Annotated in this window: 59 protein-coding genes and 1 pseudogene (1 of these 60 running past the window's edge); 28 read left to right on the forward strand and 32 right to left on the reverse strand. The window is 40.7% G+C overall.

Translation table 11 applies throughout. The features are described 5' to 3' along the window. Positions 1–422, reverse strand: a 422-nt coding sequence (locus tag H6G75_RS09425) for a helix-turn-helix domain-containing protein (RefSeq protein ID WP_190979688.1), incomplete at its 3' end; no start/stop codon positions are given. A gap of 204 nt (positions 423–626) precedes the next feature. Between H6G75_RS09425 and H6G75_RS32935 the strand changes: the two genes are divergently transcribed. Beyond that, the gene (locus H6G75_RS32935) at positions 627–881 is read left to right on the forward strand and encodes a hypothetical protein (RefSeq protein WP_242051494.1); all 255 of its coding nucleotides are present in this window, start codon (positions 627–629) and stop codon (positions 879–881) included. Between the two features lie 146 nt (positions 882–1027). Here H6G75_RS32935 and H6G75_RS09435 read toward each other — a convergent pair whose 3' ends face one another. The 6 genes from H6G75_RS09435 to H6G75_RS09460 all read right to left on the reverse strand — a co-directional run bounded on the left by H6G75_RS09435 (position 1028) and on the right by H6G75_RS09460 (position 5828). After that, positions 1028–1315 carry a hypothetical protein gene (locus H6G75_RS09435; protein ID WP_190979689.1) on the reverse strand — a complete coding sequence of 96 codons (288 nt, stop codon included), beginning with the start codon at positions 1313–1315 and terminating at the stop codon, positions 1028–1030. A gap of 133 nt (positions 1316–1448) precedes the next feature. Further along, positions 1449–2237 (reverse strand): SDR family oxidoreductase, encoded by a 789-nt coding sequence (locus H6G75_RS09440; protein ID WP_190979690.1) that lies wholly within the window; start codon positions 2235–2237, stop codon positions 1449–1451. Positions 2238–2319: 82 nt separating this feature from the next. After that, positions 2320–3081 (reverse strand): enoyl-CoA hydratase/isomerase family protein, encoded by a 762-nt coding sequence (locus tag H6G75_RS09445; protein WP_190979691.1) that lies wholly within the window; start codon positions 3079–3081, stop codon positions 2320–2322. A gap of 156 nt (positions 3082–3237) precedes the next feature. After that, the gene (gene chlG / locus H6G75_RS09450; RefSeq protein WP_190979692.1) at positions 3238–4287 is read right to left on the reverse strand and encodes a chlorophyll synthase ChlG; all 1050 of its coding nucleotides are present in this window, start codon (positions 4285–4287) and stop codon (positions 3238–3240) included. Between the two features lie 161 nt (positions 4288–4448). Continuing rightward, positions 4449–5549 (reverse strand): ArsA family ATPase, encoded by a 1101-nt coding sequence (locus H6G75_RS09455; RefSeq protein ID WP_190979693.1) that lies wholly within the window; start codon positions 5547–5549, stop codon positions 4449–4451. 87 nt (positions 5550–5636) lie between these two features. Further along, a complete protein-coding gene (locus H6G75_RS09460; protein ID WP_062293192.1) occupies positions 5637–5828 on the reverse strand; it encodes a DUF2862 domain-containing protein in 192 nt (63 codons plus the stop codon). Between the two features lie 116 nt (positions 5829–5944). Between H6G75_RS09460 and H6G75_RS09465 the strand changes: the two genes are divergently transcribed. The 13 genes and pseudogenes from H6G75_RS09465 to H6G75_RS09525 all read left to right on the forward strand — a co-directional run bounded on the left by H6G75_RS09465 (position 5945) and on the right by H6G75_RS09525 (position 22285). Continuing rightward, a complete protein-coding gene (locus H6G75_RS09465) occupies positions 5945–6736 on the forward strand; it encodes a Uma2 family endonuclease (RefSeq protein ID WP_190979694.1) in 792 nt (263 codons plus the stop codon). A gap of 10 nt (positions 6737–6746) precedes the next feature. Beyond that, positions 6747–7481 (forward strand): annotated as a pseudogene (locus H6G75_RS09470) (Uma2 family endonuclease). Between the two features lie 289 nt (positions 7482–7770). Beyond that, a complete protein-coding gene (locus tag H6G75_RS09475) occupies positions 7771–8619 on the forward strand; it encodes an ABC transporter permease (protein WP_190979832.1) in 849 nt (282 codons plus the stop codon). An 88-nt stretch (positions 8620–8707) separates the two neighbouring features. Beyond that, positions 8708–9979 (forward strand): ABC transporter ATP-binding protein, encoded by a 1272-nt coding sequence (locus H6G75_RS09480; RefSeq protein ID WP_190979695.1) that lies wholly within the window; start codon positions 8708–8710, stop codon positions 9977–9979. Between the two features lie 81 nt (positions 9980–10060). Continuing rightward, a complete protein-coding gene (locus H6G75_RS09485; protein WP_190979696.1) occupies positions 10061–13852 on the forward strand; it encodes a glycosyltransferase in 3792 nt (1263 codons plus the stop codon). Positions 13853–13928: 76 nt separating this feature from the next. Then, positions 13929–15596, forward strand: coding sequence for a hypothetical protein (locus tag H6G75_RS09490; protein ID WP_190979697.1), 1668 nt, complete (start codon positions 13929–13931; stop codon positions 15594–15596). 46 nt (positions 15597–15642) lie between these two features. Then, entirely contained in the window at positions 15643–16329 is a 687-nt protein-coding gene (locus H6G75_RS09495; protein WP_190979698.1) for a class I SAM-dependent methyltransferase, read from the forward strand. A 147-nt stretch (positions 16330–16476) separates the two neighbouring features. Then, the gene (locus H6G75_RS09500; protein WP_190979699.1) at positions 16477–17655 is read left to right on the forward strand and encodes a glycosyltransferase family 2 protein; all 1179 of its coding nucleotides are present in this window, start codon (positions 16477–16479) and stop codon (positions 17653–17655) included. A gap of 134 nt (positions 17656–17789) precedes the next feature. Next, positions 17790–18344, forward strand: a complete 555-nt coding sequence (gene rfbC / locus H6G75_RS09505; protein ID WP_199337786.1) for a dTDP-4-dehydrorhamnose 3,5-epimerase — start codon at positions 17790–17792, stop codon at positions 18342–18344. Then, the gene (gene rfbD / locus H6G75_RS09510; protein WP_190979700.1) at positions 18337–19221 is read left to right on the forward strand and encodes a dTDP-4-dehydrorhamnose reductase; all 885 of its coding nucleotides are present in this window, start codon (positions 18337–18339) and stop codon (positions 19219–19221) included. The genes rfbC and rfbD overlap by 8 nt, the downstream gene beginning before the upstream one ends. Before the next feature lie 5 nt (positions 19222–19226). Further along, complete coding sequence (locus H6G75_RS09515; RefSeq protein WP_190979701.1) at positions 19227–20303, forward strand: glucose-1-phosphate thymidylyltransferase; 1077 nt, start codon at positions 19227–19229, stop codon at positions 20301–20303. After that, positions 20300–21151, forward strand: coding sequence for a glycosyltransferase family 2 protein (locus H6G75_RS09520; protein ID WP_190979702.1), 852 nt, complete (start codon positions 20300–20302; stop codon positions 21149–21151). The genes H6G75_RS09515 and H6G75_RS09520 overlap by 4 nt, the downstream gene beginning before the upstream one ends. 39 nt (positions 21152–21190) lie before the next feature. Beyond that, entirely contained in the window at positions 21191–22285 is a 1095-nt protein-coding gene (locus H6G75_RS09525) for a glycosyltransferase family 1 protein (protein ID WP_190979703.1), read from the forward strand. 19 nt (positions 22286–22304) lie between these two features. On the opposite strand, the gene cysC is transcribed toward H6G75_RS09525, so the two are convergent. Together cysC and H6G75_RS09535 are read right to left on the reverse strand one after the other, a co-directional pair. Next, a complete protein-coding gene (cysC, locus tag H6G75_RS09530) occupies positions 22305–22856 on the reverse strand; it encodes an adenylyl-sulfate kinase (protein ID WP_190979704.1) in 552 nt (183 codons plus the stop codon). A gap of 64 nt (positions 22857–22920) precedes the next feature. Continuing rightward, positions 22921–23133, reverse strand: a complete 213-nt coding sequence (locus tag H6G75_RS09535) for a helix-turn-helix domain-containing protein (protein WP_062293164.1) — start codon at positions 23131–23133, stop codon at positions 22921–22923. A gap of 158 nt (positions 23134–23291) precedes the next feature. Here H6G75_RS09535 and H6G75_RS09540 point away from each other — a divergent pair, with 158 nt between their 5' ends. After that, the gene (locus tag H6G75_RS09540; RefSeq protein WP_190979705.1) at positions 23292–23777 is read left to right on the forward strand and encodes a hypothetical protein; all 486 of its coding nucleotides are present in this window, start codon (positions 23292–23294) and stop codon (positions 23775–23777) included. A gap of 66 nt (positions 23778–23843) precedes the next feature. On the opposite strand, the gene H6G75_RS09545 is transcribed toward H6G75_RS09540, so the two are convergent. The 7 genes from H6G75_RS09545 to H6G75_RS09575 form a co-directional block, all read right to left on the reverse strand. Beyond that, positions 23844–24746 (reverse strand): S1 RNA-binding domain-containing protein, encoded by a 903-nt coding sequence (locus H6G75_RS09545; protein ID WP_190979706.1) that lies wholly within the window; start codon positions 24744–24746, stop codon positions 23844–23846. Between the two features lie 104 nt (positions 24747–24850). Continuing rightward, positions 24851–25594 (reverse strand): dienelactone hydrolase family protein, encoded by a 744-nt coding sequence (locus H6G75_RS09550; RefSeq protein ID WP_190979707.1) that lies wholly within the window; start codon positions 25592–25594, stop codon positions 24851–24853. A gap of 309 nt (positions 25595–25903) precedes the next feature. Next, positions 25904–26104, reverse strand: a complete 201-nt coding sequence (locus H6G75_RS09555) for a hypothetical protein (protein WP_190979708.1) — start codon at positions 26102–26104, stop codon at positions 25904–25906. A 365-nt stretch (positions 26105–26469) separates the two neighbouring features. Then, positions 26470–26673 carry a hypothetical protein gene (locus H6G75_RS09560; RefSeq protein WP_062293148.1) on the reverse strand — a complete coding sequence of 68 codons (204 nt, stop codon included), beginning with the start codon at positions 26671–26673 and terminating at the stop codon, positions 26470–26472. 10 nt (positions 26674–26683) lie between these two features. After that, positions 26684–27247, reverse strand: coding sequence for a peptide deformylase (gene def / locus H6G75_RS09565; protein WP_190979709.1), 564 nt, complete (start codon positions 27245–27247; stop codon positions 26684–26686). A gap of 140 nt (positions 27248–27387) precedes the next feature. Beyond that, complete coding sequence (locus H6G75_RS09570; RefSeq protein ID WP_190979710.1) at positions 27388–27738, reverse strand: type II toxin-antitoxin system RelE/ParE family toxin; 351 nt, start codon at positions 27736–27738, stop codon at positions 27388–27390. Beyond that, a complete protein-coding gene (locus H6G75_RS09575; protein ID WP_190979711.1) occupies positions 27722–28012 on the reverse strand; it encodes a type II toxin-antitoxin system Phd/YefM family antitoxin in 291 nt (96 codons plus the stop codon). The genes H6G75_RS09570 and H6G75_RS09575 overlap by 17 nt, the downstream gene beginning before the upstream one ends. Positions 28013–28143: 131 nt before the next feature. On the opposite strand from H6G75_RS09575, the gene H6G75_RS09580 reads away from it, so the two are divergent. The 6 genes from H6G75_RS09580 (at position 28144) to H6G75_RS09605 (ending at position 33299) form a co-directional block, all read left to right on the forward strand. Beyond that, positions 28144–28488 carry a hypothetical protein gene (locus H6G75_RS09580; RefSeq protein ID WP_190979712.1) on the forward strand — a complete coding sequence of 115 codons (345 nt, stop codon included), beginning with the start codon at positions 28144–28146 and terminating at the stop codon, positions 28486–28488. Beyond that, positions 28485–28913: an HNH endonuclease gene (locus H6G75_RS09585; protein WP_190979713.1), complete on the forward strand. Its 429-nt coding sequence runs from the start codon at positions 28485–28487 to the stop codon at positions 28911–28913. Before H6G75_RS09580 ends, H6G75_RS09585 begins: the two co-directional genes overlap by 4 nt. A 160-nt stretch (positions 28914–29073) precedes the next feature. Continuing rightward, complete coding sequence (locus tag H6G75_RS09590; protein ID WP_190979714.1) at positions 29074–30585, forward strand: AAA family ATPase; 1512 nt, start codon at positions 29074–29076, stop codon at positions 30583–30585. A 144-nt stretch (positions 30586–30729) separates the two neighbouring features. After that, the gene (locus H6G75_RS09595) at positions 30730–31200 is read left to right on the forward strand and encodes an SH3 domain-containing protein (RefSeq protein ID WP_190979834.1); all 471 of its coding nucleotides are present in this window, start codon (positions 30730–30732) and stop codon (positions 31198–31200) included. Between the two features lie 338 nt (positions 31201–31538). Then, complete coding sequence (locus H6G75_RS09600) at positions 31539–33050, forward strand: peptidoglycan-binding protein (protein ID WP_190979715.1); 1512 nt, start codon at positions 31539–31541, stop codon at positions 33048–33050. Between the two features lie 48 nt (positions 33051–33098). Further along, complete coding sequence (locus H6G75_RS09605) at positions 33099–33299, forward strand: hypothetical protein (protein ID WP_062293132.1); 201 nt, start codon at positions 33099–33101, stop codon at positions 33297–33299. 47 nt (positions 33300–33346) lie between these two features. Here the strand turns inward: H6G75_RS09605 and H6G75_RS09610 are convergent, their stop codons facing one another. The 3 genes from H6G75_RS09610 to H6G75_RS09620 all read right to left on the reverse strand — a co-directional run bounded on the left by H6G75_RS09610 (position 33347) and on the right by H6G75_RS09620 (position 37434). Continuing rightward, a complete protein-coding gene (locus H6G75_RS09610; protein ID WP_190979716.1) occupies positions 33347–35122 on the reverse strand; it encodes a ribonuclease J in 1776 nt (591 codons plus the stop codon). Positions 35123–35365: 243 nt separating this feature from the next. Then, the gene (gene dapA, locus H6G75_RS09615; protein ID WP_190979717.1) at positions 35366–36250 is read right to left on the reverse strand and encodes a 4-hydroxy-tetrahydrodipicolinate synthase; all 885 of its coding nucleotides are present in this window, start codon (positions 36248–36250) and stop codon (positions 35366–35368) included. Between the two features lie 140 nt (positions 36251–36390). Further along, positions 36391–37434, reverse strand: coding sequence for an aspartate-semialdehyde dehydrogenase (locus H6G75_RS09620; protein WP_190979718.1), 1044 nt, complete (start codon positions 37432–37434; stop codon positions 36391–36393). A 621-nt stretch (positions 37435–38055) separates the two neighbouring features. Between H6G75_RS09620 and tig the strand changes: the two genes are divergently transcribed. The 5 genes from tig to H6G75_RS09645 all read left to right on the forward strand — a co-directional run bounded on the left by tig (position 38056) and on the right by H6G75_RS09645 (position 43536). Further along, complete coding sequence (gene tig, locus H6G75_RS09625; RefSeq protein WP_190979719.1) at positions 38056–39480, forward strand: trigger factor; 1425 nt, start codon at positions 38056–38058, stop codon at positions 39478–39480. A gap of 367 nt (positions 39481–39847) precedes the next feature. Next, positions 39848–40546 (forward strand): ATP-dependent Clp endopeptidase proteolytic subunit ClpP, encoded by a 699-nt coding sequence (gene clpP, locus H6G75_RS09630; protein WP_190979720.1) that lies wholly within the window; start codon positions 39848–39850, stop codon positions 40544–40546. Between the two features lie 9 nt (positions 40547–40555). Beyond that, the gene (gene clpX, locus H6G75_RS09635; RefSeq protein WP_190979721.1) at positions 40556–41896 is read left to right on the forward strand and encodes an ATP-dependent protease ATP-binding subunit ClpX; all 1341 of its coding nucleotides are present in this window, start codon (positions 40556–40558) and stop codon (positions 41894–41896) included. A 90-nt stretch (positions 41897–41986) separates the two neighbouring features. Beyond that, positions 41987–42895 (forward strand): alpha/beta fold hydrolase, encoded by a 909-nt coding sequence (locus tag H6G75_RS09640; RefSeq protein ID WP_190979722.1) that lies wholly within the window; start codon positions 41987–41989, stop codon positions 42893–42895. Between the two features lie 17 nt (positions 42896–42912). Then, a complete protein-coding gene (locus H6G75_RS09645; RefSeq protein ID WP_190979723.1) occupies positions 42913–43536 on the forward strand; it encodes a Uma2 family endonuclease in 624 nt (207 codons plus the stop codon). Between the two features lie 29 nt (positions 43537–43565). On the opposite strand, the gene H6G75_RS09650 is transcribed toward H6G75_RS09645, so the two are convergent. From H6G75_RS09650 to H6G75_RS09710, 13 genes are all read right to left on the reverse strand, one after another. Next, positions 43566–43907, reverse strand: a complete 342-nt coding sequence (locus H6G75_RS09650; RefSeq protein WP_190979724.1) for a HepT-like ribonuclease domain-containing protein — start codon at positions 43905–43907, stop codon at positions 43566–43568. Beyond that, positions 43904–44215 (reverse strand): nucleotidyltransferase family protein, encoded by a 312-nt coding sequence (locus tag H6G75_RS09655; RefSeq protein ID WP_190979725.1) that lies wholly within the window; start codon positions 44213–44215, stop codon positions 43904–43906. The genes H6G75_RS09650 and H6G75_RS09655 overlap by 4 nt, the downstream gene beginning before the upstream one ends. 64 nt (positions 44216–44279) lie before the next feature. Continuing rightward, positions 44280–44954, reverse strand: a complete 675-nt coding sequence (locus H6G75_RS09660) for a nitroreductase family protein (RefSeq protein WP_190979726.1) — start codon at positions 44952–44954, stop codon at positions 44280–44282. 101 nt (positions 44955–45055) lie between these two features. Next, on the reverse strand, positions 45056–45844 hold the full coding sequence (locus H6G75_RS09665) for a DUF4058 family protein (RefSeq protein ID WP_190979727.1): 789 nt from the start codon (positions 45842–45844) through the stop codon (positions 45056–45058). A 76-nt stretch (positions 45845–45920) separates the two neighbouring features. Beyond that, on the reverse strand, positions 45921–46904 hold the full coding sequence (locus H6G75_RS09670; protein ID WP_190979728.1) for a GntR family transcriptional regulator: 984 nt from the start codon (positions 46902–46904) through the stop codon (positions 45921–45923). Positions 46905–47042: 138 nt separating this feature from the next. Then, entirely contained in the window at positions 47043–48665 is a 1623-nt protein-coding gene (locus tag H6G75_RS09675) for a mucoidy inhibitor MuiA family protein (RefSeq protein ID WP_190979729.1), read from the reverse strand. Positions 48666–49016: 351 nt separating this feature from the next. Continuing rightward, on the reverse strand, positions 49017–49946 hold the full coding sequence (locus tag H6G75_RS09680) for a LysR family transcriptional regulator (RefSeq protein ID WP_190979730.1): 930 nt from the start codon (positions 49944–49946) through the stop codon (positions 49017–49019). A gap of 273 nt (positions 49947–50219) precedes the next feature. Beyond that, a complete protein-coding gene (locus H6G75_RS09685) occupies positions 50220–51017 on the reverse strand; it encodes a BMC domain-containing protein (RefSeq protein ID WP_190979731.1) in 798 nt (265 codons plus the stop codon). Positions 51018–51155: 138 nt separating this feature from the next. Then, positions 51156–51902 carry a transferase gene (locus H6G75_RS09690; protein ID WP_190979732.1) on the reverse strand — a complete coding sequence of 249 codons (747 nt, stop codon included), beginning with the start codon at positions 51900–51902 and terminating at the stop codon, positions 51156–51158. Between the two features lie 238 nt (positions 51903–52140). Continuing rightward, a complete protein-coding gene (locus H6G75_RS09695; protein ID WP_190979733.1) occupies positions 52141–53814 on the reverse strand; it encodes a ribulose bisphosphate carboxylase small subunit in 1674 nt (557 codons plus the stop codon). Between the two features lie 107 nt (positions 53815–53921). Further along, positions 53922–54224 carry a EutN/CcmL family microcompartment protein gene (locus H6G75_RS09700; RefSeq protein ID WP_062293088.1) on the reverse strand — a complete coding sequence of 101 codons (303 nt, stop codon included), beginning with the start codon at positions 54222–54224 and terminating at the stop codon, positions 53922–53924. Between the two features lie 6 nt (positions 54225–54230). Then, positions 54231–54578, reverse strand: coding sequence for a carbon dioxide-concentrating mechanism protein CcmK (locus H6G75_RS09705; RefSeq protein WP_015111750.1), 348 nt, complete (start codon positions 54576–54578; stop codon positions 54231–54233). Positions 54579–54666: 88 nt separating this feature from the next. Further along, a complete protein-coding gene (locus H6G75_RS09710; RefSeq protein WP_010995042.1) occupies positions 54667–54975 on the reverse strand; it encodes a carbon dioxide-concentrating mechanism protein CcmK in 309 nt (102 codons plus the stop codon). Positions 54976–55629: 654 nt separating this feature from the next. On the opposite strand from H6G75_RS09710, the gene H6G75_RS09715 reads away from it, so the two are divergent. Together H6G75_RS09715 and H6G75_RS09720 are read left to right on the forward strand one after the other, a co-directional pair. Next, the gene (locus tag H6G75_RS09715) at positions 55630–57486 is read left to right on the forward strand and encodes an NAD(P)H-quinone oxidoreductase subunit F (protein ID WP_190979734.1); all 1857 of its coding nucleotides are present in this window, start codon (positions 55630–55632) and stop codon (positions 57484–57486) included. Between the two features lie 158 nt (positions 57487–57644). Next, positions 57645–57671 carry the 5' end (the start) of an NADH-quinone oxidoreductase subunit M gene (locus H6G75_RS09720; protein WP_190979735.1) on the forward strand. 1488 nt of this gene lie beyond the right edge of the window, so only the first 27 of its 1515 coding nucleotides appear in the window; it begins with the start codon at positions 57645–57647; its stop codon lies beyond the right edge, outside the window.

Consider the following 57671-nt stretch of genomic DNA (forward strand, 5'->3'; position numbering starts at 1 on the left):
GCGCTTCCATCTCCACCTTTTTTTTTAAGCAAACGTCGCAGACGATCTGGACTCAGTTGTACATTCCTGTTTTGAGCCAACTTTGCTGATAACTGCACACTGTTATAGGTACGGGGTTCTACCTCTAAACATTGCTCTAAGTATGCTAAGTCTTCCTCCTGCCATTTACACTTTGCGCCCCTTCCTTGAGCCTCCCATAATCCTCCCAATCCCAAGGTTTCCCAACGCCGCAGTGTTGCTCTTACAGTATGTTCATGACATTCAAAAATTTTGGCAATTGCTGGCACATTCCACCCTTGGGCATTTAATCGAATCATGTGAGCGCGATCTCGTGTTCTCTGTGGAACTGTTGTCGCTTCTCGTAACTGAGCCAGCGTCCTATCTTCTAACTCTGTTAATGCGACTCTTAATGCAGCAGGCATCTGGTACTACCTGTTTTTTGAACTGACTCTATCTTATATTTAATTGCAACCACCTACTTTAGCTCACGCCGCTACGGGCCATTTTATCCAGTTGATGGGCCCATCCCACTACATCGCTATCGCAAACACAAGAAAACTAAAACCGAAGAACGGGCAGACAGGATTGCGGATTTAGCAAAGAAACTGGGTTTGCCAAGGACAGCATTGGACAAAAATGCTGATCTTCAATTTTTGGTGGACAAGTATAAAGAACTTGAGCCGACTGTCACACCTTTTAACGACCCAGACCCATTCCAAGAATTTACATATCCCAGCATAATATTCGCTAAATTGGCGATTTCAGATTATCTAGCGCAGCCGTTGGCCAAATTATCTCCTGAACAAATGGCATTTATTAATGCACTGCTAACTGAAACCCTCAACAAAAAAGTGATTATTGACCTTTCATTGTTCGGGTAGACAAAACAAAACGTTTTTCAAGCTTACCGTTATCACGCTTCAAGTAATACCAAGAAACAGTAACAGGAAACTTTAAACCAAATAGATAAACCTGTTGTCCTTTTTTACGGGTATCTATGTTTGGTGCAAGATGTGAGTATGCACTCTTAATACAAATAAGGATTCGTCTTCGCTTGATAGTCCATACAGTTGATCGCTTCTTCTGTATTGGCGACAGAAGGATGTACAGTACATTTGAGGCGATAGTCATCGGTAAAAAACTGGCACCCAGGACAGGGTATTTGGTGCATTTGTTTGGCTGTAGCGACACTATCTCGTGCTGTACTCCACAAACTCCACGCCACAAGAATCATTAAACCCCATGCCACAACAAAACAAATAGGTACTAAAAATTTTTGCATCCCGTGAATGAGAAATATAATCGCTTCCAACACGGCTAGTCCTGAATAAAAATTAACGCTTAAAAGTTATGTTATCGCAGTGCTTAGGGTCTAGTGCTAAGTCATAAGTAATATTTAGCCTTATTTCAAGCACTGTGAGTTAGCACATTTTAGAATAAAATTTGACTCAAAAACCAAACGCCAGAAATCCGCCATCAACAGCAATACATTGTCCTGTAATGTAAGATGCGGCGGGCATACAGAGAAAAGCTGTAATACTTGCGACTTCTTCGGGTTGACCTACACGCTGCATTGGGGTACGAGAAAGAACTGCATTTAAAGTTTCAGGGTTTTCCAATAGAGGTTCGGTGAGAGGAGTTTGAATAAACCAGGGTGCGATCGCATTAACACGAATGTGATCACTTGCCCATTCTACAGCCAGCGATCGCGTTAACTGCACAAGTGCGGCTTTAGTCATGCCATAAGGTGCGCCAGTGCGAACTGAAATTAATCCAGCCACAGAACTGATGTTGACAATACTGCTGTTTTCACTTGTTTTGAGTAAGGGATAAAACAGTCGAGAAAGTTCAAATATAGAAGTGAGATTAATTTGAAATATCGTCGCAACTTCTTCTGGTGTATAGTCAGTGGCTGGTTTGCGAATATTTGTGCCGACGTTATTTACCAAAATGTCAAGTGTTCCAAAGGTCTTAGTAACGTACTCCTGCATTATTTGACGACCTTCAGAAGTTGCCACATCGGCTGCAACTCCATAAACTTTTCCCAGAGAATGCCAATTATTAATCTGTTGCTCAATTGTTTTAGCATTACGAGCCACAATTATTACTTCTGCACCTAAAGCCAAAAACTCTTGAGCAATTGCTGAACCAATTCCTTTTGTGGCTCCGGTAATTAAAGCTTTACGTCCAGCTAACGTCCAGCGTTCACGAACTGACTGGTGAATCAAGTTTTCCACTGTAGTATTCCTTATTGTCTTGAGATGTTTCTAGACAGATGAATTATGACTATTGAATCCACCTGTCAAGTATTGAAATTATTTATGTATTGCGAAGATCGGTTGCGGTAATGCCTTCTAGTGCCAAACCATAGCCAATGCCTTCATTAACCAAGCGTTTCAACCTTTGAGTCAAGGCAACACGGGTGTATCTTAGATTTAATGTGGGTTGTTTGGCGAGTTTTCTGGCGATTTCCCACGCCCGTTTCATCAGCTTGTCTTGGGGTAATATTTCATTGACAACATTCAGTTCATAAGCTTGTTTTGCTGTCAGTGTTTCTTGAGTCAGTAAAAAGTAGCGTCCGCGAGAAAGACCGAGTACCAAAGGCCAGAGGATATGCACGCCGTCACCGGGTACAATACCTGCATTTAAATGCGGCATATCTTGAAATACAGCGTTTTCAGATGCCAGAATAATGTCAGTTGTCAGAATATATTCACTGTGGAGTAATGCTGCACCATTAACGGCGGAGATCACTGGGACTTCGATATCCAAGAGGTTTTGTAGTACTTTTTTACCTTCCCAATAAGTTTTATCCCACTCACGAGGATTAGTGACATCTCCTAAACTGGCAAAATCGATTTCAGCCATCCAAGCATCGCCAGTACCTGTGAGAATAACAACACGATTATCTCTATCTCGGCTGATGTCGTAGAAAGCATCAGGAAATTCTCGGTGAGTTTTGCCAGTGAAAATTAGCGAACCGCCGTTAGTGTGCATTCTTACTTCGAGAATGCCATTTTCATCCCGGTAGAAATGCAAGTTCTCGTATTTAGTGAAGTACTCAGGTTGATTCAAAGTCATAATCTGTTTGGTGTTGGCATAGCTGTAAATATCCGCAGTTCAATCTATGCTTTTGACACCAGGAATTATTTGATTGAAATCAAGTCTGAGATAATTCTTTATGGTGTGTAATTTTTAGAGTTAGTTGGAAGCAATTTTTTCGGATTCCGCACTTTTCTAAACTCCAGCATGACCTAATGCTAAACCGACAACCAACATTCCCAGCACGAGGAATGGTTGGGCGCTGGCTTGATATTTCACATCATTGGCTAAGGGGTCGCGCAAAAAGTACATATCCTGGAAAGTGATTTGGGGAATGATTAACAATACCAAGATAGCCGCGTATAAATTCTCATGGATACTGACGAGATAAGCAGCCATAAAGCCTTGGAATAAGTCAATCATCAAGACACAAATCCAGGCGGCGGTAGTAACACCAAACATTACTGGTAGTGATTTTAACCCTAATTGGCGATCGCCTTCGACACTTTTGAAGTCGTTGACAATGGCAATCCCCAATCCTGCCAAGCTGTAAATTAAGGTGAGAATCAAAACTTTCCAATTCAGTTCACCAAACAAAGCATGACCAGCCCACCAAGGTAAAGCAATATAACTTGCACCTAAAGCATAGTTACCCAGCCAGCCATTTTGCTTCAGTTTCAAGGGAGGGGCAGAGTAAATGTAAGAAACAAATGAACCGAAAATTGCTAAGACCGCAACGGTCGGAAATTCATGACCAGCCCAGATATCCAGCACGTATGCCAAACCAATCCCCGATACTAACAATACTAAAATCTGGGTAACAACTTGGGGTACAGAAATTGCGCCGGAAGGGATAGGACGGTAAGGTTCATTAATGGCATCAATTTCGCGGTCATAAAAATCATTCATTGTCTGGGTGTAACCCGCCAGCAGCGGCCCCGACAATAACATACAAGCCGCGGCTTTCAAGACATTTTCTAGAGTCCAGGTATAGTTACCAGAGGAAGCCGCACCGCAAACCACGCCCCAAATTAAAGGAATCCAGGTAATTGGCTTCATCAATTGCAGGCGAATTTTCCAAATGGAAGTTTCGCCTGGGGCTGCGCCTTTCATTCCTAGTAGCTGACGAGTTTTGGCGGTACGTTCGTTTGTGGCTACTGTTCCTGCTTCACTAGAATTCTCTATTACTGAGTCTACTGCCTCAGCCGGGTTGGAATTGGGGGGTACGGGAGTTGATTCAGTCATAAGATTATGTATTGGAAAGTATGAAGTATGAAGTATGAAATTTGATAGCGATAACATCAACAGATAATAAAACTCAGACACCGAAAGGCTTTTAAACCTGTCACCTGTCACTTGTCACCTGCCACCTGCTATCCACTTCAGACTTCATACTTCATCCCGGTTTAAAAAGAAATAATCAAATAATTATTTTGGAATTTTGCTCCAGTTACAGGTCTACCAGTCAAGGCTGGTGGTAAGAAGATGTTCCGCCGTTGGTCGCCGGCTTCTACTGTGACTTCTGGCCCTACCTGGGTAAGTTTTACCTGTTTTTTATCAAATCCAGGCAAAAATAAGCGTACTTGACGGTTATGGACATCGATTTCGATGGGTTTGGGTACTTTGCTGGTTTGTTCTGCAAAGTTGGGTAAACCATCTATTAGGGGTTGCCAGTTACCTTGGGTCACATCCGGCACAACATTTACAGATAGCGGTGCAAAATCCGCCGTTAAATCTGCTGTTGTCTGGTCAGCAATTTGGATAACTCCACCTACCGTCAGACCAACTTGTTGTGCGCTTCCCCACAAATAACGAGCAACTGCCACTTCTATGGGGTCATTGGTTGTTACCAAAAAGGCTGCAACTCTTTTGGGGTCAGCCAAAGCCGCTTTACCCTTGTCTAAGAAATCGTTGACTTGGTTGGTGGGTTGAGCAAAGTTATCTGCTGTCCAATTGACGTTGAAAAAACTGGTAATCAGTGGTTGTATTAATGGCGATTCAGAAATTGTCTTGCCTAAATCGGAGTTGACAAACAACTGTCGAAATCGCCGCACATACCAACTGAGAGATTCTGGCAAACCCAACAGCCGCAAAGTAAAAGAATCACCCGTGCCATCGTAAATAATTGCATCATATTTGCCACTGGCATCATATTCACGGATAGCATTTAAGGCGAGGGCGCTGTCCATTCCTGGTAGTGCCACCAGTTCTTGACCGTAAACCTCTTTAAAAATGGGTGTACGGAGGTATTGTGCCTCTAGTTTTTTGGCTTCTTCCCAATTGCGTTCTAAAAGTACAGATGCAGACAACTGTACTACTTGCAAATTAGGAGCGATGTCTTGAGGGTCAGCTGAGAGTGTTGTTTCTAACAGGATAGGTAAAACTGGTTCTGCCAGTCCTGCTAAAAGTACACGCTTACCTTGACTTGCCAATAGTTTAGCTGCGGCGATCGCTACTTTGCTACGTGCGATGCCGCCTTTGCCCAAAAATGTCAATATTAGGGACATTTCGTGATTTCCAATTACCGCCTGTTGTTTCCACTCCAACTTAGCATTAGGCAAATACTCTTAGCTTCCGCCTTGAGTTTGTCCTAGCTACACAGGTTTAATTTCGTCTTCAAAAAACCAAGTGGCGCTATTATCTTCAAACTTCACTACTATGCCAACGCCGCTACCATCAGTCATTTTGTAGCCTTCGATAACGCCGACTTTACCAAGTTTTTGAGCAACTGAGTTGGGTACGCGATCGCGTAGACGATACACCTTAACCTTTTGTCCGATTTCCATGCTGCCTGATTACAATGCAATAAACCAAGTCTCAGTTTAGCGGAATCTGGGACTTATCTGTAACTTCGTTCCACTCCAAATTAAAATTAAATCAACACGCAATCAGGTATCAAACCATGTTTGTCACAGCACAACAGCTAGAACAACAAATGCCCGATGCAACTCGGTTGTTAAGTGATGAGCCGGAAATGGAAACTTCGTTGCATTATGCACAGCTATTACTGTTAGTTACTTGTTTAGAATGGATGTGGCGTGACCAAAATGACTATTTTATTGGTGCAAACCTGACAATATACTTTAGTCGTCAGCAATTACGAAATCGAGATTTTCGTGGCCCAGACTTTTTTTTAGTGAAGGATACGGAAAAGCGCCCCCGCAATTCTTGGGTAGTTTGGGAAGAAGATGGTCGTTATCCTGATTTGATTATTGAATTACTCTCGGAAAGCACAGCTAACATTGATCGGAATTTAAAGAAAAGTCTCTATGAAAACCGATTTCACACACCTGAGTATTTTTGGTTTTCACCCGAAAGTTTAGAATTTGCTGGTTTTGAGTTGATTGGCAATAAATATCAACAAATCGAGCCTGATGGGCGTGGTTGGTGTTGGAGTGAGGTACTTGGCCTGTATTTAGGTGTAGAAAATGCTAAACTTCGTTACTTTACTCCTGAAGGGGACTTAGTGCCAACACCAGAAGAGGCGGCGCTAAATCTTCAACAGCAAGCAATTGCAGCATATCAACAGGCAATTGAGGCACAGCAACAAGCATCTGAGGCACAGCAACAAGCATCTGAGGTACAGCAACAGTTATCTGATACTGAATTAAGATTGCAACAAGAACAGGAGCGATCGCAACGCTTGGCACAATATTTGCGTTCTCTGGGTGTTGACCCAGACACTATGCCTTGAGGTACCAGCAATGTATCAAACTGACCCGCCCCATCCGCCACAAGAAACCATGCCTACAATGTATGATTTACCCAGTGAATTAATCGGGGAATCAGGGTTGCCAGACGAATTTCATTGTATGCAAGCAGATTTATTAACTGAGACTTGTCAATCTGCTAACTATTCATCAGCAGAAATTTTACTGGCAAGTGACTTAAACCTTTACTATGACCCCCGCCATCCATTGTGGTACAAACGTCCTGATTGGTACATGGTTGTAGGAGTACCGACAGCAGAACAACAGCAAGAATTACGTTTAAGCTACGTCATTTGGCAAGAGGGTGTTGCACCATATTTAGTAGTTGAATTACTTTCCCCAGGTACAGAACAAGAAGATTTAGGACAAACACTGCGAGAAGCCAACAAACCCCCGACTAAATGGGAAGTGTATGAGCGAATTTTGCGGGTTCCCTATTATGTCGTCTATGACCGCTACGAAAACAATTTGCGGGTTTTTCAGCTTAATGGTGCTGGTTATGAAGCTATATCTTTGCAAGAGCCAAAATTTTGGTTGAAAGAGTTAGGCTTAGGCTTAGGTCTTTGGCAAGGTACTTATCAACAGACAACGAGTTTATGGTTACGCTGGTATAACACCGTAGGTTGGATACCAACGCTGAAAGAACAAGCCTAACAAGAACGTCAACGGGCTGATAAACTGGCAGAGTATTTAAGATCCCAAGGAATTGACCCAGATAGTATTACTTAAAGCCTCATCCGCTTTAAAATCTAAATTTTAGAATTACATTAAGATAGGTATATTTTTGTAAGCTAAATATAGTGCCTGATTCATTGTATGAATAAATTCCCCTACCAATACTTAATCATCTGTTAGAAATTTAACTTAATAAATTCTTTAATTGGATGATTTGTCTGTAGTTATCCAAATTCAAATATTATCAAAGACTATACATTAGGGGAACTTTCATCTAAAGTTAGGTTCATGGAAGCCAATTAAGTCTGGGTAGTGAGTGAGGTAGCAGAAATTGGTGCAGATCATCCGCAAAAGTCTACGCAAAGCAGGAAAACTGAGGCGTATACTACCTATATCTGAACAATCTTGGGCAAAGTTTGATTTACTGAGAACTTTAGTCAGACGAGATTTAGAAGCGAAGTATAAAGGTTCGGTCTTAGGAAATTTGTGGCCTTTGGTAAATCAGCTATCACAGCTATTAATTTATACTTATGTATTTTCAATTGTATTAAAGGTCAAGCTGCATACTTTAAAAGGCTTACCAGACAATAATTTTACCTTTGGGTTATGGCTATTTGCGGGTTTATTGCCTTGGATAGCTTTTACAGGTGGACTGACGCAGTCTGCTAGTTCTGTAATATCACAGCCAAATTTAGTGAAGAAGGTGGTGTTTCCTTTAGCTTTATTGCCTTTAGTACCAATTTTATCAACGTTTATTGAAAGCTCCCTTGGCGTGATGGCCTTGATTTTTTTTGTGACTTTGACTTCTGGGACTTTACATCCTACGTTGGCACTGTTACCCTTGGTCTGGCTAACACAGTTGATGCTAACAGCAGGCTTGGGTTACTTGAGTGCGGGATTAACAGTTTTTTTGCGCGATATTCCTCAAACATTAGGGGTAATTTTAAATCTTTGGTTGTATGCGACACCAATTGTTTATCCAGCAACCTCTATTCCTGAACAATGGCGGGGTTGGGTGTTTTGGCTAAATCCCATAGCGGCGATCGCAGAAGTCTATCGTGATTTAATTTTAGTTGGGGAGGTGCGACATGGGGCAGAATGGTTTGTATCAAGTGCGATCGCATCTGTGATATTGTGTTGTAGCTTTTTATTTTATAAGCGATTGCGCCCAGCTTTTGCTGATGTACTATAGCACGTTTTCACGTCTAAACATTTAATAGCTGGTATTCACGTAAAATCTACCTTTAATTAGGATGTGCTATTCGTAAGTGTGCAGTGATATGGGTGAAGAAATAGCAATTTCACTAAAGAATATATCGAAATGCTATAAACGGTATGCTCGTCCGGTAGATCGACTCAAGGAAATTTTGCTACCTAGCAAAAGCTATGCTCAAGAGTTTTGGGCATTACAGGACATTAATATAGAAGTTCCTAAAGGTGAAACTTTGGGAATTATTGGTCAAAATGGCTCTGGGAAAAGTACATTACTACAAATTATTGCTGGGACATTAACACCCACAACAGGAGAAGTATTTGTAAATGGAAGAATTTCAGCTTTACTTGAACTTGGTAGTGGTTTTAATCCAGAGTTTACTGGAAGACAAAATGTCTTCTTTAATGGCCAAATTTTAGGTTTAAATAAAGAGCAAATAGAAGCTAAATTTGACGATATTGCTGCTTTTGCAGATATAGGAGATTTTATCGATCAGCCTGTTAAAACTTACTCAAGTGGGATGTTTGTCAGGTTAGCATTTGCTGTTGCAGTTAATGTAGAGCCAGATATTTTAATTGTTGATGAGGCTTTAGCTGTTGGAGATATTAAGTTTCAATTTAACTGCTTTCTTAAGTTCAAAGAATTTCAAGAAAAAGGTATAACAATTTTATTTGTTTCTCATGATAGTAACTCTATTAAAAGATATTGTAACTATGCGTTTATTATGAATAATGGGCGCATTATTTATCAAAATAACCCAAACGATGTCGTTAATTACTATACAAACTTTTTGTTTGCTAGTGAAACAGTAAAAGCTAATGAAGAGTTCACAACAAAGGAAGAGTCAAATCTAAATCATCAAACCTCATTTATGGTTGGTGGTAATTTAGAATATCGCTACGGAGATGGTCGTGGTGAAATAAGTAAATTGTCGATTGAGAATAGTGAAGGAGTTTGTACACAAACTTTTATAACTTGTGAAAAAATCAAAGTGCAACTAGAAATTATTACAAAAGAATTCATAGAATTTCCAGTATTTGCTATGACATTAAAAGATAGTAGAGGTGAAGATATATACGTAACTAATACATATACCCAGAATTTAAATGTGCCAAATCTACCAGCTAACAGTCTAGTTAAAGTGAGTTTTGAACAGTCTATTAATGTTTGTCCAGGTGATTACTTCATATCATTGGGTTTTGTATCTCTAGCGCAAGGGAATATTACTCCCATCGACCGTCGGTATGATGCTGTCCAAATTAAAGTTTTATCATTGAATAATGACCATAGCAGTGGCATAGTTAATTTACAAAGTAAAATTGATTTTAAAATTCAATAATCGAGTTACTTAACTAAATATTTAAGTGAGACTTTTAGAAAAAAGTACAATATAATTTTTATTTGAAAATTTATTATTTTTATGAAGTATCCACAAGATTTTGAGTTGATTGAACAATTTAATGTATGGTTGCCCAAAGCAAGTAATACAAATTTTAACTACTCAGATGGTTCAAATGAAGAAAAATATATAGAGGATTGCATAACTAAAGCCTCGGATCTTAGCTCTCATTCTGCGGAATTAACCAGAGCTATGTGTAATTGGTCTTCTGAGTACCATTTCAGCCCAAAACGTAGCAATTTATTGCGTCCTCTTAAGTTGAATAAATCTAGTGCTGTACTAGAACTAGGATCTGGTTGTGGAGCAATAACTCGTTATTTAGCAGAAAATGTTGGGCGGGTAGTTGCCGTAGAAGGCAGTATGACAAGAGCTAAAATTACATCTTCCCGTTGTAGAGACTTAGGGAATGTTGAAACTATATGTAGTGAATTTCATAAGATAGAATTTGACAAAAAGTTCGATATAGTAACACTAATTGGTGTTTTAGAGTATAGTGGAGTATACATTAAGCATAGTCATCCTTATCAATATGCCTTAGAAATAGCCAAGCAATTTCTCAAAGAAGATGGGGTACTAATTGTAGCCATAGAAAACAAACTTGGTCTTAAATATTTTGCAGGATGCTCAGAAGATCATACAAGTGTGCCATTTGATGGAATAGAAGGTTACAGCAGTGGTAGTATGCTGAAAACCTTTGGCAAGCTAGAGTTGCAATCTTTGTTAAACACATCTGGTTTTGCCTATACTGAGTTTTTCTATCCATTTCCTGATTACAAATTACCTGATGTAATAATGAGAATTGACAATAAAGATACTAATTCTTTATTGCTGAAAAAGCCTTTCTTATATAATTGGTTAAATTATAATAATAACCGAGATTACAATAATAATAAAATAGAATTATTTAATGAATTTTTAGTTGCTAAACAGTTAGAAATTAATGGGTTACTATCACAAATGAGTAACTCATTTCTCATATTAGCAAGTAATCACGAAAAAAATCTAAATCAACACTTTGACGCAGAAAAAATTACGTGGAAATATAATGTTCTAAGACGTAAAGAGTTCATGACTGAAGTAAATCTAGTCAAGGACATAAAAAATAACTCTCTGTTATTACAGCGTCAACCCATATATCCTGAGTTATCAGAAAGCTCCCAACATATCTATACAAATATCAAGCATACTGCTCAAGAAGTTTCTAGCTTTATAGATGGCGAAACTTTGATCGAGAAAATTATATTAGCTATCCGCTATAGCTCCACCAATAATTCAAATGCTTTCACCACTGCTATTCAAATATGGTATAAATTTTTAGTTAAAGAAGCATTGAGCCTATTAGGTAGCGAAGATGAAATACCTGGAAGTTATGTAGATTGTACACCTTGGAATCTGATTATTACTGTTGATGGAGATATACACTATATAGACAGAGAATGGAATTTCTTAGAAAAACTTCCCCTTAAATATATATTATTTAGAGGTACTCTCTACACTTATCATAACCTTTATAAATGGTTAGAAAGTAGCTTAGATAGCACAAATAAATGTGATAGTTTTGAAAAATTTTTAAGGTACTGTTTAGGATTAATTCAAGTAAATCTAACTCATGAAGAAATTACTTACTTTTGGCAATTAGAGTATGAACTAACTCAGAAAGTAAACCTAAATTCTGATATGAGTTTTGATAAGTTCTTTACTACCTTTAATTTAATTAATAGTTCTGAGCTTATAACTACGAAGATTAACCGTTTAGAAGCTCAATTACAGCAAACTCAAGTAGAATTAGAGCGATCGCAGTCTCAATTGCAACATACAAAGTCTCAACTGCAAGATAAACAGTATGAATTAGAGCGATCGCAAATCATGATTGCAGCAATGGAAAGTAGTACATTTTGGCGAATACGAACAGTATGGTTTAATTTTAGACGTGCTATTGGTTTCGTCAATCCCAATGTTTCTTTCCGCCAAAGCTTATTATCAAGAGCAAAATATCTGTTGGCTATTTTTCGAGCTAAGGGATTCAGCTACGTATTTTATAAAATACTCAAAAAAATATTCTTAAAGTTTAATTATGCACTAAACTCTGTTTTAGCGTTACCAGGTGTTCCTCATGCTAACGACAGTGATTATCAGAGGTGGTTGAACATAAACTACCCCACTCAAGATGCTTTAAAAAAGATATCTGCACAGGTAGATTTATTAGCTTACAAGCCTGTCATTAGTATTGTAATGCCTGTTTTTAATACGCCTGCAAAGTTTTTGCGGGAAGCTATTGATTCAGTTTTAAATCAGGCTTATCCATATTGGGAGTTATGTATTGCTGATGATGCTTCCACAGATAATCAAATCAGACAAATGCTTGAAGATTACTCATCAAAAGACTCTCGGATAAAAGTTGTCTTTAGAAATGAAAACGGTCATATTTCGCGTTGTTCTAACTCAGCGTTAGAGCTTGCTACTGGTGAATTCATCAGTTTGCTTGATCATGATGATATTCTAACTCCTGATGCCCTATATGAAGTTGCTCTGTTGCTCAATCAGCATCCAGATGCAGATATGATTTATTCTGATGAAGATAAAATGGCTGAAAATGGGAAACTTCAAGATCCATTTTTTAAACCAGATTGGTGTCCTGACTCATTTTTATCTCGAATGTATACCTGTCATCTAGCCACTTATAGACGGGAATTAGTAGAAAAAATTGGTGGTTTTAGAATAGGTTATGAAGGCAGCCAAGATTATGATTTGGTTTTGAGGTTAACAGAAAAAACAACGCGAATCTTTCACATACCCAAAATCCTATACCACTGGAGAATTCATCCTCAATCTGCTGCAAGCAAAGCTGATCAAAAGCCTTACGCTGTGATAGCAGCAGAAAAAGCATTAGCAGATGCACTTGTTAGACGAGGTGAAGATGGGAGAGTTACAGAAGCTAAAAGCCTTGCAGGACATCACATAATCCGATACACAATTAAAGACTATAAACTTGTCAGTATTATTATCCCCACAAGAGATTTGGGTAATACTTTAGACAAGTGTCTAACATCTATTTTTGAAAAAACAACTTACCCAAATTACGAAATTATTCTTATAGACAATGGTAGCCAGGAAGAAAATACGTTTAGGATTTTTTCTAAATGGCAACAAAAAGAACCCAACAGATTCCAATGCCATCGTCTAGATATCCCTTTTAACTACTCCAGGATTAATAATTATGCTGTAAATCAAGCCAAGGGAGATTACTTACTGTTTTTGAACAATGACATCGAAGTAATTACACCTGACTGGATAGATGCAATGGTTGAACAAGCTCAAAGACCATCTATAGGAGCTGTTGGAGCCTTACTTTTATATCCTGATAATACCATTCAACATGCTGGCGTAGTTATGGGTATTGGTGGAGTGGCTGGCCATAGTCATAAAAATTATTTAAGTGATTCACCCGGCTATTTTGATCAAATCGCAACTGTAAATAACTATTCAGCTGTGACAGCAGCTTGTTTAATGTGCAGACGAGAAGTTTTTGAAGCAGTAGAAGGTTTTGAAGAAAAACTTGCAGTTGCTTTTAATGATGTTGACCTATGTTTAAAAATTGTTGAAAAAGGTTACAGAAACATCTATTTGCCACACGTTATGCTATATCACTATGAATCTAAAAGCCGAGGTTACGAAGATACACCCGAAAAGCAAGCAAGGTTTCTCAAAGAAACAGAGTATATGCAAAATAAGTGGAAAAAGTTTATTGACTACGATCCCTGTTATAGTATTAACTTGACATCTAACAACGAAGATTACAGCATAAATATTTGATCCATTTGTAATTAAATAAAGCTAGTTTAATATGCTAAACATTAAATTTATATAAATAAAATTAGACTAGAAAAAAATGAAATTTTTGAAATCTATTTGGACTCTATGTTTAATATTAGCCTTATTTAAGTTATGGCTGACCAGCCATCTGCCTATTATAGCTTCCTATGGGGGGCATGATAACTTGAGATATATACAGCAGGCTTGGGAGATATTTAATTTCAAGCCTCCTTTTCATTACGATCAATACGTTCTCATGAGGCAGCCAGGATATCCATTCTTGATTCGCTTAAGCCATATATTAGGCTTTTCATTAAGATTTTCCCAAGAATTGTTGTATATATCATCTGGGTTTTTCTTGGCTTGGTCTTTTTATCGTTACTATAAAAATAAGTTAATTGTATTTATTTTTCTCACATTACACATTTTACTTCCAGCATCATTTTTTTTGAATAGAGAAACTCTACAAGAATCATTATATTTACCTCTGACAATCTTTATTATATCTTGTCTTATTCACTTACTAAATCAGCCATTTACATCTAAAAATTTTATATTCTGGTCTGGTTGTTTAGGGTTAGGTCTCGCTTGGTTTTATAATACAAGACCTGAAGGTATATTAATAATTCCAAGTGTTGGTGTCATGTGTATCCCTTTATTCATTAAGGCACTGCGCTTTGAATTTAATAAGCGAAATGTTTTTAGGTATTTACAAATTTCCCTATTATCTATTTGTCTTCCAGTTATTTTTATCACTTCATCTATTTGTTTAACTAATTATTTTAAATTTGGACTATTTGCTGTTGATGACTTGACATCACCAGGTATCAAAGCTGCTTATGCTCAACTTACTAGCGTTAAGCATGAAAAGTGGAGACGTTTCGTACCTGTGCCAGAAGAAACTAGACTTAAAATTTATGATGCGAGTCCAAGTTTCAAAAAGCTATCGGTGTATTTAGAGCAACAAGGAAAGGTATGGATGGTACCGGGTTGTAGAACATTAAACATCTGTGATGATTACCCTGGAGGATGGTTCTTGTGGGCATTTCGTGACGCTGTTGCTTATGCTGGTCAATATAAATCTGCTCCGGAAACTGAGCTTTTTTATAAGCAAATGGCATTTGAAATTAAGTCTGCTTGTTTGTCAGAAAAACTTTCATGTAGCAATAATTATTTAGCATTACCAACTCTTAGCATAGAAGGACGTGATGAATATATCAAACCTTTTTTAAAAAGTTTTAGCAAAATAACTCAAAAATTAGTCAATGAAATTTTAATACTGAATCTAACAAATGGAGAAGAAAATTTAGCTCATAGGAAAAAGTTTTATGAAAAAGTCACTAGGGAACCATTTGATTTTATAAAATATCGTAACACTGCATTTAATCAGTTAAAAGATAAATTTATTTACTGGATAGCTGAAGTATATAAGTTTTGTTTTCCTGTAATATTAGTAACATCACTAATTAGTTTATTATTAGCTCACACTAATGGTATAACTTCTAAAAAAGTGTCCTTGAGAATTCCATTAATTATAGTTATAACTATGCTACTAACTATGATAATGCGAATAACACTTATTGCTTATATTGACACAACAAGTTTCCCAGGAGGTTTCCGATATGTTTGGAATATTGTTCCTTTACTATTGATGAATATAGCTATTGGTATGTCGTATTTTTATGAAATATTTTCTATCAAAAAAATATTAATAAAGTTCAATCAAATTAGATTTTTATTCTGATAAAATCTGAGAAATAGCATCATTAATCAAGGAAAATTATGAATTTATGACTTCAAAAAATAGCAAGAAAATAGCTTCAAGATCGTCATTAGCGGACAAAATAGCAAAAATTATAGTTAAACCTTTTCATTCTTTTATTATTGCCAATAGAAGAGTCGAAATATTAAGCTGCCAAATTGCTAAGTTTTTGCCCGATAATCAAGGATTAACTGGACTAGATGTTGGGTGTGGAAGTGGAGAAGTTGCCAAACTAATACAGACAAAGAAACATAATTTACATTTGACCGGAGTTGATGTACTTGTAAGAAAAGACGCAATGATAAATGTCATAGAATTTGATGGTAAGGTTTTGCCTTTTGCAGATAAAAGTTTTGATTTCACAATGTTAATTGATGTTTTACATCACACAGATAATCCTGCAATCTTATTAGAAGAGTGTGTTAGAGTATCCCGGAAATTTATTATCATCAAAGACCACAAGTGCGAATCATGGTACGACAGAATACGTTTAAACCTCATGGACTGGATAGGTAATAGAGCATACGGTGTTTATCTGCCATACAATTTTTTATCTAACAGAAAATGGCATGATTTGTATTCTGATGCTCAACTTTCCTCAGAATTGACAGTCTCTAAACTTAATCTCTATCCCCAACCTTTATCTTTTGTCTTTGATAGTACTTTACACTTTGTCAGCAAGCTAGAAGTTCCTGATGTAAGTAGGGAAACATAACTCAATTTGATTGTTTATGATTGCCGCTTTTCTTTCACCAGAATTACCAATTATCAAGCTGAATATTCTGGTTTCATTCAATTAGTTTATGCTTTGAAAGCAACATTAATTGATTTTTTAATTAAACCAAGATATTTATGTTAACAAATGGAAACAATTACTATAATTGAATCTGCCGATGCCGATATACCTTCTCTTGAGCTTTCCATTGTTATGCCTTGTTTAAATGAAGCAGAAACACTGGAAATTTGTATCAAAAAGGCGCAGTGGTACTTAACCCAACACAAAATTTCAGGTGAAATTATTGTTGCTGATAATGGTAGTACAGATGGGTCTCAAGAAATTGCTACTCAAATGGGAGTTCGCCTTGTTTCTGTTAAAGAGAAAGGCTACGGTAGTGCTATTCGAGGCGGTATTGCTGCGGCCAGGGGGTTGTACATAATTATGGGCGATGCTGATGATAGTTACGATTTTAGTAAGCTCACTCCATTTATCGAAAAGCTTCGAGTTGGCTATGACCTAGTGATGGGAAATCGCTTTAAAGGTGGTATAAAGCCAGGTGCAATGCCATTTTTACACAAATATTTGGGAAATCCTGTCCTAACATGGATAGGAAAAATATTTTTCCACAGCCCTTGTAGTGATTTTCATTGCGGGCTTCGAGGTTTTAGGAAAGCTGCAATTGAAAAACTCAATTTAAGGACAACAGGAATGGAATTTGCTAGTGAAATGGTTGTTAAAGCCAGCCTTCACAAAATGCGAATTGCTGAAGTCCCAACAACTTTATCCCCTGATGGTCGTTCCCGTCCTCCTCATTTACGAACTTGGCAAGATGGTTGGCGGCATCTAAGATTTTTGTTGCTGTATAGTCCACGTTGGCTTTTTCTGTATCCTGGTTTAGTATTGATGCTTTTGGGTTTGATGTTCGGACTGTGGCTTTTACCGGGAACAAAAGGAATTTTTGATATACATTCCCTACTATTTGCGGCGATCGCGATTCTTGTTGGCTTTCAGGCTTTTACCTTCGCTATATTTACCAAAGTCTTCGCTATTAGCGAGGGGCTACTTCCTGAAGACTCACGATTTAATAAAGTATTTCGCTATATCAACTTAGAGTTAGGATTGTTAATTGGTATCATACTCTTTTTGATAGGAATAGGTGGCTCTATCTATGCCTTTAGTATCTGGAAAGCAAATTTCTTTGGGCCGCTAAAACCATCTGAAACGATGCGAATAGTCATTCCATCAGTTACTTCTATCGCTCTTGGTGTCCAAATAATTTTTTCGAGCTTCTTTTTGAGCGTATTAGGTTTAAAACGAGGATGAAGTATTACTATTAGACGATTAAAGTGTAATTTTTTATTTAAAACTAAATTTTTAAATTCTTTTGTGGTAACTTCATTTGATAACAATGCTATGCCAGAAAAACTAACATAGTGTAATTTTATAAGGTCTTAAAATTGATAGAATTAGCCTGCTTACCCACAAATATCCCTGATGTTTTACTTATCGAACCGCAAGTATTTGCTGACGCACGCGGCTTTTTTTTGGAATCGTATAACCAACAAAAATTTACTGATAAACTTGGTCATCCTGTTAACTTTGTGCAGGATAACCATTCTTTTTCTAAAAAAAATGTTTTACGCGGTCTGCATTATCAAATCATTCAACCCCAAGGTAAATTAGTGCGGGCTGTGGTTGGTAGTATTTTTGATGTAGCTGTAGATGTTCGCAAAAGTTCACCTACTTTCGGACAATGGGTAGGTTATGAACTCAGCGCCGAGAATAAACGCCAATTGTGGATACCACCAGGCTTTGCTCATGGTTTTTTGGTACTTTCGGAAGTGGCGGAGGTGCTTTACAAAACTACAGATTACTATGCACCCCAAGGCGATCGCACTATCCTATGGAATGATCCAGATTTAGCTATAGATTGGCCTATCCAAGAACCACCAATATTATCAGCTAAAGATAGCAACGGTCTGGCATTTAAAAATGCAGAAGTCTATGAATGATTCAATCTTATTGCTGGGTAGTAACGGTCAAGTCGGTCAAGAATTACAAAAAATCTTGACCCCGCAACATAAAATCATCGCCTATGCACGTCCTGAAATAGACCTGACTCAACCTGATAGTCTGCGCCAAATCATCAGAGATATCCAACCAAAAATCATTATTAACGCTGCGGCTTACACTGCTGTAGATAAGGCCGAAGCTGAACCGGAACTAGCTACAGCAGTAAATGCAACCGCACCCGAAATTATCGCCCAAGAAAGTGAAAAACTTGGAGCGTTTTTAATTCATATTTCCACAGATTATGTGTTTGATGGTCAACAAAGTCAGCCATACAAAGAAACTGATGCAACTAACCCATTAAATACTTACGGGAAAACTAAACTTGCAGGAGAAATAGCTATTACCCAAACAACTCCCCATCACATTATTCTCCGCACAGCTTGGGTTTATGGCAGTTTTGGTAAAAGTAACTTTGTCAAAACAATGCTGCGGCTGGGTAAAGAACGACCAGAAATCAAGGTAGTCACAGACCAAATTGGTAGTCCTACCTGGGCGCGAGATATCGCTGAAGTCATCGCCCAAATTATCCCACAATTAACACCAGAAATTACCGGCACTTACCACTACACTAACAGTGGCGTAATTAGCTGGTACGATTTTGCTGTGGCGATTTTAGAAGAAGCTCAACAATTAGGCCTTCCTCTCACAGTGCAGAATATTGTCCCCATTACCACCGCCGAATACCCCACATTAGCCCGTCGCCCTGCTTATGCTGTGCTGGCTTGTGGGAAAATATCACAAGTTTTAGGAACTCACCCAGCTTATTGGCGACACAGCCTGAGACTCATGCTCAAAGAATGGCTCTCTAAATCTTGATCATTATGAAAGCACTAATTCTCTCTGGTGGTAAAGGCACACGTCTACGCCCACTCACTTATACAGGCGCAAAACAACTTGTTCCCGTTGCCAATAAACCAATTCTATGGTATGGAATTGAAGAAATGGTGGCGGCCGGGATTACAGATATTGGAATTATTATCAGCCCAGAAACGGGGAAAGAAGTACAAAGCAAAACCGGAGATGGCAAACTTTTTGGAGCGAAGATTACTTACATTTTACAAGACCAGCCAGCCGGGTTAGCTCATGCAGTGGCGATCGCTCGTCCCTTTTTAGCAGATTCACCCTTTATTATGTATCTGGGTGATAACTTGATTCAGCAAGGTGATTTAAGTTATTTTCTGGAAAAATTTATTCAACAACAACCGGATGCGTTAATTCTTTTACGTGAAGTTGTTAATCCTAGTGCTTTTGGTGTAGCTAAGGTTGATGATACAGGCAGAGTCTTAGAATTAATTGAAAAGCCGAAAATTCCCCCATCAAATCTAGCCCTAGTAGGCGTTTATTTCTTTTCTCCCATTATTCATCAGGCAATTTCTCTAATTCAGCCTTCCCAACGAGGCGAGTTAGAAATTACTGATGCTATTCAATGTTTAATCAATCAGCAAAAACAAGTTTTAGCTTGTAATTTAGACGGCTGGTGGCTAGATACTGGGAAAAAAGATGATTTATTAGAAGCTAACCGTTTAATTCTAGATACTTATTTAACGACATCTAATCTAGGTGAAGTGGATGAGAAAAGCCAAATTATCGGGCGAATCCAAATAGGTGCTAATTCTCGAATTATTAATTCTACAATTCGTGGGCCAGTGATTATTGGCAGTAATTGTTATTTAGAAAATTGCTTTATTGGCCCTTATACTAGCATTGCTAATAACACCACCCTCATCGATACCGACTTAGAACATAGTGTAATTTTAGAAGGTGCTAAAATTGCTGGAATTGACCAGAGGATTATTGATAGCGTTATTGGTCAACGAGCAGAATTAACAATTGCTCCTCGCCGTCCTAAAGCTTTGCGCTTTTTGATTGGTGATGATTGTCACATAGAACTGACATGATTTACTTTTTAACAGTTAACTATTACTCGACTAATCTGTTAACTAAATTAATTAATTCGTTACCCTCCAGTAATCACAGTAATTATAAGCTCATTATTGTCAATAATTCCCCTGATGATACTGAGATTAATAGTCTCAAAAATCAATGTGTGCAGATTATCCATGCTGAAACTAATATTGGTTTTGGTCAGGCTTGTAACTTGGGTATAAAATATATTTATCAAGAAAATAAGCAAGCAATTATTTGGATAATTAACCCTGATGCTTATTTAGCAGAAAATTCTTTAGCAACAGCCAAGATATTTTTTGATTCTCATTCTGAACTATCAATTATTGGTTCTATAATTTATACACCTACAGGTGAAGTCTGGTTTGGCGGTGGTAATTTTATTCCTGCTACTGGTGCTATTCTCAGCCAAGACCTGTTAACAAATACAGAGCAAGATTACATTACTTGTGATTGGGTTTCGGGCTGTAGTTTAATTATTAACTTAGGTAATTTCTCAGAAATACCTTTATTTGACCCAGCATACTTTCTTTATTATGAAGACTTTGATTTTTGTAGACGCTATGCCCAACAAGGTTATTTGGTAGCAGTCACAAAAAAAATTAGTGTAATTCATCAGCCTTCTTCTATTACTAATCGCAATATTTTCCTGAAAATTAAATACAGCACATACAGCTATTTATTAACATTAGAGAAATATACAAATAAAGCAGTACAAATCGTTAGATTAATTCGACTAATTTTGTATGCTTTACTCGTATTACCGATTAAACCACAAGTAGCACTAGGAAAAATCAATGGTGTGTTAATCTATGTGAGGCGATATCCGCATCAGAATTAGTGTGATTGTTAATAGCTTGTCCTGTGCAGCAATATTTGAATGAATAAAATAGAGAATGACTCATCCCATCAGCTAATTATTAACTTATCGATACTTTTAGCTCAACCAACAGGCATCAGTAACTATGCCCAAAACCTTTTTCCTTATTTAAAATCTCTAAATCCAACCTTATTAACTGCGTACAATTACCGTGAATTTAGTTGTTATTCTATACCAAATAATCTCACTCCGGCTGATGGGACAAGAGGACATTTTCGTCGTTTAATATGGACTCAATTTCAGCTACAAAAGATTTATTACAAGCTGCGATCGCAACTTTTATTTTCGCCTCTACCGGAAGCACCTCTATATAGTAACTGTCGTTTTGTCGTGATGTCTCACGATTTAATACCGTTGCGCTTTCCTAAACGCTTTTCACCACTAACGCCATATCATCGTTACTATGTTCCCCAAGTCCTAAAACAAGCACAGCATATTATTTGTAATTCTCAAGCTACAGCGGATGATATTGTTAGTTTTTACAAAATTCCAGCTAGTAAAATTACTCCTATTTCCTTAGCGCACGATCGCACCCATTTTCGCCATCTAAATCTACAAACTCGCAATTACTTTCTCTACATTGGTAGGCAAGACCCTTATAAAAATTTACACCGCCTGATTAGTGCTTTTGCCGCACTCCCAAATCATCAAGATTATGAACTATGGTTAGTAGGCCCCACCGATGAACGTTACACCCCAATTTTACAATTACAAGTTGAGGAATTAGATATCACTCATCAAGTCAAGTTTCTCAACTATGTAGATTATCAAGAATTACCAAAAATTATTAATGGTGCGATCGCACTGGTGTTTCCTAGTCTGTGGGAAGGCTTTGGTTTCCCTGTTCTAGAAGCGATGGCTTGCGGTACACCAGTCATCACCTCGAACCTTTCTTCTTTACCCGAAGTAGCTGGGGATGCAGCAATTTTGATTAATCCATACAACATTTCAGAAATTACTGAGGCGATGCAATCGATTGCGACAAATTCAGAATTGCGATCGCAACTTTCTCAACAAGGTATGGCTAGAGCAAATTTATTTAGTTGGGAAAAAACTGGAAAAGCTACTGCTGAAGTTTTAGCACGCTATATGTAAATAGCATTCAAACTTATTATTATGCACTACTAACTGAAGTGGCTAGAATATATTCTGTAATTTCTAAATATTTGATAACTTTATTAATACTTTCATTAATCTTTTCTTGCTGAGTATTACAAACAATTTCTGAATTTAAAGGTTCTTCATAGGGGCTATCAATTCCTGTAAAATCTGAGATTTTTCCGGCTCTTGCTAAAGCATACAATCCTTTAACATCCCTTTGTTCACAAACCTCTAAAGATGCTTGGACATAAACCTCAATAAAGTTATCATTCATCTGTCGGACTTGATCGCGGCTATTCCTGAAAGGACTAATTGCTGCAACAATAGCAACAACTTGATTACGACTCAACAAACTGGCAACAAATCCAATGCGACAAACATTTATATCTCGGTCTTGTTTACTAAACCCTAAACCCTGTGATAGATGAGTCCTTACTACATCCCCATCTAGGATTTCGACACGATAACCTCTTGCTTTTAACTCCAATGCTACACCTTGTGAAATTGTGGTTTTGCCAGCACCAGAAAGACCTGTAAACCACAAAGTGAATCCTAAATTTTCCATTATTATGCTTGAATAAAGATCCAAATTGCAGCAATTACTAAGGAAAAATCTGAAGTCGGAAATTTTATTCTTGAACAACTTCCACCAATTCCTCAATCATCACATCAAAAGTCCTGGCTAACTTTTGAATGGCGGTAAAATCTACAGTTGCTAATCCTGGCGATCGCGCGTAAGTTCTGAGAGTGCTGTAAACTACACCAGAACGGTCTGAGACTTCTTTCAGTGTCCAGCCTTTCTCCGCAGCAAACTCTCGAATCTTGAGGCGAATCATTCCCATAAGTCACTTGACAACTGACTGATATAAATCTTTTAATAATTATACTCTATAAAAAGACCGCCTTCCGGCCTGCAAAACTGAAAGGCGATCGCATTGTTTACAAAAAGCATACCGTAAACACCGATAGGGTTCATTCTACCGAAGTTACAGATATTTTCATGGTATCATCACTCAAGCCCAGGACACTTGTCATCCGTGCATCAAAAATTGTTCATAAATCGTTATGTATTAATTCACTAGCAAGATTTGTAACTGAAGAAGCAATTTGTTTGATGTTTCGCATTGGCTTTGGTGATATACATACAATCGAATGCTGGCGGTATGTAGTTTACATCCATGCAAAGGGTGTGAGTAGGTTTGTGAGTTATGCGGATTTTCCGCCGATTTTGGGCGTAGAATCACCTAAGCCTGCTGAGTTTGTGAAATGGCGCAGGCGGTGGCGTAAACAAAATGACTATGCTTACAGAAAGCAAGCGCCTGAATGGTGGACAGAATTTTTTATCAATGAGTTTTGGCAAGCTATTTCTGAACATAACTTGCAATGTTGGGGTGAGTTAATTGCTTTAATTAAATTTGCCTTTACAGAAGAAACTTTGCAAGAACTCAGAAAGAGTTATCGCTTAGAAAAATCTTTATTAAGCTGATACTGTCATTTGTCATGAGTTATTTGTATTTACAAATGACTCATGACAAATGACTCTTTGAGATAGCTATTCAGCAGTTTTATTTGCTGCACGATGAGCGCGTGCTTCGGCTGAAGTCATAACTTCATCGAGATTTTCTAGGATTTCGCCAGGGAAATTTTCTAAAATTCTTGTAGAAATCGCAACTCTACCTTTGCCTTCATCCAAGTCAATAATCACAGCTTTAATTGTTTGACCGACTTGAAAAACTTTTTCGAGAGATTCAATGAACTTTTGGCTGACTTGCTTAATATGTAGCAAGGCACTCGTCCCATTTAAATCAACAAAAACTCCAAATGGTTTAATGCCAGTTACTTTACCTTCAACTAGCTGACCAATTTCTAACAAACTGAAATTACTCGAACGAGTTGCTAAACGTTGAGAAAGAATAAGTTTTTTATTGTTGCGGTCTACTTCCAAAAAGCCAGCCGTTAAAGTTTTACCTTTAAGTGCTTCTAAGTTATCACGTTCGGCTAAATGCGATCGCGGAATAAACCCGCGCAAAGATTGAAAATCAACGGTGACACCACCTTTATTCACACCTGTTACCCGGACTTCTACTGTCTGGGAATTTTCTTGCATTTGCGCGACTTTTTCCCAGATATGTTGAATTTCTAACTGTCGGCGAGAAAGAGTTACTTGACCTTCGGCATCTTGTTCTCGGATAATCAAAAACTCTAATTCTTCATGTAAAGGCAGTACCTCCGATAAATCGGTAACAGCTCTCAAAGAAGCCTCATCGCGGGGAATATAAGCCGACGACTTGCCACCAATATCAACATAAGCACCATCGGGGTCAAGCTGGAACACTTTACCGTGAACCACCTGGCCTTTTTGAAACTGGTAGTCGTGTTTTTCTAGTGCTTGAGCAAAATCGTCCATTGTAAACGACGAATTGGCTTTTTGAGAAAGTTTCGATTCGGAATTCATGACTAATGAAAATTAATTGTTATTTAGCTATGACCACTGAATTTTGAGGTGGGTCATTTGTCCTTGGTGATTACCAATGAACAATGACCAAGGACAAATGACGTTCAGTTCAATTGACTAAACAATTGTTGTACCTCAATCCAAGCATCAGCAGCAGCTGTTGGATTATAACTGGCACGACGATCGCAAAAAAATCCGTGGTCAGCTCCATCGTAGCGGAAGACACGATGAGGAATTTTGTATTTTTCTAACTCTGCTTCAATTTCTTGGGTTTGTTCTTTGGGAATGCTGGGATCTTCCATCCCAAAAAAGGCGTAGAGTGTGCCGGGAATTTCTGGAGTCCGCGTTAAAGTAGCCGCGCCGCCTCCCGGTGTGCTGTTAGTAATCCTCGCACCGTAAAAAGATGCCGTAGCTTTGATATCCGGGAGAGTAGCCGCTAGGTAAGCTACATGACCGCCAAAACAAAAACCAATAGAACCAATAGCGTTTTGTTTGACTTGCGGCAGAGTTTTAAGATAATCAATGGCTGATTGAATATCGTTGAGTAATTGTGATGCTGTGGCTTGCTCCCAAGCGTATTTTCTGCCAACTTCAATATCTTGTGGAGTGTAACCCGTTTCAAAACCGGGAGCGAACCGATCAAACAGTGCAGGTGCGATCGCAACATACCCTAACTTGGCAATTCGCTCAGTCACATCTCGAATATGGCTATTAACACCAAAAATTTCTTGTAAAACTACAATTCCAGGATAAGTACCGGGTTCTTGTGGTTGCGCCAAGTAAGCCGAAATTTGCAGATTATTTGGTGAAAGCTTCACCCATGAAGTGCTGATTGCTAGTTCTGACATAGTTATTTCTCCGAATGCTCTACAGTTATTGGATTTAACTATGCCAGTATGTTTAAGCTATTGCCATCAATTAATCAACACTTCTGGTTATTTATAAAGTAAAAATAAAATTTTCGTAGTGGCGTGGCAAGGCTAAAATAGGGCATAAAAATAACTCTTGTGGTGTGGGCATCCTGCCCGCACCGGACGGGCTAGAAGCCCATCCCACAAGAAATTTATCATGCAACATTTAAGGCTTGCCGCGCCACTAGCAATTTCCTCTCAGAAAACAAGACCCTGATGAGCGAATTTCAGTTCATCGCTAAATAATTAAGCGTCTTCTGGTAGCACCCATTTTGGCGGTTCTGTCATCTTTTTACGTAGACGTTCTTCCGCGATCGCCAGCATTTCGTCTAAAGAAGTCTCTTGGATAAATTGTGAGGCTGCTTCTCTAAACTCGATATTGGGGCATTTATCCCCTAAAATACAACCATTGACGCAGGCTTGGGCGCAGTTAATTTTAGGTTCCACAGTCGATTCCTCTCGAATTAGGGCTTTCCTACCCACAAAATAAATTTTACCTGTTGACTTCAAAAGTATTGAGTGCTGAGTTACCAAACTTGGAAATAGAGGCTAGAGGTTAGAGGCTGGGGGCTAGACCCGAATTTCTCACGTATGGGTAGCGAGTGTGGGGGGTGTGGGGAGTGTGGGAAGTGTGGGGGGAAAGATTTCTTCACCATCTTCCCAAACCTCCCACCCTTTCCACACCCCTGGATTTCTCTCTTGTGAGAAATCCAGGTAGAGGTTAAGGCTGACAGGTTGAGGTAGAAAAATAAAAGGTAAAAGGGTGAACTTTGATTTTGGTCATCCTTTTACCTTTTTTATATACCTGATGCTTATTTTATGTTAGCCCTTGCGTCCCTCACTGCGGCAATAAAAAATAATCCTGTTAGTGGAATACTTAATCCTAAGATAATTGCAGTGGTTTCAAAGCCTAAATCTGGCTGTCCATAACTGAGTTCAAACACCGAACCGACGGCGGCGATCGCTGTTATGCAAGACGCACCGAGAAATAAACCGCTTTTTGGAGTTAAATACACTACTAGTCCCCTATGCTACTGGTTTCACGGCTTGATACGAGAAGCCATTTTTAGATAACTCCTGTGCCAAAGTCAAGGAATTTTCTACACGGTCAACAAAGACTACACCGTTGAGGTGATCCATCTCGTGTTGAATGCAGCGTCCCAGTAAGTCACCAGCTTTTAATGTCTTGGGACGGCCATATTCATCTTTGTAAGCAATTTCCACGACTTCAGGACGCTTCACATCCATGTAAACATTCGGAATACTCAAACAGCCTTCTTGAGCAACGCAGATGTCTTTGCTGACTTGTTTAATTACTGGATTAATTAATACCAGTGGCGGATTTGCGGGGTTATCTGGTTCGCAATCAATCACAATCAGTTGTTTATTAATGCCTACCTGGGGTGCAGCCAAACCAATGCCATCACTGCTGTACATAGTTTGCAACATTTCGCGTACCAGTTGGCGCAGTTCGTCATCAATTTTGGTAATACGTTTGGCTGGTTGACGCAACGCGCGATCGCCCAGATAGTGCAGCTTCAGTGGCGGATTTTTTAACTTTTTTTTCTCAACAGCAATTTCAGAGGGCATGATTATTTCAATGGCTCAATTGTGCAAATTCCAACTAACTTAATTCTATCAATCTGAGTTAGATAGGCGATTGTACTACAAGGTGAGACATCACTTGAGATTTTGGATTGGTTAATTAAAAGTCTCAAATATCTTTCTTGCTACATCTCATCATCACCAAGCAATTGTGACAAATCTTGCAATTGCTCTTGGGCAGCACGTAGAACTCGATGAATCTGCACGATACCCTGGTTATCTTGGTCGTTTTCTGTAATTACTGTAAATAGAATTCGGTATTGTTTTTTATACACTAATTGGCGCACAGGTAGATTCAGGTACTGGCTTTCGATCGCAAGCGAGCAACGATTCGGAAAATTTTCCAAAGTTAGCATAATTTCGTAGCAACCTCTAACCCACCGATGAGCTTGATCAACTGAGTAATCTTTCATCCACAAAAAAATGTTTTCAACATCTGCTTTGGCGGTGGGTGAGATTTCAATCCGGTATGTCATACTTTTGGCGCAATTGCTGAAATGCTTCGTCCAAAGGAATACCTCGCCCCTGCTCAAATTCATCTATACTTTTGCGAATTCCGGCTAGAGATTCTAAAAGTTCTATGCGTTCTAGCAGGCGTTGATAGCTTTCAGCATCTTGAACAACGACTGCGGCTTTACCATTCACCGTCAAAACTATAGGTGCTTGGGTGTCTTTCAGGGTATTTAAAAAGGTTTTGGCGCTTCGTTGAAAGTCTGATAAAGGATGAATGTTGCGGAGGTTAAAAGACATAGCTACTGCTGAGTAGACGAATAATTTTATGATAATTATTTGAAAATTCTTTGTCTAGTTGTGGATCAATGTATCAGTAACGAGAGTTGATTGCTAAGATAGGATTACATTGTTTTCTCAATATTTTTTATATGTCCAAACCAGTACAATACATAACCAATGAGCAGGGGGAACGAGTTGGGGTTTTATTGGACTGGAATACTTATTCTCGGCTTGCTAATCCATTAGGGTTGGATGATGAGTGTTTGGTTGGTTTGAGTGTGGATGAGTTAAAAGCACTAGCAAGTTGTAAATTGGCTGTAATCGAGCAAACACGTTTGGATGATTTAGTAGCGAGAAATGCAGCATCATTGCTCTGCACCGATGAGGTTGCTGAGTTAGATGATTTGTTGATGAAAGCAGATCAATTAACAATTCTTAAAACTCGCGCTAGGTATACGCTGAACTGCTTGGAAAAGAGTAAAACAGCAGCGTGAGTGTTTATATTCGGGTTGAGTTGCAGCGACAAATCCGCGAGTGCTTTGGCGAGTGCTGTGCCTATTGTCGAACAGCAGAGTTTCTAACGGCAATGACTTTTGAATTTGAGCATATTCGCCCTCTTTCGGTTGGTGGGGAGACGGTATTTAAGAATCTTTGTTTTGCCTGTCCATCTTGTAATCGCTATAAAGCCGATCGCCAGTCTGCTATCGATCCGCAAAGTGGCGAAACAGTTGCGTTATTTCATCCCCAAGAGCAAGTTTGGCAGGAACATTTTGCTTGGGATGAGAGTAGGACACAAATGAATGGACTGACAGCAATTGGTCGAGCCACAATTGAAGCATTACAGATGAATCGAAAAGCCTTGGTTCGGGCAAGGGCAATGTGGGTTAAATTGGGTGAACATCCACCAGAGTTGGATTGACTAGGGCGATCGCTTTTCTTCTAAATAAAGAACCCTTTGACAATTTAATAATCGCTTTGGCAAAATGCTTCATAAATCTCGGAGTATAAATTATCTTGAACTTTTATCTAAAGAAAGTTGTACATTGCCATCAAGAGCAACTCACAACTAACAGCTAGATATGAACTTCCGTGACGAGTTTAAATTGTTGCTACGCGCCCGTTATCCGTTAATTTACATTCCCACCTACGAAGAAGAACGGGTAGAAGCAGCCATTCGGGAAGAAGCCGCCAATCAAGGTAATCGCCCTGTTTATACTTGGGATTTTGTTGATGGCTATCAAGGAAACCCCAATGATGCCGGTTTTGGACGACGCAACCCCCTACAAGCTTTGGAATTTTTAGAGAAATTACCAGCTTCAGCACCAGCCGTCATCATTTTACGAGACTACCATCGTTTTTTAGATGATGTGGCGATCGCCCGCAAACTCCGCAATTTTGCCCGACTTTTAAAATCGCAACCCAAAAATATTGTTTTATTATCGCCGCGCATCGCCATTCCCGACGATTTAACCGAAATTTTAACGGTTGTGGAATTTCCTTTACCCGCCGCGCCGGAAATTAAAACCGAGATAGAACGGTTACTGCAAACGACTGGTAACTCGCTATCTGGCAAGGTTTTAGATGACTTGGTGCGTTCTTGTCAAGGGCTGTCTATGGAACGCATTCGGCGAGTTTTAGCCAGAGCGATCGCAACTCACGGCGAATTACAGCCAGAAGATGTAGATTTAGTCTTAGAAGAAAAGCGCCAAACCATCCGCCAAACCCAAATCCTAGATTTTTACCCCGCCACTGAGCAAATTTCTGATATTGGCGGATTGGATAACCTCAAAGATTGGCTATTAAGGCGTGGCGGTTCATTTACCGAACGGGCGCGTCAGTATGGCTTACCCCATCCCCGTGGTTTGTTGTTGGTGGGGATTCAAGGAACGGGAAAATCTTTAACAGCCAAAGCGATCGCCCATCACTGGCACTTACCTTTGTTACGCTTAGACGTAGGGCGGTTATTTGGCGGTTTAGTCGGGGAATCAGAGTTACGTACACGCCAAATGATTCAGGTAGCCGAAGCCCTTGCCCCCTGTATATTGTGGATTGATGAAATAGATAAAGCTTTTTCGGGGCTGGGTAGCAAAGGTGACGCAGGTACAACTAGCAGGGTATTTGGCACTTTTATCACCTGGTTAGCTGAGAAAACCTCACCTGTATTTGTGGTGGCGACTGCCAACGACATTCAAGCCTTACCGCCAGAAATGTTGCGAAAAGGGCGATTTGATGAAATCTTTTTTGTTGGTTTACCGTCTCAAGAAGAAAGAAAAGCAATTTTTAACGTTCATTTATCCAGATTGCGCCCCCATAACTTGAAAAGCTATGACATTGACAGATTAGCTTATGAAACACCCGATTTTTCTGGGGCGGAAATTGAGCAAACTCTCATTGAAGCTATGCACATTGGATTTAGCCAAAACCGTGATTTTAATACCGACGATATTTTAGAAGCCGCCAGCCAAATCATCCCCTTGGCGCGAACGGCTGTAGAACAAATTCAAAAACTCCAAGAATGGGCGGCGGCTGGGAGAGCGCGTTTAGCCTCAAAACACAGCCCCCTAAGTGATGCCTTCGGCAAGTTACGCTAAAGCATTTAATAGAGAATAGGAGTAAAAAGGGAACAGGAAACATATACCCCTATTGCGTTCCATGTTCCCTTTCATACTTCACACTTGACTATTGACCATTCACCGTTGACCATTGACTATTGACTATTGACTATTAATGTAACTATGCTTTCTGGTCTACTCAAGTTAATACTAGGTTTTATCTTAGCGATCGCCGTTTTATTAGGTACAGGTATGACAGTGGCGCTGTATTTCATCAATCAAACTGCCATACCGCCCAATAAACCGATTTTTGCCAATGATAATCCTTCTTTGAAAAACCAAGCCACCAAAGAACCTAAAGACGATTCTGTCATCACACCTGAGCCTGAAACTACTCCAACCTCCACACCAACCCCAACAAAATCTCCTGAAAAATTACCCCCTGGCGCTTATCAAGGACGTGTTACCTGGTCTGATGGTTTGAGTTTACGTGCCGAACCAAATCAGTCAGCCGAAAAAGTTGGTGGAGTGACTTTTAATCAAAAAATTATCGTTTTAGAAGAAAACCCCGATAAAACTTGGGTGAAGATTCGCACAGAAGGTAGTGACCAGGAAGGTTGGGTCAAAATTGGCAACATTGAACGTACTAACTAAAGTTAGAAATGATTCCCATCTGAACTCACTAATTCTTACTACCTATTTACTGCTCTCTAATCTTTATACTTTTTTAGTAAAAGCCACAGTTATTACTTATAGAAAGTGGTATATTTTTATATATCTTTGTTACCGTAATTAGCAGTCAAAAAACTTTATAGATTCCTGTCAACCCAATTAATTTTTAACATCAAAATTTTCCACTCTTGCCGAAAAGCAGTTTGCTCCTTGTGATGTAAACAAATAGCCAAACCCATCACTTTAGGACAAAAGTCAAGCGAAATACTTTTTTCTTGTACTCAGGGAATTGTCATCAGCCGAAAACTTGGGAAAACATCATGGAAGCCATTGGTTATCTTCATGTCGCCTCAGCCTACGAAGCCTCAGAAAACATAGAGATTGTACCGATAAAATTAGAATTTAAATTTTGGCAGTGGCCTAAACTGTCTAGCCCTGTGGCAATGAGGCTTTTATCTGTAGCACTGACTATCGGAATTTTAAACCTAGCTGACCAAACTTTCGCCCTTCAGCAAGTGGGTAGCAGTGGTACAGTAGTTACCAATATTCAGCAGTGCTTAAAAAATTTAGGTTATTTTAATGGCCCTGTAACTGGCAGATTTGCGAATTTAACTCGACAAGCAGTGAGTAGCTTTCAAAAAGCGCGAGGGCTGGCTGTTGATGGAATTGTGGGTGCTAAGACTCAGCAAGCTTTACAACAATCATGCCAAAGTGGAACTCCCAATGAAAGTAGCAATGGACAATTGCGCTTTGGTAGTAGAGGTACAGCCGTTGCTCAGTTACAACAAAACCTCCGCGATTTAGGCTATTTCAACGGCCCTAAAACTGGCTATTTTGGCTCACAAACTCAACAAGCACTCATCCGGTTTCAACAAGCTTCCCGAATTCCGGCTAACGGAGTTTTTGATAGTAGAACAGCCCAAGCACTACAAGGTAATTTAAGTGTCGGTGGCGAATATCCGACTCTGGCGGAAGGTAGCCGCGGCCCAGCAGTCACAAAACTACAACAACGTTTGCGAGATTTAGGCTACTTTAAGACAAATCCCACTGGCAATTTTAGAAGCATCACCAAAAATGCTGTTATTGCCTTTCAACGCAAGGCAGGTTTACCCACCACTGGGGTTGCAAATGCTCAAACTTGGGATGCACTATATAATCCTCCGGTTTCTAGCAACCCCAATACTTCCAGTCAGCAAGTGAAGGATGTACAAAAATTACTGAGAGATTTAGGCTACTATTATGGCGATTCGACTGGGACTGTTGGGACGTTAACAAGAAATGCTGTTGTGGAGTTCCAACGAGACAATAAACTCACAGCCGATGGTATTATTGATGCCCAACTTGTAAAAGCGGTGCGCCAAGTCTGGACAGCGAGATATTCTAATCAACCAACTAGGGTAGTTCTCTCAATGGGTGCAAAGGGAGAAAATGTCAAAGCAGTCCAAACACGTTTATCGGAATTAGGATATTTTAATCGCTCATTAGATGGGATGTTTGGCGAATATACTAAAGCGGCTGTAGTGGCATTTCAAAAGGAATATCGCTTAAATCCCACTGGCAAAGTAGATGCACAAACTTGGCAAGCATTAGGTTTTGATAATTCTGTGGCGCTAAATCGTCCGGTGAGTAGTCGTTATTATGTGGCAGCAGTACCAATGAAAAATAGCGATACTCTCGACAAAGTGCGTCGCTTTGTTCCCAATGCTTTTCCAGATGTGTCTATGTCAGGAAATTATGTGAATGCTGGGGCATTTAGCGATCGCTCTGTTGCCGAAAATCTCACAAAAATGTTACGTTCCAAAGGCTTAAACGCCAAAGTGCAATTTCTTTAAGATTGCTAGTCTAGTATCTAGACTGTCAGATCCAATACCAGCACAATAATGCCAGACTCAGCATTTGTGATCTTTATTATCTTCGGGGTTGTCTGGATAGTTATGGGCGCAGTTGCGGTCATTGCGCTGTTCAAGTCGGAAGGACAAAAACTGCGTTTTGATAAATGGGGACTGCTCGTAACTATTCCGATTATCGTCCCGATTGTGATTGTTTTGTTATATCAAGTAATCAGACCATTAATATTTTAAAGGCGTTGCAATGCAACGCCTCTAAAATATTATTTACTCAGCAGTCCTTAAGAAGCCACTTGCGCTGCCGTCCGCGTCCGTCTTCTTCTGCCATCGGCAACTTTCACAGGTGTTTCTGGTTCATCGGGAATTTGCATCAACAAAGTCACTGTTGGTTGACATTGCAATTCTCGCCGAATTGAACGTGCTAATTCTCGTTCTAACGTTCCTTGCAATCCACCCCAGTCTACATCCGCTTGCTCACCGCCCAAAGCCGCAAATTCTGACCAGCGCACGCCGAGGATTTCTTCAATGCGTTGCTGTACCCATTTTTGAATCAGCGATCGCTCTATACTGGTAACAACACCCCGCAGATGGATTTCTGGTTTAGCCATCAGTTTACCAGACCAATCAATTGCAGTCGCAATTGTGATAATTCCTTCTTCTGCCATCCGTTGCCGTTCTTGCAGCACCTTGGCACTCACCATACCAGAACTCGAAGTATCTACCAATTCAATCCCAGACTGCACTTGAGATCCAACACGGATAGAATTTTCTGTTAGTTCTATAACATCTCCATTCTGGATAATCACCATGTTTTCGGCGGGGATACCCATACTTTGGGCAGTTTCGGAGTGTTTCACTAACATCCGATGTTCGCCGTGAACCGGGACAAAGAACTTGGGACGAGTTAAGGCAATCATCAGTTTTTGGTCTTCTTGACAGCCGTGACCAGAAACGTGGATTCCTTTATCTCTGCCATAGACAACCTTCGCACCTTGCAACATCAACTTATCAATGGTGTTGACAACTGCGATCGTATTGCCAGGAATGGGGTTAGCGGAGAAGACGACAGTATCCCCTTCGCGGATTTTGATATGGGGATGTTCTTTATTGGCAATACGGGTCATCGCTGCCATTGTCTCACCTTGAGAACCGGTGGTGAGAATCAACACGTTTTCATCTGGCAGGCTGCGAACCATGTGTAGTGGTTGCAGTAAGTTATCTTCACATTTGACATAACCCAAGTTCCGGGCATGGGCAATCAAATTCAACATCGAACGCCCCACCACCGTGACTACGCGGTTATGTTTCTGCGCCAGTTGCAAAATCATGTTGATGCGATGCACGGAAGAGGCGAAGGTGGTAACGAACAATCGCCCAGTGGCTTGACTGAATACCCGATCCAAGTTGGGATAAACAGAACGTTCCGAAGGTGTAAAGCCCGGTACTTCTGAGTTGGTGGAATCACTCAACAAGCACAGCACGCCTTTTTCACCATGTTCTGCCAAGCGTTGCAAGTCAAATTTTTCGCCATCAACTGGGGTATGGTCAAATTTAAAATCCCCTGTGTGAATTACGACACCCAGGGGAGTATGAACAGCAACCGTGAAACTATCCGCGATGGAATGGGTGTTGCGGATGTACTCAACAAAAAAATGTTTACCAATTCGCACGACATCACGGGGCATTACTGAACGCAACTCTGTGCGATCGCGTACACCTGCTTCTTCTAGTTTACCTTCCAGCATGGCCATTGCCAGTCTTGGCCCGTAAATCACCGGGATTTCAAACTGCTTCAGGTGAAAAGCAATACCACCAATATGGTCTTCATGACCGTGGGTGACGATCATCCCTTTGATTTTGTCGCGGTTTTCTCTGAGATATGTCGTATCAGGCAGGACAATATTTACACCGTGCATTGCTTCCGTGGGGAAAGCTAAACCTGCATCTAATAAAACAATTTCATCGTCGTATTCAAAAATACAGGTATTTTTGCCAATTTCATGTAAACCGCCCAAAGGAATAATTTTTAGGGCGGAGTCAGCTTCGTTTCTAGCCATTTTCTCCTTAGTTAGATTGTGGTTTAGTGTTAATAAATTGAAGGTTAGCAAGCTTGTATTAAAGACAACACTGGCTCTCTCTGGGAAAGCAGTCAAATTTCGTTTAGATTTTCAACTTTTGGTGCAATAAAATCGAAATCGTCAATATCTAGAGCAGTGGTAGCACTGTTTGGGAAAGTGCATCCTGAAAATCTGCCCATTATTCATATATAGATTTGCGGCAAATTGCCAATCATATACTGCCTAAATTAAATTCAGTTTCTGAAGCACCGCCTCCAGTTTTTGGCTTATTTCTGAGTCAGCATCACATAGGGGCGGACGAGTTGAACCAACCTCCCAACCTTGAAGTTTGAGTGCTTGTTTAATGGGAATGGGGTTTGTAGTGATAAATAAAGCTTTAAATAACGGGAAGAGTTGGAGATGAATGTCTCTAGCTTCTGCAATTTTTCCCGCACTAAAAGCTTGAATCATCTGCTGTAGTTGGTTTCCTACCAGATGAGAAGCCACACTGACTACTCCTGTTGCCCCCAGTGCTAACAAGGGCAAGGTAAGGGAATCATCTCCAGCGTAAATCTGAAATTCTTGTGATGTCAAGCGACGGATTTCACTTGCCTGGTCTAAATTACCACTGGCTTCTTTTATTCCAACAATATTATCAATTTCTGCTAATTTGGCAACGGTTTCGGCACTGAGATTTTGACCGGTACGACCAGGAACGTTATATAACAACACGGGAGTGTCAGGGCAAGATTGGGCAATTGCCTGAAAATGTTGATATAGACCAGCTTGGGGCGGTTTATTGTAATAAGGTACAACTTGTAATGTACCGTTTACTCCTATTTTAGCCGCCTTTTGGGTAGCTGCGATCGCTTCTTTGGTGGAATTGGAACCACATCCTGCTATAACTTTGGCTTTGCCAGATACAGCCTGCAATATTTCCAAAAATAGCTGGTATTCCTCCTCCCAAGTTAGGGTTGGGGATTCTCCTGTTGTACCGCATACCACCAACGTATCTGTCCCGTTGTTAGCTAGATGCGCTGCTAGTTCTGCCGCTACACCATAGTTGACACTACCGTCTGGTTTAAACGGTGTGATCATAGCGGTTAAAACTCTACCAAAATCTCCCACCCTCGTTTTTCTCCTGATTACCTGCTTGGTTTTTGTTATCTTGGTGGTTTTCTATAATGTAATAGCTTATTCGCCAATTACTTTCAAGAGTGATGCACTCATTTGTTTGTTGTCATACTTGTTGGACTGATGACACAAAACTACTGAGAAACATAAGCTGCTGCTGATCTGAGCAGATTTTTTTCCACTAATAATTCTGCAATTTGTACGGCGTTTAAAGCTGCGCCTTTGCGAATTTGATCGCCACAAAGCCACAGTTCTAAGCCGCAGGGATGAGATATATCCTGACGAATTCTCCCCACTAACACTTCATCCCGACCAGTTGCTTCTATGGGCATGGGGAAATGATTTGCTCGCCAATCTTCTACTAGTTTTACCCCTGGCGCATTACTTAAGATTTCTCTGGCGGTATCTGGGCTAAATGGAGTGTCAAATTCTAGGTTAATGGCTTCGGAATGGGCGCGAAGTACGGGAACCCGTACACAAGTTGCACTAATCCTAATTTCTTGGGTGCCGAAAATCTTCCGCGTTTCATTCACCATTTTCATTTCTTCTTCACAGTACCCAAAATCATTAATGGGGGTGTTGTGAGGAAATAAGTTAAATGCTAAAGGATAGGGCAGAACTTCCGCAACTGGTTCCTGTCCTTGGAGAATAGCAGCCGCTTGCGTCTTCACTTCTGCCATTGCTTTGGCACCAGCACCACTGGCTGATTGATAGGTGGCAGCAATAATCCGTTTTATTGGTTGAATTTGATGCAATGGCCAAATTGCCACTGCCATCAAAATTGTCGTGCAGTTGGGATTGGCGATAATGCCTTGATGGGCGGCTGCGGCTTGGGGATTCACTTCCGGCACAACTAAAGGCACTTCGGGGTTCATCCGAAAAGCACTGGAGTTATCAATGACGACTGCGCCTTTTGCAACTGCTACAGGAGCCCATTTTTTGGATGTGGAACCGCCAGCACTGGCTAATACCAAATCTACATTTTCTAAAGCGCGATCGCTAACCGGTTCTACTAATAAATCTTCTCCTTTAAATTTAAGCGATCGCCCCACGCTGCGTTCAGATGCCAGTAATTTTAATTCTGCCAGTGGAAAATTTCGGCTTTCTAATAATTCCAGCAACTCTGTACCGACAGCACCAGTCGCACCCAAAATAGCTACACGATATGTTTTAGACAAATGAACTTCCTCCCTTCATTTAAGAGGTGAATGAGTAATGTTTTGAAACTGAAATTTATGGCAGTAGCAATAGCAGATTTTGAATAATTCTTTGTTTTATTTCAGCTTTTTAATCACGGTAGGTTAATTTTTGGGTTATATATCTTAATAAATATATGAAAAATTTACAATATTTTATAACTGCCCAGTAAATTTTCTACCAACTAAAAAAGTATATATTATTCTACAACAAATTACGGCGCAGGAAAAAACGTCTAGCAAATCAAGATCACCTATGAGGATTCTTGATGTGTAAGTTAACAAATGTTGTGCCTTCACCATGACTAGGTTTGAGGCAAATCATCAATGTACTATGATCCAAGTGGCATTCAGCCAAGCAAGTCAACTACCAAGCTAAATGATGAAACTGGGACTTGTTGGGTAAACAGCCCTAACAAGTTTACTGTGAGAGGGTGTATGGATAAATTTATTGTGGTAAAGTGTCAAGTCCTTTGCCATTGGCAGTAAACTGGATATCTACTGAAGGCACTTGCCATTCCTACCTACAGATATCAAAGCGCATAGGCGTTAAATTGTGGCTTATGTGTTCTTGGAGTTAAAAATACCAAATAGAGACGAAGCATGAAAGTTACCCAGGAGAAACTTCCCGCCAGCCAAATAGGGCTAGAAATAGAGATTACACCAGAAATTACTCAGCAAACCTACGAACAAGTTATTAAAAACTTATCCAGTACTGTCAATATTCCTGGGTTTCGTAAAGGTAAAGTGCCTCGGCAAATATTGCTTCAGCGCCTGGGGGTAAGTCGTGTTAAGGCCGCCGCTTTAGAAGAATTGATTCAAGACGGCATCCAACAAGCGGTCAAACAAGAAGACATTCAAGCAATTGGTCAGCCGCAATTGCGCTCTTCATTTGAAGACCTGATCAATAATTATGAACCGGGCAAACCACTCACGTTCTCGGCGGCTGTGGATGTGGAACCGGAAATAACCCTGAACCAGTACACCGGCTTGCAAGCCCAAGCGGAAGAAATCAAATATGACCCCGCCCAGGTAGATAACGTCTTGGAAAAAGAACGCCAACAAATGGCAACACTAATTCCAGTCGAAGGTAGAACTGCTCAAATTGGTGATGTGGCTGTTGTCGATTTTCAAGGGGTGATAGCCAAAGCAGAAGGTGATGACCCTGATGCTGAACCAACACCAATTCCGGGCGGCGATGCGACTGATTTTCAAGTCGAGTTACAAGAAGATAAATTTATCCCTGGTTTTGTCACAGGAATAGTAGGGATGAATCCTGGGGAAACCAAGGAAATTTCAGCCCAGTTTCCAGATCCTTATGTCAACCAAGAGTTAGCAGGTAAACCTGCACTTTTTACAGTCACCCTTAAGGAACTGAAGGAAAAAGAACTGCCAGAATTAGACGATGATTTTGCTCAAGAAGTCAGCGATTTTGAAACCTTAGAAGAACTGCGGAAATCTTTAGAAGATCGGTATCAAAAAGAAGCTGAAGACAAAACCAAAACCAACAAGCAAGAAGCATTGCTGGCAGAACTACTAAAGCACGTAGACGTTGACTTGCCAGGAACCTTAATTGAGCAAGAAGTCGATGCAATGCTTACCCAAACTGCTATGCGCTTGGCGCAGCAGGGGTTGGATGTGAGAAAGCTGTTTACTCAAGATATTATTCCGCAATTGCGGGAGAGATCTCGCCCAGAGGCAATTGAACGTATAAAACGTTCTTTAGCTCTGCGAGAAATCGGCAAACGCGAATCTTTGGTAGTTACCCCAGAAGAACTCCAAGCCAGAGTAACAGAACTGTTAGAGCAGTATGCTGATGAAGATATTGACGAAGAAAAACTCAGTTCAATGGTGGAAAATGAACTACTGAGTGACAAAATTCTCAATTGGCTCTTAGACAATTCATCAGTTGAATTAGTCCCAGAAGGTACTTTAAGCGCCCAAGAAGAACCAGCAGATGAAGCAACTGCACCTGAGACTGAGGCAAGCAGCAGCGAAGCTACGGCAGAATCAGCAGTAGAAGGATAGGGGTGTAAGGGTGCAGGGGTGCAGGGTGAAAATTACTCAGCACTCAGCACTCCCCTTCGGCTATCTCTACTGTTGGGCGATCGCAATCTCGTTTTGGGTAGATTAGGCTAGGGTAGTAAGTATCTGCTTTGAGTGTGAAAAATTATTACTCAGCACTCAGTCATTAACCTTTAAGGGAGGCTTAATATTGTCGGTATTTTAGACAAAATTCTTTACCTGTAAAGACCTGAGCTTGATAGTGTGTTACACGAGAAAAATCTGGATGAGGCATAATGGTTAACACATAGCTCAAATCAAAATCTCATCCGTGAAAAAAGCAGCGATCGCTGCCTTAAGCTAAGTCCTATTAATTCTCAGATATTCTCCTATGCTTTTATCGCAGTCAGGAAATTACCCCATCATCAGTTCCAGCCACCTAGCTATTAACTCCCATTTGAATGGCCCTAACAGCATTGTGCCAACTGTGGTAGAGCAGTCAGGGATGGGAGAAAGAGCATTTGATATCTACTCCCGTTTATTACGAGAGCGGATTATTTTTTTAGGAACAGCCATCGATGATACCGTTGCTAATTCCATCGTGGCGCAGTTACTGTTCTTAGATTCCGAAGACTCAGAAAAAGACATTCAGCTGTACATAAATTCTCCTGGCGGTTCCGTCTACGCAGGAATGGCAATTTATGATACAATCCAACAAATCCGCCCTGATGTTGTTACGATCTGTTTTGGATTAGCTGCGAGCATGGGGGCATTTTTGTTAGCTGCTGGAACCGCAGGTAAGCGTATGTCTTTACCTGACTCTCGAATTATGATCCATCAACCCCTAGGTGGCGCTCAAGGTCAAGCCATTGATATAGAAATTCAAGCCAGAGAAATTCTTTATATCAAGGCACAGTTGAATCAGTTATTGGCTCATCATACTGGTCAACCTCTAGAGAGAATCGAAGCAGATACAGACCGCGACTTTTTCATGTCGGCAGAAGAAGCTAAAAATTACGGTTTGATTGATCAGGTTATCTCCCGACAAAATCTTCCCACAGCTGGGGAAAACGTCACCATTCTGAAATAAGAGGCTGGTATGTCTAAGTACGACTCCCATTTAAAATGTTCGTTTTGTGGCAAGTCTCAAGAGCAGGTGCGTAAGTTGATCGCAGGGCCGGGAGTTTACATCTGCGACGAGTGCGTTGACTTGTGTAATGAAATACTAGATGAGGAGTTACTGGACACCAATGGTGTAGCGCCACAACCAGCACCAAAGTCTGAAGTACCTCAAAAACGTCGTAACCGTTCTGCTAATCTCTCATTTAATCAGATACCCAAACCTAGAGAGATTAAAAAGTATCTTGATGAGCATGTCATTGGCCAAGACGAAGCCAAAAAAGTTTTGTCAGTCGCAGTTTACAACCACTACAAGCGGCTGGCAATCTTGCAGTCTAAAGGCAGTGGCAAAAACGGAGCAGATGACGCAGTAGAGCTACAGAAGTCTAACATTTTGTTAATTGGCCCAACTGGTTGCGGCAAAACTCTGTTAGCACAAACTCTAGCTAAGATTTTAGATGTACCTTTTGCCGTGGCGGATGCTACTACGTTAACAGAAGCAGGCTATGTCGGTGAAGATGTGGAAAACATCTTGCTGCGCCTGTTGCAAGTAGCAGACTTGGATGTAGAAGAGGCTCAACGCGGAATTATCTACATCGATGAAATTGATAAAATTGCCCGCAAGAGTGAAAATCCCTCAATTACACGGGATGTGTCTGGTGAAGGCGTACAGCAAGCATTACTGAAAATGCTAGAAGGTACGATCGCCAACGTACCACCCCAAGGCGGACGAAAACATCCGTATCAAGACTGCATCCAAATCGATACCAGTAATATTCTGTTTATCTGTGGTGGTGCATTTGTGGGCTTAGAAAAGGTTGTCGAGCAAAGAGCCGGCAAAAAATCAATTGGCTTTGTGCAACCGGGAGAAGGACAATCAAAAGAAAAACGCACCGCCGATGTTCTCAGGAACTTAGAACCAGATGATTTGGTGAAATTTGGGATGATTCCCGAATTTATCGGACGGATACCAATGGTAGCAGTAGTAGACCCATTGGATGAAGAAGCGTTGATGGCAATTCTCACCCAACCGCGCAGTGCTTTGGTGAAACAATACCAAAAACTGCTGAAGATGGATAACGTCCAATTAGATTTTAAACAAGATGCCTTGCGAGCGATCGCTCAAGAAGCCTACCGCCGCAAAACGGGTGCAAGAGCATTGCGGGGTATTGTAGAAGAACTCATGCTAGATGTGATGTACGAGTTACCATCTCGTAAAGACGTGACTCGCTGCACAGTAACGCGAGAAATGGTTGAGAAACGCTCTACCGCCGAACTGATAGTACATCCATCCTCACTACCAAAACCAGAATCAGCATAATAGTCATCAGTCATTAGTCATTAGTCATTAGTAAAAGCAAAATGACTAATGGCTAAAAACAAAAGACAAATGACAAAGGACAAATGACTCATGCCTTACATTGCTGTTCGTGGTGTTGAACATTACTACGAGTGGGTGAAACAATCATCTGCTGCTGTGAACAAACCCGTGATGGTTTTCATTCACGGTTGGGCTGGTTCAGCTAGGTATTGGAAAAGCACTGCGGCAGCTTTATCAGACCAATTTGATTGTTTACTCTATGATATGCGCGGGTTTGGGCGTTCTGGTGGGAAACCAACTCTAGTCCCAGCTAGTGAGTCTGTTGCTACTTCCCAGTCCAGTCAAGAAACATCAGCCGCAATTCAAGAGTTAACTTATGAGTTGGAAGAATACGCTGATGATTTAGCAGTGCTTTTAGATGAGTTGCATCTTGAGCGTGTTTATATCAATGCTCATTCAATGGGTGCGTCTGTGGCGACTTTGTTTTTTAACCGCTATCCCCAAAAAGTAGAGCGAGGAATTTTAACTTGTAGTGGGATTTTTGAATATGATGAAAAAGCTTTTACAGCCTTTCATAAATTTGGCGGTTATGTAGTTAAATTTCGCCCCAAATGGTTAGGTAAAATTCCATTTGTTGACCGGATGTTTATGGCGAGATTTTTACATCGTTCCATACCAAAAGCTGAACGTCAGGCTTTTCTACAAGATTTTATAGATGCAGATTATGATGCTGCTTTAGGCACAATTTTTACTTCTGTTAGTAAAGCACAATCGGAATTGATGCCGCAAGAATTTGCTAAATTAACAGTGCCAACGCTGCTAATTGCGGGTGAGTATGACCAGATTATTCCCGCCGCAATGGGAAAACAAGCCGCAGCCATGAATGACCAAGTTGAGTTTGTGTTGATTCCTGATACAGCACATTTCCCCATGTTGGAAGATGCGCCGACTTACTTACGACGGGTGCGAGAGTTTTTGCAAGTTCCTTCTATTGTATAAATGTAGAGGTTGTAACTATGGCTCAAGCCTTACCTAGAGTAGTAACATTTGCGGAATTTGCTGCGTGGCGACCCGAAGGGGGACGTTACGAATTGCATAATGGAGTGATTGTGGAAATGGCACAACCTGTTGGAGGTCATGAAGGAGTTGTGGGTTTTTTAGTTGAAGAGGTTGTGCCAGAATACAAACGGCTAAAATTACCGTACTTCTTACCAAAAACCGCGCTAGTTAAACCACCCGAAAACGAATCAGGTTACTCCCCTGATATTTTGTTATTAAATCGGAAAAATCTGGTTCACGAACCACTGTGGAAAAAAGAATCAACGGTGATGGACGGTGCATCCATACCCTTGATTATTGAGATTGTCAGCAGTAACTGGCGTGACGATTATCATAAAAAGTTTGCAGACTATGAAATCATTGGTGTACCTGAGTACTGGATTGTAGATTATGCAGCGTTAGGGGGACGAGAATTTATCGGTAATCCTAAAGAACCTACGATTTTTATCTGTGAATTGGTCGATGGAGAATACGTAAAAAGAATGTTCCGTGCCAATGATGTGATTGTCTCGCCTTCTTTCTCCAAACTTAACTTTACTGCACAACAAGTTTTTGATGCGGCTCTGACAGAGGAAGAATAATTATTAATAATTTTAAATCTGTTAGAAAATTAAACGTTCCAAAATTCTTGTGCTATTGCTTCAATTGTTCTGTCTAAACCTGGTAGATAATTCTCAATCACACTCCAAATAATATCTAAGTCTACACTCAAGTATTCATGAGTTAATCGATTTCTAAAACCAGCTATATTACTCCATTCAATTTCAGGGTAGGCGTTTTTCCAATCACTGGGTAATTTCTGTACTAATTCGCACATTACCTGAAGATTTCTTAAAACAGCATCTTGCGTTTTAATATCTTGAAAAAATACTTCTTTACCATCAACAGTATATTGCTGAATTCTGCCGATACAATCTCGAATGTGAATGAGATAAATCCGAATATCCTTCACAAGAATATAGCCTCATGCAAAACTTTATCTCGAATTAAGTAATGCAAAGATTGAGTTGTGACAACATCAACTTTACGATTTAATAGAACTTCTAAATCTTGGATTAATCCGCCAGGAAACCAAGCTGATATTTTATCTAAATCGTAATCAATTAAAAAATCAATATCACTTTCTTCTGTTTCTTCTTTTCTGGCCACGCTACCAAAAACTCGTAGGTTATAGGCTCCATGTTTAGAAGCGATGTGGAGAATTTCTTCTCGCTTTTCTTGGAGTAATTGCTTTAAACCAGTTTTCAGGTTTTCTTTCATAAACTTATGCAAAGATTTTTTGAAAGACTTACAATCGCCATAGTTTTACTTTATCAAAATAGTACTAACCATCTACCTCAAAAGGTTCACCATAGGTTTCGCTGAAACAAACTTTGTTGGTAGGAAAGCGTCCGCTGTATGGTTTGAAGGGTTCAGTTGCGTAGCCAAGAGCTAGTAAACAGCATATATCTACTTCATCTGGGATTTGAAATGCTTGTTTCACTTGAGTGCTAACAAACCCTTCCATTGGGCAGCTATCTACACCAAAGCTTTTTGCCACAATCATCATGTATGCTACTGCCAACATAGTGTGGCGGTTTGTCCAGGCTTCCATTGTGTCAAAACTGGGGTGATTCTGGAAAAATTCGGGAATGCTAGAACGCAGATAACTGGCATAACTGGGAGTCATAATGCCTTGACCATCTCCAAGATGGATGACAGAAGTGATATTTGTCATTTGTGCTGCACGTCTGTCACCACAACAAATTAAAACCACTGGTGCTTCGGCTATTTGGCGTTGGTTAAATGCACAAGCTTGCAGTGTTTCTTTGTTTTGTTGGCTTTTAACGACAATAAATCGCCAAGGTTGGAGGTTAAAGCCGGATGGTGCTTGGGCTGCTAATTCTAGTATTTCTTGTAAAATGACTTCGGGAATGCGATCACTCTTAAAGGCTCTAGCGGCTCGACGTTGCTTGATTGCTTCTATCAGGCCAATATAAGGGTGCATTTCTACAAACATAATCCTTGGATATTTGTTAGGTGTGTCTGCCTATCCCATTGTCCCCTTATCTTCTAGCATCCCTCTTCTATCTGTGGGTTTACTCAAACTACCAATTTATTTCAATGCCTCAATCCATGCTCTTTCAGAATTCCATCTATCCAAGCTAAATTCTCTGCTGACATTGGAGGTAATGGTTGTTGAGTATAGTCAATTACCAAATCATAGTTACCTTCTGCATATAGCTGATTAATTAATGTTTGTAAATCTAGTAATGGTTCTGTATCACCTTCACGTAGAGGTAAGAGAAAAGTAGGTATAGGATTTGGTAAATTAAAGGGGTATAAATCAGCTTTTGGACGCGTTGTCGCACGACTGACCAAAATTCTATAGTCAGTTTGTAAATTATTTTGGAGTGGCTGAATTGATTTACCATCCCGCAGTAAATCAATTTCTACCAAATTAGTGTAACTGCCTAAAACCTGTAATCTTTTTTTTATATAGGCATTTCTGCCTTCCCCTGAACGTTTGTTTTTTGGCGATAAGATTTCAATTGTGGTGACAACTTCTTGTGTTGTTATATCTCGCACTTCTAAGTAAGTTTCTTTGACAGTTTCTGGCATAGCGACATCAACTGTCACAGCTTCAACAGAGGGTGATTTTATAGTTAAGGTAGTCGGTTCTGCTGATGATTTTTGTGTTGTACTCTGCACTGAGACATCAGCAATTCCAACTAACAGTGAATCTTCATCAATTGTCTGATAGACTCGCTTTTCTATAGCAACTTTATATTTAGGACGCAGTTGAGGATTCAATATTCGGAAAATTGCCGCAATTAATAGATTGTGAACTTCCGACCAAAATAGTGGGTTCTCTAAATACGGGTTCATCCCTGGAAATGGTGAAGCCATTGGCACACCTCCAAATAGTTACTATTTTAATTCTTCATCAACTAATTGGTCTGAGCTATTGTGCCAAGGTTGCTGATTAACTCAAACCTAGTTCTCGTTTGAGTAAGTTAATTGAATTCAACCCAATATAATTTTCTACTTTAATTAATTTTGGTGGTCGAATAATATCTTCAGCCGCCGCTTGTACTGCTAATTGTACTGATCGAAAACTGGCAACATCACTAATAATAACTTCCGCCCGCTTGACAATTGCCTGAAGTTTATAAGCATCTTTTGGTTGTGCAGTCATCACTAGTAGTTCATCACCGCGTAAACCGTGCAGAATAACTTCAGCCGCACGGGCAATACCAGTACTCAGGCTGACGATGCCGATACAATTATCTTTGGGCAAATTTTTAACTAGATTCAGTTCTTTACTGTAGTCGTAGATATCTAAAGGAATGACTCGCACAGCTTTTGGTGCGGCAATTTGTTCAACCTCACCAATAAAATAGCGACTGGTAACAACTGTAGCCGAGTTAGTTTTATCCAACACAGCTGCTAATTCTTCCATTCTGATGAGTTGGATGGGAATTTTGAGTGATTGCTCTAATTCATATACCATCAATTCCCCAGCGCCGATATCTTGAGAAGGAACTGCAACCAGTACTTGGGCGCTACAACGCAAACGCCAATCCATTTCTGCCAAAAATAGCTCACGGGCTTGACTGAGAGAACAGCCTTGGGCAAGGAGTTGGTCAAGGGCTTGCTGTACGACTTTGTATGCTTCGGGGTGTTGTTGGAGAATTGGTGATTGTAATCTACTACCGCCCTCGTGTCCTTGAGCGCGGACATAAATTCCTGAACCTGCCAGACTTTCTACTAAGCCTTCGTCTTCTAGCTGTCGATAAACTTTACTAATAGTGTTGCGGTGTAACCCAGTTTGCATTGCTAATGCCCTGGTGCTGGGCAATTTGTACGCTGGGGGATATTGGCGAGATGCGATCGCAAACCGGATTTGATTAAATAATTGGGTAGAGGCAGGGATTTCACTGTCTGGCTGAATACGGAATTGAATCATCACCAAAACTCCTGAATCAAGTAACAATCAGCAATTAGCTAATCATGCTACTTGTAGTATTTTTTATTTGTAACACTTAAGAGGTAATATCCGATACAGGTCAAGTATAAAGCCATCTCATCTGGATTGGCGCAATTTCTACATATCTAAACCAACGACAGTTACTTCCGGTGGGTGTTCCAGGGTAAATTGATAATATATCTCCCGTCTCTCTTGAGGTAAAACGGTTAATTCCCATTCTAAAATTCCCATCTCTCCCAGAGGAATTTGTGGTTGAATGCGAGTGAGGCGAATTTTAATTTGCTCGTTGCGGCTTACAGGTAATTGTTCGGTAATTTTTAAGTTAGTTTCTTGATTGAGTAAGTTAGTAATTAATAACCGATAAGCGTAAGTAGTGCGGCGTTGATTGACAATGATTCTTTTATCAACTTGTCGCTCAACTAAGTTACGTTCAATTTTTAAATTTTCATCAATGCCTAAGTTCAAGCTAAATTCTTGTCCTGGTGCAATATTTTCTAATTGAGTTGTACCGACAAAAATACTATCTCGAAAAATGTTGGCTTTTCCTGGTAATAAAGTTGCGCCATCAGTACTGTTTTTGACATTAGCTTGTAAATAAGCAAAGCTGACTAAACGCGGCATGGCGACATAGTGAAAAACACAAGGATAATCATCATTAAAAATTGTATTTTTATGGGGCGCACCGTCACTAGGGATGTTGCTACCACCATTGAGTTTAAAAGTCACGACACTGCCTTCTTTAGCTACTGTCGCTTTGACATTTTCTGCGGTTATGAAAGCATCCTCCTCTAAATCCTCTTCTTCTGGGGAAAACATCGCTTCAGTCCCAGCAGGTGCAGCCGCTATGGTAGGTAATGATGGCCGAGGTAAGACTCGTTGCAATGAGCGTGAACGGAGGGTGTCAATGTACCAAGGTTCTAGTTTTGGTGGTAGAGTGCCTAACCCCGGTTTCGCGGTGGAGAGGGTGAGTGCTACATCTTGCCAATCTTCGCCAGTATTTTGGGTAACTTCCGCCAGATAGCTTAAATGTACCGACTGACTGGCACTATCAACCCGTAAGTCATAAAGGGGAGTCCAGGCAGCCCGATTGACAATGTAGGACACTTCTAGCTCAAATTCGCCAGCACCAGCAACTTCAACACCAACCACCAAGTTAAAACTTTCTTTGGGATGGGGTGTTTGAATGTTGTGTAATGTGGCGCGGAGTGCTTGCAGTTGCTTATCTAGTTCCTGCTGTTGACTGTGACAATCACCAGATGCGATCGCATATTCACTATACTGGCTGCCCAAAAAATTCAAAAAATCTAAGGTTTCGCTGAGACTGAGATTTTTGCGGGACAAACTTTGAGCAAATGGTTCCTCGGTTTTTTCCCGCAAACCCTCAATAAATTGAGCCTGCAAAGCTAAGGCATCAATTTGCGCCTGGAGATTGCGTTTTTCAGATTCTATTTGTTGAATTTGGCGGTTTAACTGAGCTGCTCGTTCGGCAACAGGTTCTGTAGTGTAAATGCGATCGCTACTCACTCCCAACAAGCTCACTCCTACAGTACCTGCACCGCTCACCCGCACAGAATCAGTTTCAAGAGTGACTGGCAGTGAATTAATCACCAATTCCCTTTCTACCCCTACCAAAGCAACTACACCTCGGCGTGTCACTAAGGCTTGATTACTGTAAACCGTCACGGCTACTACCTGGGTTGGGACTGTCTTTCTCAAAGAAGGAGTTTCCAGGTTTGTCACTGCCAGCTTTCCCCCATATCAAATGACTCTGCTGGTTAACTTTTTAATGGTTCAGGTACTTTCCGTCAAGCAAGTGGACGATATAGCAGTGGAAGTATGGGTTAGGAGATTTAAAAAGTACAAATGCCAAGGAAGAGTAATAATTTTACCTCCTGCCTGGTTGGTGAGCGACTTGCCTTGAGCGTTCGCGCAGCGTCTCCGTCAGGAGAAGCCGAAAGGAGTCGAATCACTGGTTAGTGAGCGAAGTCGAACCACTGGTTGGTGAGCGAAGTCGAACCACTGGTTGGTGAGCGAAGTCGAACCACTGGTTAGTGAGCGAAGTCGAACCACTGCCTTCTGCTATATCAAAACTTAATCAACCGTGCTGTAAACAGGAGCTTCAGTTTGTTCAACAAATGTTTTTGCCGCATCCAGCAAATACTCATAATAAGTCCGAGCGACAATTGACAACTGTTTCCCTGCCGGATAAACCATGTACCAAGCTCGTTTGATGGGGAAGTGCTGCACATCCAAAATACTAAACTCCGAAGCATCTGAGAGTAAAGTATGACGGGATAAAACAGAGATGCCTAAACCACCTGCGATCGCTTGTTTAATTGCTTCATTACTCCCCAATTCCAGCTTGACATTTACCTTTACCCCATGTTCTTCTAACAAAGCCTGCACAGCGCGGCGAGTTCCTGAACCGGGTTCACGCATAATAAAAGGCTCATCGTTTAACTCGTGAATTGGAATATTTTTCTCTTTTGCTAGACGATGATTTACTGGTGCAAACACCACCAGAGGATTGTCTAAAAATGGCTCACAATTCACATCCAAATGTTCTGGAACCTGACTCATAATGTACAAGTCGTCCAGATTATTCATCATCCGGTCAATAATTTTTTCGTGATTTGTGACTTGCAGGGAAATATCAATTCCTGGGTAACGCTGACAAAATGGCCCCAACAAACGCGGAATAAAATACTTGGCTGTGGTAATGACTGCTAAACGTAATTGCCCTTGCTTTAGCCCTTTTAAATCCGCCACTTTCATCTCAAACTGAGCAATAGTCTCAAAAATCTGTCGGCAAGTGGCAAACAGTTCTCTACCCGCCTCTGTCAAATACAAACGTTTCCCCACCTGCTCAAACAAAGGCAAACCTACAGATTTTGTCAATTGCTTAATTTGCATAGAGACTGTAGGTTGAGTCAGAAATAATTCTTCCGCAGCACGAGTAAAGCTACCATGCCGAGCCGCCGCTTCAAATACCTTCAACTGGTGTAGCGTCGCTTGGTTCAAGGGTGATTCTCCTCTAATAGCGATCTATAGATATAAAACTAGTATCACTAAACACCTACCAATCAAGCAGTGTTGCTCATACAAAGTTATGAGTTTTAGTATAGATAAAAATCTATTTTCGCTATTAAAAGAAAGATATTTGATTTATAGTCCGTAAAAGTTATGATCAAAACAACAAGCGAAGCGTAAGATGCCTTCCAGCCAAGATGAATGCTGAATACTGAATTCTGAGGAGAATTTTCCCACTATTCGTCACTCATGATTCAAAATTCATCATTCATCCTTCCATAATTCTTCGGTAACTTTTGCAGGCAACTTAGCCAAATCTGGCAACTGAAGTACCTCTAACTCCGCAACTTGCTCTTTAATATTCACAGGCATCTTAATTGGTTGCCGTTCTTCGATCCAACAACTTGCTACTGGTAAAGTTTGTTCCAACTCATCCAAAGGCCTCGGAATCACCATCACTGCGTTCAATTCCCCAATCCGTTCTGCCTCGTACATTCCTGCTTCCACTGCTACTGCGACATTAGCCACAGAGCCACGAATAATAGCTGTACACAAACCAGCACCAATTTTTTCATAGGCTGCTAACTGCACATCAGCCGATTTAAGCATGGCATCGCAAGCTCCTACCATCGCCGGAAACCCGCGCGTTTCCACTAATCCAATCGCTAAGTTACTCAAACGGCTGTAACTACCTTCCTCCATATATTTACTTAATCTATTTGTAATGGGCAACACTACATCTAGATTAGGAAAAGGGCGAGGAATTACCAAACTAGAAACTAGTTGACCAAACTGTTCAGCAGTCTGTACACCTGATTCTACTGCTAGGCGGACATCAGCAATACCACCCCGTACAATTGCTGTACAGTGACCACTGCCAATTTTTTCATATCCCACTAGGTGAACCCCAGCAGATTTTAACATCATATCAGCAGTGCCAACTATAGCTGGAAAGCTGAGGGTAGATACCAAACCCAAGGCAGTGTCCTTGAGGTTATCTCTATCTCGTCGACGTGATGCTGCCCGAACAGTACTAAGGGACTGTTGATTATATGTGTCCATGTGAATTCTCCAGGATACTCACAGTCTATGCTAAAGGTAAGCAAAAGGCTGAAGAATCAAGAATAAAAGATGAAAGCGGTTTTTTCATCCTTCATAATTAATACTTCATCACTTTAGGGGACAACTTACAATTAACACTTATTCAGGCGGTTCGTCAGACTTAGGATTATTCAAGGATTGCCTATGGGGAAACAATGTTGTTAACAGCCTGTGGATACTTCCTTGCCCATAAATTTGAGTGCCAAAAATATCAGAAGATTCAGAATTTTCCGCGCTCACTTCTGATGAACTAGCAGCAGTTTCATCATTCTGGTTCGGAGGTGCTTGGGCAGAGGGTGTGGGCGAAGGTTGAGGAATCGAAATCGACTGGTGCGTTAACTCCAAGAAAGCAGAAGCGGAGAGATTAGTAGAGGAGATAGACATCGGTTTTGCCTCAGTTTCTCCTAAATTAATGCCTGCTGGTGGTTGCTGTTGAGTATCAGGAACAGCAGCATCATTGATCGGTGGTGCTGGTGCTTCGGCAAGACTAATCTGACGACTAGTATCTCCTAACACTGAGCTTGGTGATATAACTGTTCCTGGTGCGACAGAACAGTTAAAAACTGTTGTGGCTGCACCAATACAAGCATTTGTACCAATTTTGCCTGTTCCCACCATCAAAAAACCGGCTCCCAGGTTAGCCCCTGCTTCTATTTCCAGGGTTCCTTCATTGACTTGGAGAATTGACCCCATACCAATACAAACACCAGGGCCAATAATGATTTTGCCGTTGGTAGCCGCTTGGAGTATGACACCAGGTGCTAACACTGCACTGGGATGAATGATCACCTCGCCACTAATATAAGGGTCAAAGTTATTGTGGAGGCGCAGTGGCGGCACAGACATGGAAAATTAAACCTCGGAAGATAGAAGTGCTGAGGAGCCAGTGCGTTGCGGAGGTTCCCTCCGTTGTAGCAACTGGCGTTGCTGAGTTCTGAGTGCTGAGTATAAATACAACATCTTCAGTTTAGAAATGAAGATGACTCGTTGACTAAACTGACTTGCCTTTTACTCAGCGAGAAGTTGGAGCGGCGGAAGCCGCCGCTCTGAACTTCGGTGACTCAGCACTTTCAACTCAGCACTACTACGGACGTTGAATAATTGTTTCTAACACACGACGTTTAGCTTTGGGGTCAATGCCAATCAAGCGCAGGTATTCACCTTCATATTCAGACAGGTATGCTTCTAAAGCTGCGATCGCATCTCTTTCCGATCTAGCCTCAATTTGCCCACAGCTAGACCAAGAACCAGTCCGAAAACGTCTTTGGTCTACGTGTTCCGCACTAATTTTGTAACCGCCAGCCAGCAATTGCCGTAACTGGTCTACAACTTCTGCACTCAAACGGTTGCTGCCTACAGGCGCTGTGGCTGTTGCAGTAGCCGAGCCATAACTGCTGGTAGCAGCGTAAGATTTTTGACCATTAGAGGGCGCAACTGGGCCATTCGGTCTTTGAATAATACTTTCTAATATCCGGCGTTTAGCTTTCGGGTCAATACCAATCAAGCGGACATACTCGCCTTGATGATTGCCAATACATTCTTCTAGAGCCGCTACAACTTGGTCGGTTGAAGTAGCTTCTATCGGCTTACAACTAGCCCAAGAGCCAGTCCGAAAACGACGCTCATCTACGTGTTCCGTACCAATTTTGTACCCACCAGCCAACAGTTTGCGGATTTGGTCTACAGTTTCCGCACTAATGGAACCAATTCCAGCACTGCTACCATTACCATTACCGTTGTAGCCAGCACTACCTGTACTTGCCGGAGCTTTAAAGCTAGTAGTTGTTGGTTGGACTGAACCATCTGGGCGTTGAATAATTGTTTCTAACACCCGACGCTTACCTTTGGGGTCAATCCCAAATAAACGCACGTACTCACCACTATGGTCGGCCAAACAGCCTTCTAATGCTGATAAGGCTTCATTCAATGATCTGGGTTCAATTGGCTGGCAGCTAGTCCAACAACCTGTACGGAACCGTCTTTGGTCTACATGTTCTGTACCAATTTTGTAACCTTGCTCCAGTAGATAGCGTACTTGATCGACTGTTTCTGCACCCAAGCTATTGCTTGCCACTTCACTACTCCTTTCCAACTCTAAGACAGTTAAACCATTACTACTTGTATAAGATTTAGCTAATTCATCCCGGATGGGTGCAATACATTTGTTATCAGCAGCACAAAGATAACCAGCACGCAGTGCCTGATTAATTCCCACAACATGATGAGCAAATTGCTGGTCTTGGTTCTGCACATCTGGCAGACGGTCAGCTTGCTGCTGGCTGGTAATTATCGCTCCCGACGGTACATATTTACCTGGGGGAATTTCTACATCTTGTATTAAAGCGTGCATCATCACGATGCAACCTGCGCCCACTCTGGCATTAAATACTGTGGAGCGAAAGCCAATAAAGCAACTATCCCCTACATAAGCTGGGCCATGAATCAGAGCCATGTGGGTAATGGAGGCATTCTTACCAATCCACACCGAGTATTCATTGCCATCATCACCAATGACTCGGCCTTGCTCCAACCCATGAATCACTACACCATCTTGGATATTGGTATTTTCACCGATGTAAAAAGGTGTACCTTCATCCGCCCTAATCGAAGTCCCTGGAGCGACGATTACATTTGCACCTATCTGCACATCTCCAATCACGTTGGAGAAGGAGTGGACAAATGAGGTTTTGTGGATTTCTGGCTCAGCTAAACTTCTTGACCACGGGGTTGGGGGTGCCGCCGTGCTGCTGACTGCCATTGCGAGATTCCTCCTGAATTAAGCTTTTGTCTTTTAGTCTTTGGTCATTTGTCCTTTGTCTTTTGTTCTGTGTCTCAAACCAATGACTAATGACTAATGACTAATGACTATCTATATTGGTCTTTTTTACTGTAAATAAGGCGATCTTGAACATGAATAGTATCAATTATCGCCACCACTGCTGCATCCAAAGGGCGTTGTTCGTTGCCAAGAATTTGACGAGCGGCACTGCCACGACTGACTAGCACCCACTCATCTACTCCTGCTCCTACGGTATCCGCTGCTACCTCGTATTTTGGTAAGGTATTTCCTTCTTCATCCACTAATTGCAACATCAGTAGTTTGACACCTCTAAGACTTGGATCTTTTTGAGTGCTAACTACTGTGCCACGTACTTTGGCAATTTGCATTATATGTTATGGTCTTCTACCGCCGAAAGGCCGAATTGCGTTAACATTTTCCCGGAATTGTTCTACGTCTTCTGTATAACGAATTGGCAGGACGTATTCTAAGTTTTCATGGGGACGAGCAATGATGTGTGTCGATAGCACTTGTCCGCCATTAACTCGCTTCACTGATTCCACACCTGCTGCAACTGAGGCTTGCACTTCCGAAACATCACCCCGCACAATTACTGTTACCCGACCACTACCGATTTTTTCGTAACCTACCAAAGTTACACGGGCAGCTTTCACCATCGCGTCAGCAGCTTCTACTACTGCTGGAAAGCCAAGGGTTTCTACCATTCCCACTGCAATTGACATTAGTTTTAATCCCTATTTACATTTTCTCAAACAAACAAAAGCGTAGCTCAAGCAAGCAACCCCGTTAGTCACTTTGTATTATCAACTGTTAAGTGCGAAACTGTTCCACTGCTTCTGTGTAACGAATCGGCAAAACATATTCCAAGTTTTCGTGGGGACGAGCAATGATGTGAGTGGAAACCACTTCACCACCATTCACTCTTCTGGCCGCTTCAATTCCAGCTGCAACTGACGCTTGCACTTCCGAAACATCACCCCGCACAATTACGGTGACACGGGCGCTACCAATTTTTTCGTAACCGACCAAAGTCACACGGGCAGCTTTTACCATCGCATCAGCAGCTTCTACTACTGCTGGAAAGCCCTTTGTCTCAATCATTCCAACTGCAATTGGCATCGCAGAAACTCCTAAAAATTTAATCCAATCAGTACTGTGGTTTGAAAATTTTGACGGGGAAGCTCATCTTGAGCTAAAAGACACTTCCAAAATAAGCATAGGAAAGCTTGGCTCCCCTGGCAATATAAATTAGTATAATAGTTTATAATAAAAAAGTTTTAAAAAACTTAATTCTTTGTCATACGGTGTTTCTGCTCTGTTTAAGTCCACTGATTCCAAGAGCAGGCGCTTATGCTTTATAATTTTTTTATTACATATCCAAATCGCTGTTCATAGCCAAGACTAATCGTCTCTGGTGAGGAAGGTAAAACTACTGCATCTTTTACAGTTTCTATCTTTCCTCTGTTTTGTGGTATGTCAATAGGAATATCTAAAAAGCATATAACTTTTTTAAATATATCTGATAAATATCTCTGCTAAACATCAGAAATAGAAATTTACAAATGAGTATAGTTCAAATGAAAGGTGGAGAATTTGAATATGTAAATCGATTATGTTAGCTGACATCTAGGCATTAATTTTGCAATCCTAAAAACTATTACACATTTTTTAGAAACCAAATTTAACATAGATTTTCATCCAAAAAACTAAGTCAAAGATGATGTTTCAAAAGGTAAAAAAATTCAGGCAGAGTTGTAAAGGTAAACAAATTAAATGAATCAGTTTCTATTTTCAACAAGTTGGTGTGTGCCTTTGTATAGCTTGATAGGCGCACTTTTAACTTTGCCCTGGGCGATGGGAATTATTAGGAAGACAGGCCCTAGACCAGCGGCTTATATCAACTTGTTGACTACTGTTTTGGGTTTTGCCCATAGCTTGTTTGTCTTTAAAGATGTTTGGGACAGAGAACCAGAGAATTTACTAGTTAGTTGGTTTCAAGCGGCGGATTTAAACTTATCCTTTGCATTAGAACTCTCGCCCGTGAGTGTTGGGGCAACAGTTTTAATCACAGGCTTGAGTTTGTTGGCACAAATTTACGCTTTGGGCTATCTAGAGAAGGATTGGTCTCTAGCACGTTTTTTTGGGCTACTGGGTTTTTTTGAAGCAGCATTAAGTGGTTTAGCCATTAGTGACTCTTTATTTCTCAGTTATGCTTTGCTAGAAGTTCTGACGCTATCTACATACCTGCTGGTGGGTTTTTGGTATGCACAACCTTTGGTGGTGACAGCGGCGCGGGATGCTTTCTTAACAAAGCGGGTGGGAGACTTGTTGTTGCTAATGTCTGTGGTAACGCTTTCGAGTTGGGCTGGCAGTTTGAATTTTTCTGATTTGTATGAATGGACACAAACAGCAGAATTAAGCCCTGTAGCTGCCACATTACTAGGTTTAGGATTAATTGCTGGGCCTGCGGGTAAATGCGCTCAGTTTCCCTTGCATTTGTGGTTAGATGAAGCAATGGAAGGGCCAAACCCTGCTTCGGTAATGCGAAATTCGCTGGTGGTCGCGGGTGGTGCTTATGTACTGTACAAATTGCAACCCATTTTGGCTTTATCCCCAGTAGCCTTGAATGCGCTGATCATTATGGGTTCAGTGACGGCAGTAGGGGCGACTTTAGTATCACTGGCGCAAATTGATATTAAGCGATCGCTCTCCCATTCCACTAGTGCATACATGGGACTGGTGTTTTTGGCGGTAGGAATGCAGCAAGGAGGCGTGGCCTTGATGTTGCTGCTGACTCATGCGATCGCCAAAGCATTATTATTTATGAGTTCTGGTTCGGTGATTTATACCACCAGTACCCAAGATTTAACCGAGATGGGCGGTTTATGGTCGCGGATGCCAGCTACCACTACCGCCTTTGTCGTGGGTGCGGCTGGTATGATTACACTATTACCACTGGGCAGCTTTTGGGCAATGTTGTCGTGGGCTGATGGTTTGGTGGCTATTAGCCCTTGGGTAATTGCCGTTTTAGTCATCGTGAATGGTTTAACAGCCTTAAACTTAACGCGAGTATTTCGCTTAATCTTTTGGGGTCAACCACAGCAAAAAACTCGCCGTACGCCCGAAGTCGGCTGGCAGATGGCATTGCCAATGGTAACGCTGACCATCATGACCTTACTACTGCCCCTGATGCTTCAGCAATGGTACTTGCTGCCCAGCCGAGAAAGTATCAACTGGTACGTAGTCTCTACCTTGCTGGTTTCGACTGTAGTTGGAGTAGGTATTGGCTCAACAATGTACCTACATAAAGCTTGGTCAAGATCCAGAATTTTGGTATGGCGATTCTTACAAGACTTGTTGGGTTACGATTTTTACATAGATCGAATCTATCGGGTGACAGTAGTAGGAGCAGTAGCCTTACTGTCTAAGATATCCGCTTGGAGCGATCGCTATCTTGTTGATGGCTTAGTAAACTTTGTGGGGATTTTCACTATTTTTGGTGGGCAAAGTTTAAGGTACAGCATTTCTGGCCAATCCCAAGGCTATATGTTGACTATCCTTGTAGTTATCAGCATTTTGGGTTTCTTCATCAGTTGGTCTTTAGGATTGCTGAACAACTTGCATTTTTAAAAGTGCTGAGTGCTGGACACTGAGCGACTTGTACCGAGCGTTCGCACAGCGTCTCCGTCAGGAGAAGTCGAGGTAAGTCGAAGTGTGAGTGCTGAGTAAACAATACCTACTCCCTACTCCCAATTCCCTACTCCCCATTCCCTAATTCTCTCGAAACTATGCTGAGTGCATTAATTTTGCTGCCA

The organism is Nostoc sp. FACHB-280 (assembly GCF_014697615.1).
GTDB lineage: Bacteria > Cyanobacteriota > Cyanobacteriia > Cyanobacteriales > Nostocaceae > Nostoc_B.

Coding starts and splice junctions, on each gene's coding strand:
- H6G75_RS09595 (WP_190979834.1), top strand. CDS start 30,730: ATGCTTTCTGGTCTACTCAAGTTAATACTAGGTTTTATCTTAGCGATC.
- H6G75_RS09545 (WP_190979706.1), bottom strand. CDS start 24,746: ATGAATTCCGAATCGAAACTTTCTCAAAAAGCCAATTCGTCGTTTACA.
- def (WP_190979709.1), bottom strand. CDS start 27,247: ATGCCCTCTGAAATTGCTGTTGAGAAAAAAAAGTTAAAAAATCCGCCA.
- H6G75_RS09660 (WP_190979726.1), bottom strand. CDS start 44,954: ATGTTTGTAGAAATGCACCCTTATATTGGCCTGATAGAAGCAATCAAG.
- H6G75_RS09580 (WP_190979712.1), top strand. CDS start 28,144: ATGTCCAAACCAGTACAATACATAACCAATGAGCAGGGGGAACGAGTT.
- H6G75_RS09600 (WP_190979715.1), top strand. CDS start 31,539: ATGGAAGCCATTGGTTATCTTCATGTCGCCTCAGCCTACGAAGCCTCA.
- H6G75_RS09500 (WP_190979699.1), top strand. CDS start 16,477: ATGGAAACAATTACTATAATTGAATCTGCCGATGCCGATATACCTTCT.
- H6G75_RS09610 (WP_190979716.1), bottom strand. CDS start 35,122: ATGGCTAGAAACGAAGCTGACTCCGCCCTAAAAATTATTCCTTTGGGC.
- H6G75_RS09490 (WP_190979697.1), top strand. CDS start 13,929: ATGAAATTTTTGAAATCTATTTGGACTCTATGTTTAATATTAGCCTTA.
- rfbD (WP_190979700.1), top strand. CDS start 18,337: ATGAATGATTCAATCTTATTGCTGGGTAGTAACGGTCAAGTCGGTCAA.
- H6G75_RS09550 (WP_190979707.1), bottom strand. CDS start 25,594: ATGTCAGAACTAGCAATCAGCACTTCATGGGTGAAGCTTTCACCAAAT.
- H6G75_RS09455 (WP_190979693.1), bottom strand. CDS start 5,549: ATGTCCCTAATATTGACATTTTTGGGCAAAGGCGGCATCGCACGTAGC.
- cysC (WP_190979704.1), bottom strand. CDS start 22,856: ATGGAAAATTTAGGATTCACTTTGTGGTTTACAGGTCTTTCTGGTGCT.
- clpX (WP_190979721.1), top strand. CDS start 40,556: ATGTCTAAGTACGACTCCCATTTAAAATGTTCGTTTTGTGGCAAGTCT.
- H6G75_RS09460 (WP_062293192.1), bottom strand. CDS start 5,828: ATGGAAATCGGACAAAAGGTTAAGGTGTATCGTCTACGCGATCGCGTA.
- H6G75_RS09690 (WP_190979732.1), bottom strand. CDS start 51,902: ATGTCTGTGCCGCCACTGCGCCTCCACAATAACTTTGACCCTTATATT.
- clpP (WP_190979720.1), top strand. CDS start 39,848: ATGCTTTTATCGCAGTCAGGAAATTACCCCATCATCAGTTCCAGCCAC.
- H6G75_RS09570 (WP_190979710.1), bottom strand. CDS start 27,738: ATGACATACCGGATTGAAATCTCACCCACCGCCAAAGCAGATGTTGAA.
- H6G75_RS09535 (WP_062293164.1), bottom strand. CDS start 23,133: ATGGGAATGATTCGCCTCAAGATTCGAGAGTTTGCTGCGGAGAAAGGC.
- H6G75_RS09445 (WP_190979691.1), bottom strand. CDS start 3,081: ATGACTTTGAATCAACCTGAGTACTTCACTAAATACGAGAACTTGCAT.
- H6G75_RS09710 (WP_010995042.1), bottom strand. CDS start 54,975: ATGCCAATTGCAGTTGGAATGATTGAGACAAAGGGCTTTCCAGCAGTA.
- H6G75_RS09645 (WP_190979723.1), top strand. CDS start 42,913: ATGGCTCAAGCCTTACCTAGAGTAGTAACATTTGCGGAATTTGCTGCG.
- H6G75_RS09520 (WP_190979702.1), top strand. CDS start 20,300: ATGATTTACTTTTTAACAGTTAACTATTACTCGACTAATCTGTTAACT.
- H6G75_RS09525 (WP_190979703.1), top strand. CDS start 21,191: ATGAATAAAATAGAGAATGACTCATCCCATCAGCTAATTATTAACTTA.
- H6G75_RS09715 (WP_190979734.1), top strand. CDS start 55,630: ATGAATCAGTTTCTATTTTCAACAAGTTGGTGTGTGCCTTTGTATAGC.
- H6G75_RS09700 (WP_062293088.1), bottom strand. CDS start 54,224: ATGCAAATTGCCAAAGTACGTGGCACAGTAGTTAGCACTCAAAAAGAT.
- H6G75_RS09670 (WP_190979728.1), bottom strand. CDS start 46,904: ATGATTCAATTCCGTATTCAGCCAGACAGTGAAATCCCTGCCTCTACC.
- H6G75_RS09515 (WP_190979701.1), top strand. CDS start 19,227: ATGAAAGCACTAATTCTCTCTGGTGGTAAAGGCACACGTCTACGCCCA.
- H6G75_RS09655 (WP_190979725.1), bottom strand. CDS start 44,215: ATGAAAGAAAACCTGAAAACTGGTTTAAAGCAATTACTCCAAGAAAAG.
- H6G75_RS09665 (WP_190979727.1), bottom strand. CDS start 45,844: ATGGCTTCACCATTTCCAGGGATGAACCCGTATTTAGAGAACCCACTA.
- H6G75_RS09465 (WP_190979694.1), top strand. CDS start 5,945: ATGTTTGTCACAGCACAACAGCTAGAACAACAAATGCCCGATGCAACT.
- tig (WP_190979719.1), top strand. CDS start 38,056: ATGAAAGTTACCCAGGAGAAACTTCCCGCCAGCCAAATAGGGCTAGAA.
- H6G75_RS09575 (WP_190979711.1), bottom strand. CDS start 28,012: ATGTCTTTTAACCTCCGCAACATTCATCCTTTATCAGACTTTCAACGA.
- H6G75_RS09705 (WP_015111750.1), bottom strand. CDS start 54,578: ATGTCAATTGCAGTGGGAATGGTAGAAACCCTTGGCTTTCCAGCAGTA.
- chlG (WP_190979692.1), bottom strand. CDS start 4,287: ATGACTGAATCAACTCCCGTACCCCCCAATTCCAACCCGGCTGAGGCA.
- H6G75_RS09485 (WP_190979696.1), top strand. CDS start 10,061: ATGAAGTATCCACAAGATTTTGAGTTGATTGAACAATTTAATGTATGG.
- H6G75_RS09640 (WP_190979722.1), top strand. CDS start 41,987: ATGCCTTACATTGCTGTTCGTGGTGTTGAACATTACTACGAGTGGGTG.
- H6G75_RS09605 (WP_062293132.1), top strand. CDS start 33,099: ATGCCAGACTCAGCATTTGTGATCTTTATTATCTTCGGGGTTGTCTGG.
- H6G75_RS09695 (WP_190979733.1), bottom strand. CDS start 53,814: ATGGCAGTCAGCAGCACGGCGGCACCCCCAACCCCGTGGTCAAGAAGT.
- H6G75_RS09495 (WP_190979698.1), top strand. CDS start 15,643: ATGACTTCAAAAAATAGCAAGAAAATAGCTTCAAGATCGTCATTAGCG.
- H6G75_RS09480 (WP_190979695.1), top strand. CDS start 8,708: ATGGGTGAAGAAATAGCAATTTCACTAAAGAATATATCGAAATGCTAT.
- H6G75_RS09685 (WP_190979731.1), bottom strand. CDS start 51,017: ATGGACACATATAATCAACAGTCCCTTAGTACTGTTCGGGCAGCATCA.
- H6G75_RS09590 (WP_190979714.1), top strand. CDS start 29,074: ATGAACTTCCGTGACGAGTTTAAATTGTTGCTACGCGCCCGTTATCCG.
- H6G75_RS09540 (WP_190979705.1), top strand. CDS start 23,292: ATGGTATCATCACTCAAGCCCAGGACACTTGTCATCCGTGCATCAAAA.